Annotated in this window: 59 protein-coding genes (1 of these 59 running past the window's edge); 27 read left to right on the top strand and 32 right to left on the bottom strand. The window is 64.4% G+C overall.

All coding sequences use genetic code 11. The annotated features are described in order from the left end of the window. On the top strand, positions 1 to 67 hold the final stretch of the coding sequence (locus AC1DGI_RS15560; RefSeq protein WP_476899474.1) for an endonuclease domain-containing protein. 596 nt of this gene lie to the left of the window's left edge; 67 of the gene's 663 nt are visible here — the last part of the coding sequence; the start codon falls outside the window, past its left edge; the stop codon is at positions 65 to 67. 259 nt (positions 68 to 326) lie between these two features. Here the strand turns inward: AC1DGI_RS15560 and AC1DGI_RS15555 are convergent, their stop codons facing one another. The 8 genes from AC1DGI_RS15555 to glmS all read right to left on the bottom strand — a co-directional run bounded on the left by AC1DGI_RS15555 (position 327) and on the right by glmS (position 12,930). Then, complete coding sequence (locus AC1DGI_RS15555) at positions 327 to 1,412, bottom strand: inositol-3-phosphate synthase (protein ID WP_476899473.1); 1,086 nt, start codon at positions 1,410 to 1,412, stop codon at positions 327 to 329. 192 nt (positions 1,413 to 1,604) lie between these two features. Beyond that, positions 1,605 to 2,642, bottom strand: coding sequence for an L-glyceraldehyde 3-phosphate reductase (mgrA, locus tag AC1DGI_RS15550; RefSeq protein ID WP_476899472.1), 1,038 nt, complete (start codon positions 2,640 to 2,642; stop codon positions 1,605 to 1,607). A gap of 50 nt (positions 2,643 to 2,692) precedes the next feature. Then, the gene (treZ, locus tag AC1DGI_RS15545; protein WP_476899471.1) at positions 2,693 to 4,459 is read right to left on the bottom strand and encodes a malto-oligosyltrehalose trehalohydrolase; all 1,767 of its coding nucleotides are present in this window, start codon (positions 4,457 to 4,459) and stop codon (positions 2,693 to 2,695) included. 38 nt (positions 4,460 to 4,497) lie between these two features. After that, positions 4,498 to 6,822: a malto-oligosyltrehalose synthase gene (gene treY / locus AC1DGI_RS15540; RefSeq protein ID WP_476899470.1), complete on the bottom strand. Its 2,325-nt coding sequence runs from the start codon at positions 6,820 to 6,822 to the stop codon at positions 4,498 to 4,500. After that, positions 6,819 to 9,059, bottom strand: a complete 2,241-nt coding sequence (gene glgX, locus AC1DGI_RS15535) for a glycogen debranching protein GlgX (protein WP_441401091.1) — start codon at positions 9,057 to 9,059, stop codon at positions 6,819 to 6,821. The genes treY and glgX overlap by 4 nt, the downstream gene beginning before the upstream one ends. A 90-nt stretch (positions 9,060 to 9,149) precedes the next feature. After that, positions 9,150 to 10,679, bottom strand: a complete 1,530-nt coding sequence (locus AC1DGI_RS15530) for an NAD(P)H-hydrate epimerase (protein ID WP_476899469.1) — start codon at positions 10,677 to 10,679, stop codon at positions 9,150 to 9,152. Positions 10,680 to 10,684: 5 nt separating this feature from the next. Continuing rightward, a complete protein-coding gene (locus tag AC1DGI_RS15525; protein ID WP_441403145.1) occupies positions 10,685 to 11,032 on the bottom strand; it encodes a holo-ACP synthase in 348 nt (115 codons plus the stop codon). A 5-nt stretch (positions 11,033 to 11,037) separates the two neighbouring features. After that, positions 11,038 to 12,930, bottom strand: coding sequence for a glutamine--fructose-6-phosphate transaminase (isomerizing) (glmS, locus tag AC1DGI_RS15520; protein WP_476899468.1), 1,893 nt, complete (start codon positions 12,928 to 12,930; stop codon positions 11,038 to 11,040). 121 nt (positions 12,931 to 13,051) lie between these two features. Between glmS and coaA the strand changes: the two genes are divergently transcribed. From coaA to AC1DGI_RS15505, 3 genes are read left to right on the top strand one after another with little or no spacing between them, the layout of a single operon-like run. Continuing rightward, entirely contained in the window at positions 13,052 to 14,017 is a 966-nt protein-coding gene (gene coaA, locus AC1DGI_RS15515) for a type I pantothenate kinase (protein WP_441401827.1), read from the top strand. Positions 14,018 to 14,022: 5 nt separating this feature from the next. Further along, a complete protein-coding gene (locus AC1DGI_RS15510; protein ID WP_476899467.1) occupies positions 14,023 to 14,919 on the top strand; it encodes a M15 family metallopeptidase in 897 nt (298 codons plus the stop codon). A 12-nt stretch (positions 14,920 to 14,931) separates the two neighbouring features. Continuing rightward, the gene (locus tag AC1DGI_RS15505; RefSeq protein WP_476899466.1) at positions 14,932 to 16,272 is read left to right on the top strand and encodes a glycosyltransferase family 87 protein; all 1,341 of its coding nucleotides are present in this window, start codon (positions 14,932 to 14,934) and stop codon (positions 16,270 to 16,272) included. Positions 16,273 to 16,306: 34 nt separating this feature from the next. On the opposite strand, the gene glmM is transcribed toward AC1DGI_RS15505, so the two are convergent. Continuing rightward, on the bottom strand, positions 16,307 to 17,668 hold the full coding sequence (gene glmM, locus AC1DGI_RS15500; protein WP_476899465.1) for a phosphoglucosamine mutase: 1,362 nt from the start codon (positions 17,666 to 17,668) through the stop codon (positions 16,307 to 16,309). A gap of 159 nt (positions 17,669 to 17,827) precedes the next feature. Here glmM and AC1DGI_RS15495 point away from each other — a divergent pair, with 159 nt between their 5' ends. Beyond that, complete coding sequence (locus AC1DGI_RS15495) at positions 17,828 to 18,745, top strand: glycosyltransferase family 87 protein (protein ID WP_476899464.1); 918 nt, start codon at positions 17,828 to 17,830, stop codon at positions 18,743 to 18,745. Between the two features lie 163 nt (positions 18,746 to 18,908). Here the strand turns inward: AC1DGI_RS15495 and rpsI are convergent, their stop codons facing one another. Together rpsI and rplM are read right to left on the bottom strand one after the other, a co-directional pair. Beyond that, positions 18,909 to 19,418, bottom strand: coding sequence for a 30S ribosomal protein S9 (gene rpsI, locus AC1DGI_RS15490; protein WP_354233995.1), 510 nt, complete (start codon positions 19,416 to 19,418; stop codon positions 18,909 to 18,911). 35 nt (positions 19,419 to 19,453) lie between these two features. After that, a complete protein-coding gene (rplM, locus tag AC1DGI_RS15485) occupies positions 19,454 to 19,897 on the bottom strand; it encodes a 50S ribosomal protein L13 (RefSeq protein WP_015937805.1) in 444 nt (147 codons plus the stop codon). Between the two features lie 309 nt (positions 19,898 to 20,206). Here rplM and AC1DGI_RS15480 point away from each other — a divergent pair, with 309 nt between their 5' ends. From AC1DGI_RS15480 to AC1DGI_RS15395, 18 genes are all read left to right on the top strand, one after another. Next, positions 20,207 to 20,872 (top strand): prepilin peptidase, encoded by a 666-nt coding sequence (locus tag AC1DGI_RS15480; protein ID WP_476899463.1) that lies wholly within the window; start codon positions 20,207 to 20,209, stop codon positions 20,870 to 20,872. Positions 20,873 to 21,141: 269 nt separating this feature from the next. Beyond that, on the top strand, positions 21,142 to 21,342 hold the full coding sequence (locus AC1DGI_RS15475) for a Flp family type IVb pilin (RefSeq protein ID WP_476899462.1): 201 nt from the start codon (positions 21,142 to 21,144) through the stop codon (positions 21,340 to 21,342). Between the two features lie 383 nt (positions 21,343 to 21,725). Next, positions 21,726 to 22,106, top strand: a complete 381-nt coding sequence (locus AC1DGI_RS15470) for a TadE/TadG family type IV pilus assembly protein (protein ID WP_476899461.1) — start codon at positions 21,726 to 21,728, stop codon at positions 22,104 to 22,106. Further along, positions 22,094 to 23,185, top strand: a complete 1,092-nt coding sequence (locus AC1DGI_RS15465; protein WP_476899460.1) for a pilus assembly protein TadG-related protein — start codon at positions 22,094 to 22,096, stop codon at positions 23,183 to 23,185. Before AC1DGI_RS15470 ends, AC1DGI_RS15465 begins: the two co-directional genes overlap by 13 nt. Positions 23,186 to 23,197: 12 nt before the next feature. Further along, entirely contained in the window at positions 23,198 to 23,992 is a 795-nt protein-coding gene (gene cpaB, locus AC1DGI_RS15460; protein WP_476899459.1) for a Flp pilus assembly protein CpaB, read from the top strand. Then, entirely contained in the window at positions 23,989 to 25,185 is a 1,197-nt protein-coding gene (locus AC1DGI_RS15455; RefSeq protein ID WP_476899458.1) for a CpaE/TadZ family protein, read from the top strand. The genes cpaB (AC1DGI_RS15460) and AC1DGI_RS15455 overlap by 4 nt, the downstream gene beginning before the upstream one ends. Continuing rightward, positions 25,182 to 26,630 (top strand): CpaF family protein, encoded by a 1,449-nt coding sequence (locus AC1DGI_RS15450; RefSeq protein ID WP_476899477.1) that lies wholly within the window; start codon positions 25,182 to 25,184, stop codon positions 26,628 to 26,630. The genes AC1DGI_RS15455 and AC1DGI_RS15450 overlap by 4 nt, the downstream gene beginning before the upstream one ends. Beyond that, positions 26,627 to 27,571 carry a type II secretion system F family protein gene (locus AC1DGI_RS15445; protein ID WP_476899457.1) on the top strand — a complete coding sequence of 315 codons (945 nt, stop codon included), beginning with the start codon at positions 26,627 to 26,629 and terminating at the stop codon, positions 27,569 to 27,571. Before AC1DGI_RS15450 ends, AC1DGI_RS15445 begins: the two co-directional genes overlap by 4 nt. A 12-nt stretch (positions 27,572 to 27,583) precedes the next feature. Continuing rightward, positions 27,584 to 28,471, top strand: coding sequence for a type II secretion system F family protein (locus tag AC1DGI_RS15440; RefSeq protein WP_476899456.1), 888 nt, complete (start codon positions 27,584 to 27,586; stop codon positions 28,469 to 28,471). Between the two features lie 319 nt (positions 28,472 to 28,790). Further along, positions 28,791 to 28,994 (top strand): Flp family type IVb pilin, encoded by a 204-nt coding sequence (locus AC1DGI_RS15435; RefSeq protein ID WP_476899455.1) that lies wholly within the window; start codon positions 28,791 to 28,793, stop codon positions 28,992 to 28,994. 113 nt (positions 28,995 to 29,107) lie between these two features. Continuing rightward, positions 29,108 to 29,512, top strand: a complete 405-nt coding sequence (locus AC1DGI_RS15430) for a TadE/TadG family type IV pilus assembly protein (RefSeq protein ID WP_476899454.1) — start codon at positions 29,108 to 29,110, stop codon at positions 29,510 to 29,512. Next, positions 29,509 to 30,486 (top strand): pilus assembly protein TadG-related protein, encoded by a 978-nt coding sequence (locus AC1DGI_RS15425; protein ID WP_476899453.1) that lies wholly within the window; start codon positions 29,509 to 29,511, stop codon positions 30,484 to 30,486. The genes AC1DGI_RS15430 and AC1DGI_RS15425 overlap by 4 nt, the downstream gene beginning before the upstream one ends. Then, complete coding sequence (gene cpaB, locus AC1DGI_RS15420; RefSeq protein ID WP_476899452.1) at positions 30,483 to 31,250, top strand: Flp pilus assembly protein CpaB; 768 nt, start codon at positions 30,483 to 30,485, stop codon at positions 31,248 to 31,250. The genes AC1DGI_RS15425 and cpaB (AC1DGI_RS15420) overlap by 4 nt, the downstream gene beginning before the upstream one ends. Continuing rightward, positions 31,247 to 32,440, top strand: coding sequence for a CpaE/TadZ family protein (locus AC1DGI_RS15415; RefSeq protein WP_476899451.1), 1,194 nt, complete (start codon positions 31,247 to 31,249; stop codon positions 32,438 to 32,440). Before cpaB (AC1DGI_RS15420) ends, AC1DGI_RS15415 begins: the two co-directional genes overlap by 4 nt. Continuing rightward, entirely contained in the window at positions 32,437 to 33,930 is a 1,494-nt protein-coding gene (locus tag AC1DGI_RS15410) for a CpaF family protein (RefSeq protein ID WP_476899450.1), read from the top strand. The genes AC1DGI_RS15415 and AC1DGI_RS15410 overlap by 4 nt, the downstream gene beginning before the upstream one ends. 13 nt (positions 33,931 to 33,943) lie before the next feature. After that, complete coding sequence (locus AC1DGI_RS15405) at positions 33,944 to 34,873, top strand: type II secretion system F family protein (RefSeq protein WP_476899476.1); 930 nt, start codon at positions 33,944 to 33,946, stop codon at positions 34,871 to 34,873. 7 nt (positions 34,874 to 34,880) lie between these two features. Continuing rightward, positions 34,881 to 35,765, top strand: a complete 885-nt coding sequence (locus tag AC1DGI_RS15400) for a type II secretion system F family protein (protein WP_476899449.1) — start codon at positions 34,881 to 34,883, stop codon at positions 35,763 to 35,765. Between the two features lie 97 nt (positions 35,766 to 35,862). Next, the gene (locus tag AC1DGI_RS15395; RefSeq protein WP_476899448.1) at positions 35,863 to 36,264 is read left to right on the top strand and encodes an Hpt domain-containing protein; all 402 of its coding nucleotides are present in this window, start codon (positions 35,863 to 35,865) and stop codon (positions 36,262 to 36,264) included. On the opposite strand, the gene AC1DGI_RS15390 is transcribed toward AC1DGI_RS15395, so the two are convergent. Further along, a complete protein-coding gene (locus AC1DGI_RS15390; RefSeq protein WP_476899447.1) occupies positions 36,261 to 37,025 on the bottom strand; it encodes a response regulator transcription factor in 765 nt (254 codons plus the stop codon). The two genes, AC1DGI_RS15395 and AC1DGI_RS15390, sit on opposite strands and share 4 nt — an antisense overlap. Positions 37,026 to 37,247: 222 nt before the next feature. Between AC1DGI_RS15390 and AC1DGI_RS15385 the strand changes: the two genes are divergently transcribed. Further along, positions 37,248 to 38,930 carry a sensor histidine kinase gene (locus tag AC1DGI_RS15385; RefSeq protein WP_476899446.1) on the top strand — a complete coding sequence of 561 codons (1,683 nt, stop codon included), beginning with the start codon at positions 37,248 to 37,250 and terminating at the stop codon, positions 38,928 to 38,930. A 36-nt stretch (positions 38,931 to 38,966) separates the two neighbouring features. On the opposite strand, the gene AC1DGI_RS15380 is transcribed toward AC1DGI_RS15385, so the two are convergent. The 8 genes from AC1DGI_RS15380 to AC1DGI_RS15345 form a co-directional block, all read right to left on the bottom strand. After that, positions 38,967 to 39,857, bottom strand: coding sequence for a tRNA pseudouridine synthase A (locus AC1DGI_RS15380; RefSeq protein WP_476899445.1), 891 nt, complete (start codon positions 39,855 to 39,857; stop codon positions 38,967 to 38,969). Positions 39,858 to 39,888: 31 nt separating this feature from the next. Further along, the gene (rplQ, locus tag AC1DGI_RS15375; RefSeq protein ID WP_476899444.1) at positions 39,889 to 40,470 is read right to left on the bottom strand and encodes a 50S ribosomal protein L17; all 582 of its coding nucleotides are present in this window, start codon (positions 40,468 to 40,470) and stop codon (positions 39,889 to 39,891) included. Positions 40,471 to 40,545: 75 nt separating this feature from the next. Beyond that, positions 40,546 to 41,556, bottom strand: a complete 1,011-nt coding sequence (locus tag AC1DGI_RS15370) for a DNA-directed RNA polymerase subunit alpha (RefSeq protein WP_307034754.1) — start codon at positions 41,554 to 41,556, stop codon at positions 40,546 to 40,548. A gap of 125 nt (positions 41,557 to 41,681) precedes the next feature. Further along, complete coding sequence (gene rpsK, locus AC1DGI_RS15365; protein WP_018773682.1) at positions 41,682 to 42,083, bottom strand: 30S ribosomal protein S11; 402 nt, start codon at positions 42,081 to 42,083, stop codon at positions 41,682 to 41,684. A 51-nt stretch (positions 42,084 to 42,134) separates the two neighbouring features. After that, the gene (rpsM, locus tag AC1DGI_RS15360; protein ID WP_024366110.1) at positions 42,135 to 42,509 is read right to left on the bottom strand and encodes a 30S ribosomal protein S13; all 375 of its coding nucleotides are present in this window, start codon (positions 42,507 to 42,509) and stop codon (positions 42,135 to 42,137) included. 184 nt (positions 42,510 to 42,693) lie between these two features. Next, positions 42,694 to 42,807: a 50S ribosomal protein L36 gene (gene rpmJ / locus AC1DGI_RS15355; RefSeq protein ID WP_009358722.1), complete on the bottom strand. Its 114-nt coding sequence runs from the start codon at positions 42,805 to 42,807 to the stop codon at positions 42,694 to 42,696. Between the two features lie 69 nt (positions 42,808 to 42,876). Next, positions 42,877 to 43,098, bottom strand: a complete 222-nt coding sequence (infA, locus tag AC1DGI_RS15350) for a translation initiation factor IF-1 (protein ID WP_009358723.1) — start codon at positions 43,096 to 43,098, stop codon at positions 42,877 to 42,879. A gap of 169 nt (positions 43,099 to 43,267) precedes the next feature. Next, positions 43,268 to 44,296 (bottom strand): P1 family peptidase, encoded by a 1,029-nt coding sequence (locus AC1DGI_RS15345; RefSeq protein ID WP_476899443.1) that lies wholly within the window; start codon positions 44,294 to 44,296, stop codon positions 43,268 to 43,270. Positions 44,297 to 44,489: 193 nt separating this feature from the next. On the opposite strand from AC1DGI_RS15345, the gene AC1DGI_RS15340 reads away from it, so the two are divergent. From AC1DGI_RS15340 to AC1DGI_RS15330, 3 genes are all read left to right on the top strand, one after another. After that, complete coding sequence (locus AC1DGI_RS15340) at positions 44,490 to 45,440, top strand: carbohydrate ABC transporter permease (RefSeq protein WP_476899442.1); 951 nt, start codon at positions 44,490 to 44,492, stop codon at positions 45,438 to 45,440. Next, positions 45,437 to 46,369 carry a carbohydrate ABC transporter permease gene (locus AC1DGI_RS15335; RefSeq protein ID WP_476899441.1) on the top strand — a complete coding sequence of 311 codons (933 nt, stop codon included), beginning with the start codon at positions 45,437 to 45,439 and terminating at the stop codon, positions 46,367 to 46,369. Before AC1DGI_RS15340 ends, AC1DGI_RS15335 begins: the two co-directional genes overlap by 4 nt. 76 nt (positions 46,370 to 46,445) lie before the next feature. Then, positions 46,446 to 47,792: an ABC transporter substrate-binding protein gene (locus AC1DGI_RS15330; protein WP_476899440.1), complete on the top strand. Its 1,347-nt coding sequence runs from the start codon at positions 46,446 to 46,448 to the stop codon at positions 47,790 to 47,792. 88 nt (positions 47,793 to 47,880) lie between these two features. On the opposite strand, the gene map is transcribed toward AC1DGI_RS15330, so the two are convergent. The 12 genes from map to rplN all read right to left on the bottom strand — a co-directional run bounded on the left by map (position 47,881) and on the right by rplN (position 55,031). Then, on the bottom strand, positions 47,881 to 48,708 hold the full coding sequence (gene map / locus AC1DGI_RS15325; protein ID WP_441402772.1) for a type I methionyl aminopeptidase: 828 nt from the start codon (positions 48,706 to 48,708) through the stop codon (positions 47,881 to 47,883). Between the two features lie 108 nt (positions 48,709 to 48,816). Further along, positions 48,817 to 49,386, bottom strand: coding sequence for an adenylate kinase (locus tag AC1DGI_RS15320; RefSeq protein WP_476899475.1), 570 nt, complete (start codon positions 49,384 to 49,386; stop codon positions 48,817 to 48,819). A gap of 5 nt (positions 49,387 to 49,391) precedes the next feature. Next, a complete protein-coding gene (secY, locus tag AC1DGI_RS15315) occupies positions 49,392 to 50,702 on the bottom strand; it encodes a preprotein translocase subunit SecY (RefSeq protein WP_476899439.1) in 1,311 nt (436 codons plus the stop codon). A gap of 183 nt (positions 50,703 to 50,885) precedes the next feature. Then, the gene (gene rplO / locus AC1DGI_RS15310; RefSeq protein ID WP_011692793.1) at positions 50,886 to 51,380 is read right to left on the bottom strand and encodes a 50S ribosomal protein L15; all 495 of its coding nucleotides are present in this window, start codon (positions 51,378 to 51,380) and stop codon (positions 50,886 to 50,888) included. Continuing rightward, positions 51,381 to 51,587, bottom strand: a complete 207-nt coding sequence (gene rpmD / locus AC1DGI_RS15305) for a 50S ribosomal protein L30 (protein ID WP_267275868.1) — start codon at positions 51,585 to 51,587, stop codon at positions 51,381 to 51,383. A gap of 3 nt (positions 51,588 to 51,590) precedes the next feature. Continuing rightward, positions 51,591 to 52,271: a 30S ribosomal protein S5 gene (gene rpsE / locus AC1DGI_RS15300; protein ID WP_441402800.1), complete on the bottom strand. Its 681-nt coding sequence runs from the start codon at positions 52,269 to 52,271 to the stop codon at positions 51,591 to 51,593. A 26-nt stretch (positions 52,272 to 52,297) separates the two neighbouring features. Continuing rightward, the gene (gene rplR / locus AC1DGI_RS15295) at positions 52,298 to 52,681 is read right to left on the bottom strand and encodes a 50S ribosomal protein L18 (protein WP_018773674.1); all 384 of its coding nucleotides are present in this window, start codon (positions 52,679 to 52,681) and stop codon (positions 52,298 to 52,300) included. Positions 52,682 to 52,683: 2 nt separating this feature from the next. Then, complete coding sequence (gene rplF, locus AC1DGI_RS15290) at positions 52,684 to 53,220, bottom strand: 50S ribosomal protein L6 (protein ID WP_090575311.1); 537 nt, start codon at positions 53,218 to 53,220, stop codon at positions 52,684 to 52,686. Between the two features lie 18 nt (positions 53,221 to 53,238). Continuing rightward, complete coding sequence (rpsH, locus tag AC1DGI_RS15285; protein WP_476899438.1) at positions 53,239 to 53,637, bottom strand: 30S ribosomal protein S8; 399 nt, start codon at positions 53,635 to 53,637, stop codon at positions 53,239 to 53,241. Between the two features lie 81 nt (positions 53,638 to 53,718). Next, a complete protein-coding gene (gene rplE / locus AC1DGI_RS15280) occupies positions 53,719 to 54,300 on the bottom strand; it encodes a 50S ribosomal protein L5 (RefSeq protein WP_091563108.1) in 582 nt (193 codons plus the stop codon). Beyond that, a complete protein-coding gene (gene rplX / locus AC1DGI_RS15275) occupies positions 54,300 to 54,659 on the bottom strand; it encodes a 50S ribosomal protein L24 (protein WP_441402150.1) in 360 nt (119 codons plus the stop codon). Before rplX ends, rplE begins: the two co-directional genes overlap by 1 nt. A 3-nt stretch (positions 54,660 to 54,662) precedes the next feature. Beyond that, complete coding sequence (rplN, locus tag AC1DGI_RS15270) at positions 54,663 to 55,031, bottom strand: 50S ribosomal protein L14 (protein WP_003803789.1); 369 nt, start codon at positions 55,029 to 55,031, stop codon at positions 54,663 to 54,665. Positions 55,032 to 55,664: the final 633 nt, after the last annotated feature.

Here is a 55,664-nt window from a genome sequence, read left to right as displayed (position 1 = left end):
AAAGCGGATCCTGCGCACCGCGTACCTCAGCCCGCCGTCGGCGGCAGGCTTCTCGAGCACGGCCTGAGGGAGCGTCCGTACAGAACCCGTCAGACCTGCGGGAGGGTCGGCAAGGAAGCCGCCAGACCAGCGGGAGCGTCCAGACGGAAGCGTACGGCGATGAGGGAGGGTTCGCGGGACGCACAACGCTCCCGCACCAGAGGTGCGGGAGCGTTGTGTTGAAACTTGCCAGAAGTGCGGGCGCGTTGTGTTGAATCGTGCCAGAGCTGCGGGAGCGTCGGCAGGAACCGGTGAACCGGCGCGCGGTCCGGCGGTGGGGATGGCGCTTAGCGCTCCAGGTCGCCGCGGATGAAGGCCTCGACCTTTTCACGGGCGAGGTCGTCGTTGAACTGCTCCGGCGGGGACTTCATGAAGTAGCTTGACGCGGAGAGCAGCGGGCCGCCGATGCCGCGGTCCAGGCCGATCTTGGCTGCCCGGATGGCGTCGATGATTACGCCGGCGGAGTTGGGCGAGTCCCAGACCTCCAGCTTGTACTCCAGGGACACCGGCGCGTCGCCGAAGTTGCGGCCTTCGAGGCGGACAAACGCCCATTTGCGGTCGTCGAGCCACTGCACGTAGTCCGACGGCCCGATGTGCACATCGCGGGGCGCGATGTCGGCTTCGACGTTGGAGGTCACGGCTTGGGTCTTGGAGATCTTCTTGGACTCAAGGCGGTCGCGCTCCAACATGTTCTTGAAGTCCATGTTGCCGCCGACGTTCAGCTGGTAGGTGCGGTCCAAGGTGACGCCGCGGTCCTCGAAGAGCTTGGCCATGACGCGGTGCGTAATGGTGGCACCGATCTGGCTCTTGATGTCGTCGCCGACGATCGGCACGCCGGCCGCGGTGAACTTGTCCGCCCACGCCTTGGTTCCGGCGATGAACACGGGCAGCGCGTTAACGAAGGCCACGCCGGCGTCGATCGCGGCCTGGGCGTAGAACTCGGCGGCTTCCTGGGATCCCACGGGCAGGTAGCAGACCATCACGTCGACCTTGGCGTCCTTGAGGGCCTGTACGACGTCGACCGGTTCCTCCGGGGACTGCTCAATGGTCTCGAGGTAGTACTTGCCGAGGCCGTCGAGGGTCGGGCCGCGCTGGACGGTGACCCCGGTCGGCGGGACATCGGCGATCTTGATGGTGTTGTTTTCGCTGGCGAGAATCGCTGCGGAGAGATCCTGGCCCACCTTCTTGCCATCGACGTCGAACGCGGCAACGAACTGCACGTCGTTGACGTGGTACTTGCCGAACTCCACGTGCATCAGACCCGGGATCGTGGCCTGGGGGTCGGCATCCCGGTAGTACTGGACACCCTGGACCAGCGACGTGGCACAGTTACCCACGCCGACGATTGCAACACGAATCGGATTTGCAGACACGAAACTCCCTTTGAGAACAAACTTCAGCGCCCGGCCCGGACGCACTCTAAATGTACGACGACGGCAAACGGGCACAACGCCATGCGGCGCCCTTGCATTCTAGTCAACGGCGCCGGGACCTAAGTTGTTCCCGGCCGCGGCACCGAATCTGTTACGTTCGGCGCCGGGACGGCGGACCGCCCCGGCGCCGGCTCATTTCTGGGCCCAGAGATTGATGCCGGACTCGACGGCGAACTCGTCGATCGCCTCCAGCTCACCGGCCGTGAACTCCAGATTGTTGACCGCGGCCAGAGTGTCCTCGAGTTGCCGGACGCTGGAGGCACCGACCAGCGCGGAGGTCACGGAGCTGCCCTTGACCTGCTCGCGGAGGATCCAGGCGATGGCCATTTGCGCGAGGGTCTGGCCCCGGCCCTCGGCGATCCGGTTGAGCCCACGGACGCGGTCCAGCTTTGCGTCGTCGATCATGCCCTGGTCCAGGGACTTGTGCTGCGCGGCGCGGGAATCCTCCGGCACGCCGTCGAGGTAACGGTCGGTGAGCATGCCCTGCGCCAGCGGCGAGAAGGCGATGGACCCGGCGCCCACCTGCTCCAGCGCCTCGTAAAGGTTCGGACTTCCGTCCTCGGTCCAGCGGTTCAACATCGAATAGCTGGGCTGGTGGATCAACAACGGGGTGCCCAGGTCCTGAAGGATCCGCGCCGCCTCGATGGTCTGCTCCGGGGTGTAGGACGAAATCCCGGCGTAGAGCGCTTTGCCGGAGCGCACGGCCTGGTCCAGCGCTCCCATGGTCTCCTCCAGCGGCGTCTCCGGATCCGGACGGTGGCTGTAGAAGATGTCCACGTAGTCCAGGCCCATGCGAGCCAGCGACTGGTCCAGGCTGGCCAGCAGGTACTTGCGGGAGCCCCCGTTGCCGTAGGGCCCGGGCCACATGTCGTAGCCTGCCTTGCTGGAGATGATGAGTTCGTCGCGGTACGGGGCGAAGTCGTCCTTGAAGTGCCGGCCGAAGTTGGTCTCCGCGCTGCCGTAGGGCGGCCCGTAGTTGTTGGCGAGGTCGAAGTGGGTGACGCCCAGGTCGAAGGCGCGGCGCAGGATGGCGCGCTGCACCTCGAAGGGCTTGTCGTCGCCGAAGTTGTGCCACAGGCCCAGCGATATGGCCGGCAGCTTCAGGCCGCTGCGGCCCACGCGGCGGTAGGGCATGGCGTCATAGCGGTTTTCTGCCGCAAGGTATGTCATGGGTCTATCCTGCCTCAGTCGGGAGCATTCTTTGGTGGTCAGTTTCGCCGCTAGGGCGCGACGACGGCGGCGCTGTGGCCGGGCAGCTCGAGCCCGTCCGTACCCAGCCCGGCGTCGGCCTCCGTGGCGAGCAGCAGCGAACCGCCGCCGACGGCAACCCGCCGCGGTTCGGCGGAGAAGTTCATTGCCACCTCCACGCTGCCGCGCCGCAGCAGCAGCCAGCCCTCGTCTTCGCTGAAGTCGACGGCTGTGTCCGCAAAGCCGAGTCCGGCGAGTTCCGGCCTCTCACGGCGCAGCGCGATCAGCTGGCGGTACAGCTCCAGCAGCCGCGCGTGCTCGCCCGTTGCAGCCTCGGACCAGTCCAGCTTGGAGCGGGTGAACGTGGCCGGGTCCTGCGGGTCGGGCACGACGGCGGGATCCCAGCCCATCCGTTCGAATTCCTTGATCCGGCCCTCCGCGGTGGCCTTGCCGAGCTCGGGTTCCGGGTGCGAGGTGAAGAACTGCCAGGGCGTGGTGGCGCCGTACTCTTCGCCCATGAACAGCATCGGCGTGAAAGGGGCGGTCAGGGTCGCGACGGCGGCGAGCGCCAGCTGCCCGTAGCCGAGGGTCTGGGAGAGCCTGTCGCCGGTGGCCCGGTTGCCGATCTGGTCATGGTTCTGGTTGCAGACCACCAGGGCGGCCGGGTGGACCAGGGAGGTGTTGATGGGCCGGCCGTGGTGCCGGCCCCGGAAGCTGGAGTAGCTCCCGTCGTGGAAGAAACCCTTCTCGAGGACCTTGGCGAATGCCGCGAGTGAATCGAAGTCGGCGTAGTAGCCGGTGGTTTCCCCGCTGACGTTGACGTGGACGGCGTGGTGGAAGTCGTCACTCCACTGCCCGGCAAGGCCGTCGCCGTTCGCGTCGCGCGGGTAGAGCAGGCGCGGGTTGTTCAGGTCCGACTCGGCGATCATCGTCGCGGGTCGCCCGGTTTCGGCGGCGACAGTATCGGCCAGGGTCCCGAACTCCTCCAGCAGGTCGACGGCGCGCTCGTCCTTGAAGGCGTGCACCGCGTCGAGCCGGAGGCCGTCCACGTGATACTCCCGCAGCCACATGGCCGCGTTGTCCAGGATGTAGCCGCGGACCACGTCGGAACCGGGCCCGTCCAGGTTGACCGAGTCACCCCAGGTGTTGCCCTCGCCGGACTTGAGGTAAGGCCCGTACCGGGGCAGGTAGTTGCCGCTGGGGCCGAGGTGGTTGTAGACGACGTCCTGGATGACGCCCAACCCGGCATGGTGCGCGGCGTCAACGAAGCGCAGGTACGCGGCGGGGCCGCCGTAGCCCTCGTGCACGGTGTACCAGAGGACGCCGTCGTAGCCCCAGTTGTGGGTGCCGTTGAACCCGTTGACCGGCAGCAGTTCCACGAAGTCGACGCCGAGCTCGGCGAGGTAGCCGAGCTTTCCGATCGCCGCATCCAGCGTGCCCTCGGGCGTGAAGGTACCCAGATGCAGCTCGTAGATCACCGCCCCCCGCAGTTCGCGGCCCGCCCAGCCGCCGTCCGTCCACGCATGGCTGCCGGGGTCGAAGGTCCGTGAGAGCGCGTGCACCCCCTCGGGCTGGCGGCGCGACCGCGGGTCCGGCAGCGGCGTGGAGTCGCCGTCCAGCAGGTAGCCGTAGTCGACCTCGCCGGAGGCCGGGGCCTCCGGCGCGGCCCACCAGCCGGCGCGGCCGTCCGCAGCGGCCCGGCGCATCGGGTAACGCTGTCCGCCGGCGAGCAGGGTGACCTGCTGCGCATCCGGCGCCCAGAGGTCGAAGCGTTCGGTTCCATGTGCAGGCAGAGTCATTGCCGTTCCCCCTCTATCGGTTCGTCAGTTCGGGCGTGTCAGGCGGCCGGGATCAGGAGGGCCACCGGATAGTCGCGGAGGACCTCCGCGACCTTCGCCGTGCCGGGGCCGAAGGACCTGCCGCTGAGCTGGTCGGTCATGGCGGCGGCGAGTTCGATGGCGGTGTCCTGCCAGCCGCCGCGCTGTTCGAGGCCGCGCGGCAGCCTCGTGGCCAGGGTAATGGCGCCGGGGGCGCCGGCGCCGCGGTCAAAGGCGACCAGGTGCCCGGCCGAGGCTCCGGTCACCGGCACCGGCGTGTAGCCGGTGAACAGTTCCGGTGCGTCCCGCCGCAGGCGCAGGGCCCGGGAGGTCACCAGCAGCTTCGCGGCGTCCTCCCGGTACGACGCCGGCAACTCGCCGGCGTCGAGCGCGGCCAGGGCGGCGCGCCGGGGTCCGAAGTCGAACGGCCTGCGGTTGTCCGGGTCGGTCAGGGAGCGGTCCCAGATCTCGGTGCCCTGGTATACGTCCGGCACGCCGGGCATGGTGAGTTGCACGAGTTTGGCGGACAGCGCGTTGGCGGAGCCGTAGGGATCCAGCAGTGCCACCAGCGAGTCGAGTTCGGCGCGCACCTCGTCGTTGTCGAAGGCGGCGTCGACGGCGGCTGTCAGCGTCGCTTCGAAGTCCGCGTCCGGGTCCAGCCAGTCGGTGGAATTGCCGGCCTCGCGGGCAGCCTTCTGGGCGTAGGACTGGAGCCGCTCCCGGTCCGCGGGCCAGACCCCGGCCACGGCCTGCCAGAGCAGGTTGGCCAGCGGTCCGTCCGGCAGGGGCGCCAGTTCCTGCAGCCGCCGCAGGGACGCCGTCCATTCGGGTGCCAGCTCCGCCAGCACCGAGATCCGTGCCCGGGTGTCCTCGCTGCGCTTGGTGTCGTGGGTGCTGAGGGTGGTCATGGACAGCGGCAGGCGGGCCTGCCGGCGGGCCATCCGGGCATGGAACTCGCCGACGGGCAGCGCGAACTCGGTGGGGTCCGCGCCGACTTCAGTGAGGGTTCCCAGCCGGGTGTAGCGGAAGAACGCGGTGTCCTCGACGCCCTTGGCCATCACCATGCCGGAGGTTTGCTGGAAGCGGCGGCCCAGTTCGGCGTCGGCACCGGGGCCGGCGTGCAGCAGCAGGGGCAGCATTGCCCGCACGGCGGGAGCCAGGTCGGGGCGACGGCGGACGGCGAGATCGCAGGCCTCACGCAGCACGCCCTCCCCGTCGGGCAGGTAGCTGCGGTAGACCGGGAACGCCGCGGTAATTTCGGACAGCGCATCGACGGCGACGTCCGGGCCAAGCCCGGCACCGGCCGGGACCAGGCGGGCCAGCCGTCGCATTTCCGAATGCAGGATCCCGTCCGTGATCCGGCGCTTGGTGCCGCGGATCATCTCCTCGTAGTCCGCGGGCTTCCCGCCGCGTAGCGAGGCATCAAGCGCGTCGAGGTCGGCTTGGCCGGCGGGGTCAACGAAGACCCGGTCCACGTCCGCGAGGGCGTCGTAGCCGGTGGTCCCTTCGCACTCAAAGCCGGCCGGAAGCTCCTCCCCCGGCTCAAGGATTTTCTCGATCAGCAGGTACGCCCCGCCGGTCACTTCGCGCAGCCGCTGAAGGTAGCCTGCCGGATCCGCGAGGCCGTCCGGGTGGTCGATGCGGAGCCCGTCCGCCAAGTCCTCGCGGAACCAACGAACAACTTCTTCGTGGGCCTCGTCGAAGACTTCCGGGATCTCGACTTTGATCCCGGCGAGGGTGTTGACCGCGAAGAACCGGCGGTAGTTCAGGTCCGTGTCGGCTCGGCGCCAGCCCACCAGTTCGTAGTGCTGCCGGTCGTGGACCTCGCGCGGGTCGTCACCTGCCGTGTAAGTGCCGTCCGCCAGCGGGAACCGGTGGTCGTAGTACCGCAGCTCGCCGTCGCGGATCTCGAGGGCGTCGACGTCGGAGTCCTCGCCCAACACGGGGATCCGGATCCGGCCGCCGCCGAAGTCCCAGTCTACGTCGAACGCCTGGGCGTACCGCGACTCGCGGCCTTCCTTGAGCAGCGACCACCACCAGGGGTTCTGGGCCGGGGTGGCGACGCCGACATGGTTGGGCACGATGTCCACGAGGACGCCCATGCCGGCGGCCCGCGCGGCCCGGGACACCGCCTCGAGCCCTTCCGGGCCGCCGCGGTCCGGGTCGATCGCGGCCGGGTCGGTGACGTCGTAACCGTGGTCCGACCCCTGCTCCGCCGTCAGGATCGGCGACAGGTAGACCCAGTCGACGCCCAGGGACTTCAGGTAGGGCACGGTTGCGGCGGCATCCTGCAGGGTGAAGCCCGGCCGGATCTGCAGCCGGTAGGTCGAGGCGGGGGTCCTCATGCTTGCGTCGCCCTTGCCTCGCTCGCGTCCGCTGCCTTGGTCTGGGCCTCCACCATCTCCTCCTGGGCTTCCTCTTGCTCGGCCATGGAGGCCAGGGACGCCGCTGCGGAGTAGTCAACCTCGGCCTCGGGGCCGGAGTAGGCCCGCAGCACCACCATGGACTTGGCGTGCAGCGCCAGGGTGGCCCCGGCCTTGAGCGGTTCGTAGGCGTCGGCCTGCGCCGCGGTGTCAAAGAGCACCTCCCAGTACTGGGAATACTCGTCGGAGGGCAGGCAGAAGTCCACGGCGTCATCGTGGGCATTGAAGGCCATGATGAAGCTGTCATCGGTGATCCGACGGCCGCGGGAATTCTGCTCCTGGATGCCGTCGCCGTTGTAGAAGACGCCGATGGTCCTGCCGAAGCCGCTCCCCCAGTCCTCCGGCAGCATTTCGGTGCCGTCCGTCTTGAGCCAGACGATGTCCGGCAGCTTCTCGCCCTCACCGCGGACGACCGGCCGGCCGTCGAAGAAGCGGCTGCGGCGGAACGTCGGGTGGTCGTGGCGGATTTTATTGACGAAGGCGGTGAACTCCACGAGCGGCTGGTCCATGGCTTCCCAGTGCACCCAGCTCAGCTCGGAGTCCTGGCAGTAGGTGTTGTTGTTGCCCTGCTGCGTGCGCCCGAGCTCGTCGCCGTGGAGCAGCATTGGCACCCCCTGCGAGAGCAGCAGGGTGGCGATGAAGTTCCGCTGCTGGCGCGCACGGAGGGACAGCACGGTGTCGTTGTCCGTGTCGCCTTCTTCGCCGCAGTTCCAGGAGCGGTTGTGCGATTCGCCGTCGTTGTTGCCTTCGCCGTTGGCCTCGTTGTGCTTCTCGTTGTAGGACACCAGGTCCCGCATCGTGAACCCGTCGTGGGCGGTGACGAAGTTGATCGACGCCACGGGGCGGCGGGCCGAGCTCTCGTACAGGTCGGCCGAGCCGGTGAGCCGGGAGGCGAATTCGCCCAGCGTCGACGGTTCGCCGCGCCAGAAGTCGCGGACGGTGTCGCGGTACTTGCCGTTCCACTCCGTCCATTGCGGCGGGAAGTTGCCCACCTGGTAGCCGCCGGGGCCGACGTCCCACGGCTCGGCGATCAGCTTGACCTGGGAAACGATCGGGTCCTGCTGGATCAGTTCGAAGAAGGTGGACAGCTTGTCGACGTCGTAGAACTCACGGGCCAGCGTGGAGGCGAGGTCGAAGCGGAAGCCGTCCACGTGCATCTCGGTGACCCAGTACCGCAGGGAGTCCATCAGCAGCTGCAGCGAGTGCGGGTGCCGCACGTTGAGCGAATTGCCGGTGCCGGTGTAGTCCATGTAGTGCTTCAGGTCGCCGTCGACCAGGCGGTAGTACGCCTGGTTGTCGATGCCCTTGAAGGAAAGCGTGGGGCCGAGGTGGTTGCCTTCCGCGGTGTGGTTGTACACGACGTCGAGGATGACTTCGATGCCGGCCCGGTGCAGCTCGCGGACCATCGCCTTGAATTCCTGGACCTGGTGTCCCACGTCGCCGGAAGAGCTGTAGCTGTTCTGCGGGGCGAAGAAGCCGATGGTGTTGTAGCCCCAGTAGTTGTTGAGGCCCTTTTCCACCAGGGTGCCGTCGTTGACGAACTGGTGCACCGGCATGAGCTCGATGGCCGTGACGCCGAGCTTCTTCATGTGCTCGATGACTGCCGGGTGGGCGACGCCGGCGTAGGTGCCGCGCTGGTCTTCCGGAATATCCGGGTGCAGCTCCGTCAGGCCCTTGACGTGGGCCTCGTAGATGACCGAGTGGTGGTAGGGGATCCGCAGCTGGCGGTCGCCGTCCCACTCAAAGAACGGGTTGATGACCACGCCGTGCATCGTGTGCGGCGCCGAGTCGGCGTCGTTGCGGGAGTCGGGGTCACCGAATTCGTAGGTGAAGAGCGCCGGGTCCCAGTCGATCTGGCCCTGGACAGCCTTGGCGTACGGGTCCAGCAGCAGCTTGTTCGGGTTGAAGCGGTTGCCGCTCGCCGGATCGTACGGGCCGTGGACCCGGTAGCCGTATTTCTGGCCGGGCTGGATCTGCGGCAGGTAGCAGTGCCAGACGTAGCCGTCCACCTCGGTCAGCTCGATCCGGGTCTCGGTCAGGTCATCAGCCAGCAGGCAGAGTTCGACCCGTTCCGCCTGTTCGCTAAACAGGGCGAAATTGGTGCCGGTGCCATCAAAGGTGGCTCCCAGCGGGTAAGCCGTTCCGGGCCAGACTTCCATGTGTACTCCTCGTGCGTGGCGAACTATCTCTAGACAGACTACTTGTAAGTAAGGTTACTAATTGACTCGGCCTTGGTGCGTACGCGTTTGTTACTGCTGCGCCATGACCTCCGGCAGCGCTTCCGCAATGTCCGACGCCGTTAGCGGACCGCCGCTTGATGCCAGGATTCCGGCGCGGCCGTGCAGGCTCGCGGCCATCGCCGCGATGGCCGCCCACCGGTCCTTCCCGGCGATGCCGCGGGCGCTGAAGGAGCCGGTGTCTTCAGCGATCTGGGCCAGCAATGATCCCAGCAGCCCGGCCAGTACGTCGCCGCTGCCGGCTGTGGCCATCCAGGGGCTGGCCTCGGCCTGGCTGAAGACGGCGCCCGCTGGGGCGGCCACCAGAGTGGTGGCGCCCTTGAGCAGCACGGTCGCGCCGGTGAGCCCGGCGCCCCGCCGGGCGGCTGCCAGCGTCGCGTCCTCGACGCCGGAGCGTTCCGGGGCGTCGCCGTATCGGCCCAGGAGCGCGGCCAGCTCGCCGGCGTGCGGGGTAAGCACGGTTCGGGGCGAAAGTTTACGGGGCAGCGCGGGGAGGGCGCCGGCGTCGGCCACGGTGGGGAGCCCGGCCGCCGCGGCCTCGCGGACGCGGTCCAGTTGCTCGTGTGCGCCGTCGTCCAGCCCGGGGCCGAGCAGCCAGGCCTGGACGTGCGCGTCCGCGATGCTGGTGCCGCAGACCACCTCGGGGCAGGAGTGCCGCACCAGGTCGGCCACCTCGGGCGGCCCGACGTAGCGGACCATGCCGGCCCCGGAGGCCAGGGCGCCCCGGCAGGCGAGCACGGCGGCGCCCGGGTAGCGCGTTGATCCGGCCACGACGCCGAGCACGCCGCGGGAGTATTTGTGCGAGCGTCGGCCGGGGTGCGGCAGGAGCGCGGCCAGGTCCGCAGCCTCGAGGCGCCGCAACTCGGGACCGGCCAGCGCGTCCTCGATGCCTATCGGGATGATCCGAAGCCGGCCGCAGAAGTCCGCGCCGGGGTCGGCGAGCAGGCCGGCCTTCGCGGCGCCGAAGCTGACGGTGACGTCGGCGGCCAGCACGGGGGCGTGCGCCTCGCCGGTGTCAGCGTCGACGCCGCTGGGGATATCGCAAGCCACCACGAGCCCGCGGCGGGTGTGCAGGCGTTGGAGTTCTTCGAACAGAGTTGCCGCGGCGCCGCGCAGGCCGCCCTGGGCGCCGGTTCCCAGGACCGCGTCAATCACGACGTCGGATCGTGCGGCGTCCGCGGCCAGCTCCCCGGCGTTGTCCCCAGTCAGGGCCGTGTTCCGGCCGCCGGCGGCGCGGAAGGCCTCCAGTCCGGCCCGGTGGGCTTGCCCGGCGGTGAGAATCGCCGTCGTCCGCAGGCCACGGCGGGCCAGCAGCGCCGCCGCGTAGAGGCCGTCGCCGCCGTTGTTGCCCTTGCCGGCGAGGATGGTGACGCTGGAACCGTAGGGCCGCAATCCCCGGTGCCGCAGTTCGCGGATCACGGTATTGGCCAGGCCGTAGGCGGCGCGTTGCATGAGAACAGCGCCCATACCGGTGTCCGCATTTGCCTCGATAAGCCGCTGTTCGACTTCTCGGATGTGGGTCCCGGTATAAGCGCTGATCATGGTGCCTAGCCCTCGGCGATCACCGTGGCGGTGGCGATGCCGCCGTCGTGGCTGATCGAGAGGTGCCAGCGTTTGACGCCCTTCGATTCGGCCACGGCCAGAACCGTATCCTTGACCTGGACCGTGGGGCCGTGTTGGTCCAGACCGATCCAGCAGTCCTGCCAGTTCATGCCGGCGGGGGCGCCCAGCACCTTGGCCACCGCCTCCTTGGCGGCGAACCGCGCGGCCAGGGATCGGGTGTTCAGGTCCCGTTCGGCGGGCACGAACAATCTGTCCCGCAGCCCGGGGGTGCGCTCCAGCTGCCGGCCGAACCGCTCGATGTCTACGACGTCTACGCCGATACCAACAATCATGGCGGCTATTCTACGGTCACGCTCTTGGCCAGGTTCCGCGGCTGGTCCACGTCGTAGCCCTTCGCGCTGGCGAGGGCGAGCGCGAAGATCTGCAGCGGCACGGTGGACAGCAGGGGTGCCAGCAGCGTCGGCGTCGGCGGGATGTAGAAGACGTGCTCGGCGTAGGCCTTCACCGCTTCATCGCCCTCTTCCGCGATGACGATCGTCTTGGCGCCGCGGGCCCGCACTTCCTGGATGTTGGAGACAACCTTCGCGTGCAGCGAATCCCGGCCGCGGGGCGAGGGGACGATCACGAAGACGGGCTGGCCTTCTTCAATCAGGGCGATCGGGCCGTGCTTGAGCTCGCCGGCGGCAAACCCTTCGGCGTGGATGTAGGCGAGCTCTTTCAGCTTGAGGGCGCCTTCCATGGCGACCGGGAAGCCGACGTGGCGCCCCAGGAAGAGCACCGATTTGGCGTTCGCCATCTCGACGCCGAGGTCCTTGATCTGGTCTTCGTGGTCGAGAATCTCCTGGATCTTCGCCGGAATCTTGCCGAGGTCCGCAAGCACGTCCTTGATCTCGCCCTGGAACATGTTGCCGCGCAGCTGTGCCAGGTAGAGGCCCAGCAGGTAGGCGGCGGTGATCTGGGCCAGGAAGGCTTTCGTGGATGCCACCGCGATTTCCGGGCCGGCGTGGGTGTACAGCACGGCGTCCGACTCACGCGGAATTGTGGAGCCGTTGGTGTTGCAGATGGAGATGGTCTTCGCGCCCTGTTCCTTGGCGTAGCGGACGGCCATCAGCGTGTCCATCGTCTCGCCGGACTGGGAGATGGAAACCACCAGGGTGTTCTCATCGACGATCGGGTCCCGGTAGCGGAATTCGTGCGAGAGCTCTACCTCGGTGGCGATCCGGCACCAGCGTTCGATCGCGTATTTTGCGACCTGGCCGGCGTAGGCGGAGGTGCCGCAGGCAAGCACGATGATCTTGTCGATGTGCTTCAGCAGTTCGGGGTCGATCCGCATCTCATCGAGGGTCAGCTTGCCGTCGAGATCCGACCGGCCCAGCAGAGTCTGCGCGACCGCGTCGGGCTGATCGTGGATTTCCTTTTCCATGAAGGACGGGTAACCGCCCTTTTCCGCGGAGGCCGGATCCCAGTCGACGTGGTACTCCTTGCCCGCGGCGGGGGCGCCGAAGAAGTCCGTGATGTCCACAGAGTCGGCGGTGATGGTGACGATCTGGTCCTGGCCCAGTTCCACGGCCCGGCGGGTGTAATCGATGAAGCCGGAGACGTCGGAGCCGAGGAAGTTCTCACCGTCACCCAGGCCCACCACCAGCGGGGAGTTGCGGCGGGCGGCCACGACGACGTCGGGCTGGTCCGCGTGCACTGCCAGCAGCGTAAAGGCGCCTTCCAGGCGCTGGCAGGCAAGCTGCATCGCCTTGGTCAGTCCGCCGTTGGAATTGTCGCCGCCGAGCTGGGTCCGGTAGATGTGGCCGAGAAGGGCCGCGGCCACTTCGGTGTCCGTCTCCGAGAGGAAAGTCACTCCTTCATTGAGGAGCTCCAACTTTAGTTCGGCGAAATTTTCGATGATGCCGTTGTGGATCAGCGCCAGCTTGCCGCCATCGGACAGGTGCGGGTGCGCGTTCTGGTCCGTGGGGCCGCCGTGCGTGGCCCAGCGGGTGTGACCGATCCCGGTCATAGCCTCGGGCAGCGGGTTGGCCTCGAGCTCGCCGATCAGGTTGCTCAGTTTCCCTGACTTCTTGCGGGACTCAATGGTGCCGTCAGCCACCACCGCGATCCCGGCGGAGTCGTAGCCGCGGTACTCCAGGCGCCGCAGCCCTTCCAGGACGACGTCCAAGGCTTTGTGCTCAATATTTACCCGGCCAGCCGAGTGGCCCACATATCCAACGATTCCACACATGGGAATCAGCCTAGCGGGTTTCCCGGCCGTCCGGCGTATGATGCACCGGCCCGGCCCCGCCGTCACTGCCCTCACGGGCGTTCATTTCGCTCTCGGCCTAGTCAAGGGCAGAATCTCTAAGGTGACTGTGCAACGCAACGATGCGAATGGCGAGGGTGTCTCCCCGTTCGTGGAGCTGGACCGGCAGACCTGGTCCCGGCTCGCTGCCCAAATGGAGCAGCCCCTCAATCAAGAGGACGTCCTCCGCCTCCGCGGCCTGGGCGATCCCCTCGATATGCATGAGGTCCGGGACGTCTATCTCCCGCTGTCCCGGTTGTTGCACCTCTATGTCGAGGGTGCCAACCAGCTCCACGCGGCCACCACCACCTTTCTCGGCGAGACCACCCAGCGCACGCCGTTCGTGATCGGTGTCGCCGGTTCGGTCGCCGTGGGGAAGTCGACTATCGCCCGCGTGCTGCGTGAAATGCTGAGGCGCTGGCCGGGCACCCCAAACGTGGAGCTCATCACCACCGACGGCTTCCTGTACCCGCTCGCCGAGCTCCGGCGCCGGCAGCTCCTGGAGCGCAAGGGGTTCCCGGAGTCCTATGACCGGCGCGCCCTGCTGCGCTTCGTGAGCGAGGTCAAGAGCGGCGCGGAGGAGGTGCGTGCGCCCAAGTACTCGCATGTCACCTACGACATTGTGCCCGGAGAGGAAATCGTGGTCCGCCGGCCGGACGTGCTGATCGTCGAGGGACTCAATGTCCTGGCACCCGCCCGCCCGCGGAATGACGGCCGGCAGGGCTTGGCCCTGAGCGACTTCTTCGACTTCTCGATCTATGTGGACGCCAAGACGTCGTACATCGAGGAGTGGTATGTGGACCGCTTCCGTAAGCTGCGGACCACTGCCTTTGCGCAGCCGGAGTCCTACTTCCACCGCTACGCGACGCTGTCCGACTCCGAGGCGGAACAGACGGCCCGCGACATTTGGAAGCGCATCAACGAACCGAACCTGGAAGACAACGTCCTCCCCACCCGCGGCCGGGCCCAGCTGGTGCTGACCAAGGACGCGGACCACTCCATCCGCCGCATGCTGCTGCGCAAGGTCTAGCACAGGTGTACCACGACGTCGGCGCGAACGGCCCGTGGGTTCCCAGCCGGCGCGCGTTCGGGCGGGCCGTCGCCGCCGGGGCAAGCTTTGCCGCCCTGGCCGCCGTCGCCGCCTGCAGCCCCCAGGACACGCCGGGGCAGGCCTCCCGCACAGCCGTGCCAACTGATGCGTCGACAGCCACCGCCTCCGGCTCACCCTCGGCTACTTCCACGCAGACCGGCCAGGCGGGTACCGCCGGGAGCACCGCGCCTGGCACTACGCTGCCGGGCAACTCTCCCGCGGCCGCCGCGCCTGGACCGAAATACTCTCTGACGGATCCGGCCAGCCAGTGGGTGGTGGTGAACAAGCATCGGCCGCTCTCCCCCGCGGACTACGCTCCGGCCGACCTAACCCAGCCGGCGGTCCGGCTTGCGGCCACCGGTGAGGCGGCACTGCTGAACAGCACGACGGCGGCAGCAGCGGAGCGGATGTTCGCAGATGCGGCGGCGGCCGGCGTCGTCCTGACCCTGGCGAGCGGGTACCGCTCGTACGCTACCCAGACAGCCACCTACGACGGGTACGTGAACTCACGGGGGCGCGACGAGGCGGACACCGCTTCGGCGCGGCCGGGCTACTCGGAGCATCAGACGGGCTGGTCGTTCGACGTCGGCGACGGCGACGGCGTCTGCAGTTTCCAGCCGTGCTTCGCGGATGAGCCGGCGGCCGTATGGGCCAAGGCCAACGCCTACCGCTTCGGCTTCGTGGTCCGCTACCCCTGGATGCTGCAGACGGTCACGGGCTACTACTACGAGCCGTGGCACCTGCGCTATATCGGGATCGAGGCCGCCGGCGACATGCACAGCCGGGGCATCGCCACCCTCGAGGAATACTTCGGCCTGGAACCAGCGCCGGCCTACCTCTAGTAGGAAGTTGCGATGGCCCGTCCTGTAATGTCACTGACCATGACGTGGGCTCGACAAGCGTTCGCAATTCTTGTGCGCAGGATTGACAGTTTCATCACGCCGGACCGGCTCAGAGTATATCCGTTGATCTTTGCCTTCATGTCCGGCGTCGCGCTATTGGCGACCTCGGTCACCCGCGTCCTCCTCCCGGCCGCCCAAGGCTCTTTTCTGCCGGACTACCTCGCCCACTGGACAGGCGGAGGCCTGCTACTGGCCGGCGAGTCTGGCGCCCTTTACGACCCCCAAGTCCAGCAGCAGTTCCAAGCCGCTGCGCTCGGACCCGTGACGAGGCTGGCATGGTTCGTTTCGCCTCCGGCCGTTGCCGCGTTTTATGCGCCGTTCGCCGTCATGCCGTACAACTTGAGTGGGCTGATGTGGCTGGTGGTGAGTGCAGCGCTACTGGTTGCATGCACTCTGAGCATGAAGTCCTTCGCTCCCAAACTGATGCTGCACAAGCGCAAGGCGGTTTTTGTTGCCGTCGTCGCTTCACCGGTGGTCTTCGAGTTGCTGGGCGGCGGCCAGGACTCGGCATTCGTGCTCGCTGTTTGGCTGCTGGGCATCCGTTTCCTCAGTACGGGCCATAACTTTTGGGCGGGCGCAATCTTCGGGCTTGGTTTTGCGAAGCCGCAGCTTTTTGTCCTCGTGCCACTAGTGCTCCTGGCGACGCGAAATTTCCGGGCACTGGCGAGTTTCGCGGCAGTGTTCTTGCTTCTCGCCGGCGCCTCCGTGGGCATGGTGGGGGTGGACGGTCTCGCTCACTGGGTGTCCGCCCTTGCCAGTCCGTTGTACGCAGAGCAAGTCCAACAGGGACAGGCCTGGAAAATGATCGGTTTGCCGTCGCTGATTCAGGGACTCCTACCGCCGTCCTGGGCCGGTTGGACAGCACCGGTTTTGACGGTGGCTTCATTGCCTGTCGGCGCGGCAATATTGCTTTATCACGTCCGTAAACTCCGGAAGCGGCGGGTCGATCCTGCGTTAGTGTGGCTCACGACGCTGGCCACGACCGTTGTCTTCTCTCCCCACATCGCGACCTACGACGGAGTGTTGCTCATCCCGGTACTCGTCTACTTGCTCGACCACCGTTGCTCGCCCCTAGTCCGCGTCTCGGCTGTGACTGCCATTGCTCTCCTTTGGCTGGCCCCCGTCTTCCATCAAGTCGCCAGTCAACTGGCCATGTGGCCGCTGAACGCCATCGACGCTCCGTGGGGCGCCTTACCGCTGGCCGTTTTGTGGCGAGAATCGATACGAGCGCTCGGTACCGCCGAGAGCCCTGCAAAAACCACGCATCCGAGCCACCAACACGAACTGACATAAGGTCAACCCTTCTCTCCGGGTCAACAAGCATGCGTCAGTCGGCGACGAAGGCCAGGGCCAGTTCCGTCCGGACCACGTCTGCCAGGCCGTCGGCGACTTCCTGGGCAGTCTCGAGGTCGGCGGCCTCCACCATGACCCGCACCACCGGTTCGGTTCCGGACGGCCGGAGTAGCACGCGTCCGGTGTCGCCGAGGCGCACCTGGGCCTTGGCCACTGCTTCGGCCACCGCCTCGTCGCCGTTGACCCGGCTGCGGTCGACGTCCTTGACGTTGATCAGCACCTGCGGGAGCTTGGTCATGACCGTGGCCAGTTCCTTGAGCGGACGCCCGGTGAGTGCCACCTGGGCGGCCAGCTGGAGACCCGTGAGCACGCCGTCGCCGGTGGTGGCGTATTCGGCGAAGATCACGTGGCCGGACTGTTCGCCACCGAGGCTGAAGCCGCCTTCCCGCATGGCTTCCAGAACGTAGCGGTCGCCGACGCCGGTTTCCCGCAGCGTGATGTCGGCTTCCCGCAACGCGAGCTTCAGTCCGAGGTTGCTCATCACGGTCGCCACGAGAACGTCGTCTTTGAGCTTGCCGGCCTCCTTGAGCGCAAGTGCCAGGATCGCCATGATCTGGTCCCCGTCGACCTCGTTGCCTTCATGGTCTACGGCCAGGCAACGGTCCGCGTCGCCGTCGTGGGCAATGCCCAGGTCCGCGCCATGGGCAACCACGGCGGCTTTGAGCGGGGACAGGTGCGTGGATCCCACGCCGTCGTTAATGTTGAGTCCGTCCGGTTCGGCGCCGATGATGATCACTTCGGCGCCGGCGGTCTTGAAAACCTGGGGTGAGCAGCCGCTCGCGGCACCGTGGGCACAGTCCACCACCACTTTGATCCCCTCCAGGCGGTGCGGAAGGGTGCCCAGCAGGTGCACGATGTAGCGGTCTTCCGCGTCGGCGAAGCGCTGAATGCGCCCGACTTCGCCACCGACCGGGCGGTAGGGTTCCTTGGCCAGCTGTTCCTCGATCGCGTCCTCGACCTCGTCCGGAAGCTTCTGGCCGCCGCGAGCGAAGAACTTGATCCCGTTGTCCGGCGCCGGGTTGTGGGAGGCGGAGATCATCACGCCGAAGTCGGCGTCGAGGTCGGCCACGAGGTACGCAGCGGCGGGCGTCGGCAGGACGCCGGCGTCGTAGACGTCGATTCCGGAGCTGGAAAGTCCGGCCTCCACGGCGGCCGCGAGGAACTCACCGCTGGCGCGCGGATCGCGGGCCACGACGGCGCGCGGCCGGTTGCCGCTCATGTTGCGGTCGTGCCCCAGCACGACGGCGGCGGCCTGCGCCAGCTGCAACGCCAGCTCGGCGGTCAGCAGACCGTTAGCCAGGCCTCGGACACCATCTGTTCCAAATAATCTAGACATCGCGACCCAGTTTAGCCGATCGCGCTCTCGGCGCCCGTCCTTCCTAGTACAGAGCCGCTTTCGGCTGACGAGACGTTTGCGCGTTGACCAGACGGAGTCTCGCAGGAAATCGGCCGTTAAAAGCCCTGTCGTGCGGCGTGAGCATGGCAATATCGGGGCATGTCGAAACTTTCTGACCAAGCGGCGGACTTCGTAGGCGCAACCGTGATTTATCGAACGGATTTCGCTGAAAAGTATCCACTCGCTACACGGTTGTCGGTTGTCCTGCTCTGGCTCCTTGGATTGTTCTCCACCTTTCTATCGATCAAGGCCGCCGTCCTCAGCGACGTACTGGGGCAAGACGCCCACGCTTATTGGCTCGCCGCTCAGGGCGAGCTGGAGTATGACAAGGCGCCGGGCCAGAGAGATGCGTATCTCTATTCGCCAGCTTTCCTTGCCGTGATCCGTCCCCTCGCCATGCTTTCCTGGCCGCTGTTCCTGGTGCTCTGGGTCTGCCTGGAGGCAGCGGTCCTCCTCTGGCTTGTGAAGCCACTGAAAACCAGATGGGCAATTCCGGTTTTTCTCCTCTGCATGCCGGAGCTCCTGGTCGGCAACATCTATGTACTGCTTGCTGGCGCTGCTGTGGTCGGCATGCAGACGCCGGCCGCGTGGGCATTTCCGGTCCTGACAAAGCTCACCGCCGGAGTCGGACTTCTGTGGTTTGCAGTCCGTGGCGATTGGCGCGGACTACTGCACGGTGTCGGCGGGCTGTCCCTCGTTGTCCTTGTCTTTTACGCGGTGGATCCCACGCCGTGGCACGCGTGGGTGCAGTTTTTACTCGACCACAGGGACGGGACACCGGACAGCCAGGCCAATTTTGTCTTGCGCTGCGGCGTCGCCGTACTCCTAGTCATAGTTGGAGCACCAAAGCAGTGGCCCTGGCTAATCGCTCCCGCCATGGTCCTGGCATCGCCGGTGCTGGTTGGACTCATACCGCTAACGATGTTGGCCGCAATTCCCAGACTCAACCGTCTGACAGGGCAAAAGGTGGATCGCCGCAGTTCCCCTTTGCCCGATGAGGTGAAGGCAGCAAAGTAGCCCTGGTGGGCATTGAAATCCGTGTCGCTGCACCGGCCACGGACGGTAATCACGAAGTCGATCAATCCAGTATTGAGTAGCGGCGGCCCAAAACGCCCCGCGGTCGGTTAAACGCCGAAAGCCCGCCCCGCAAAATGCGGGACGGGCCTTCGTGCAAGCGGAATTAGCGCTTGGAGTACTGCTGAGCCTTACGTGCTTTCTTGAGGCCAGCCTTCTTGCGCTCGATGACGCGGGCGTCACGACGCAGGTAACCGGCCTTCTTCAGGGTGGCGCGGTTGTTCTCGGTGTCGATCTCGTTCAGCGAACGGGCGATGCCGAGGCGCAGGGCACCGGCCTGGCCGGAGATGCCGCCACCGTGGATGCGGGCAATGACGTCGTAGGCGCCATCAAGATCGAGGATCTTGAAGGGTTCGTTGACATCCTGCTGGTGCAGCTTGTTCGGGAAGTAGTTGTCCAGCGCGCGACCGTTGATGGTCCACTTGCCGGTGCCGGGCACGATGCGAACGCGTGCAATGGCTTCCTTGCGACGGCCAACTGCCGCGCCGGCGACCGTGAGGGCCGGGCGTTCCTTCTTGGGCGCTTCTGCTTCCGCAGGACCGCTTTCCGAGGTGTAGCTGGTCAGGTTTTCCTCGGCCACGACGGCCTCGGTGGTCAGTTCTTCGTTCTGAGCCACGATTCTCCTTGATTAAAGTTGGTTGGTGGCCAGGACTACTGGGCGACCTGGGTGATTTCGAAAGTCTTGGGCTGCTGGGCGGCGTGCGGGTGCTCGGCACCGCGGTACACCTTCAGCTTGCCCAGCTGCTGCGCAGCGAGGGAGTTCTTCGGGAGCATGCCCTTGATGGCCTTCTCCACGGCGCGGACCGGGTTGGATTCCAGCAGCTCCGCGTAGTTGACGGAGGTCAGGCCGCCCGGGTAGCCGGAGTGGCGGTATGCGCGCTTCTGCTCCAGCTTGGCGCCGGTAAGGGCAACCTTTTCAGCGTTGATGATGATGACGAAGTCGCCCATGTCCATGTGGGACGCGAAGGTGGCCTTGTGCTTGCCGCGCAGCAGGATTGCGGTCTGGCTGGCGAGACGACCAAGGACAACGTCGGTGGCGTCAATGACGTGCCACTGGCGGTTGATATCGCCGGGCTTCGGGGTGTACGTACGCACGGTGTTTGCCTCGTTCTTGTTCTGGCGTTCTTGTTTTAGGCGTCACGCAAAAGGTGCACCTACTATCTATGCGCTACCGGAACAGAGGTGAGGGCTCCATGTAACCAGTCATCCAGTGGTCTCGAATGTGCACGTTGGGTAGCTATCCTGCAACCGGATTCCCAAGCGGGCACGCATCATCGAGATAGGACACGCACAACGACTACCAAGAATAGCGGAAGCCTGGGGCGTGGGTCAAAATAGGGTGTCCGCAAGGCACGCTGCCCTGCGTGCGCAACAGTTCCGACCCGCCGCGTTCTTGGAGGCACCGTGCCCGATCCCGCCCTTGCCGGTTCCGCCTCGCCGCTGTTCATCGCGGGAATTGCCGCGGCTGGACTGTGCTTGGGCCTGCTGGGCGACGTCCTGGTCCGCCGCACGCTGCCGCAACTGGCATCCTCCCCCTCCCCTGCGCAGAGAACGACGACGGCGGTCGCCACCGTCATGTTGTGCGCGCTGCTGGCATGGCGCTTCGGGCCGGCGCCGGCCCTGCCGGCTTTCCTGCTCCTGGCGGTTGCCGGCGTGCAGCTGGTACGCATCGATGTCCTCCATCACTTGCTGCCCAACCGGCTGGTTGTGCCCCTGCTGGGGGCCGGCATGATGCTCCTCGTGGGGGCTTCCGTAGCACTGGGAGGTTGGGAAAAACTGGCCCGCGGCCTCGCCGGCGGCGTAATTCTCTTCGTTCTCTACTTCATCTTGGCTCTCATCAGCCCCAAGAGCCTCGGAATGGGCGATGTTAAGCTCGCCGCCCCGCTCGGCCTGTACTTGGGCTACTTGGGTTGGGCCCAACTCTTCTACGGCGGAGCCCTGGGATTCGTCGCCGGCGGGATCGCCTCCGCCTTCGTGGTGCTGAAAAACCGCGGAAACAAGCCGATGGAAGTCGCCTACGGGCCGTCCATGCTGGCCGCTTGCCTCGCGGTCATCCTGCTGTTTCCGTAGAGGGTGCCACAGCCTGGGCCCCGGCTTCAATAGCAAGTTGGCTTATCGAAACAGGTAATTTTGGCTACACCTCCACACCGAACTGAGTACACCGCCATTGCTGCCGAGTAGAACGACATTTTTCGTTCCAAAAAGTCGAGTATTCGATGTTATTGCCGTGCCGTTAATCGCCGTGCAAATGTGGTTCCAGCGAAGCTCCAGTGAATAAGCAATAGGGGATTCACTGGAATTCCGTTCAAATATTCGAAACTCTGGAAAAGGAAATTAAAATGACTGGTCTCATGTTCTCAATGCTCTCTTTCATCGCCGGCGTCAAGAACAAGCTCGAATCCGAAAAGGGTGCCACCGCGGTGGAGTACGGCCTGATGGTCGCCCTCATCGCCGTTGCCATCATTGTCGCCGTGACGGCCCTGGGCACCCAACTCTCCGACTTGTTCACCGGCGTCAAGGACAAGATCGTGGCTCCCTAACAGAACCAAGTCTCTTGAAGCCCAGGGGCGGGGCGGGGTAGTTCGGGCGAAGATCCGCTGCCACCGCACCCGCCCTTGGGCTTCTCTCGTCTGCTTATGCGCAGGTTTACGAGATCTCAAGGTTCAGGAGGGGTCGTGCAAGGTCTCAGATCCAAAGCAAAAATCACTGCATCGCGAGTGACTGCCGTTGGTTGTTCAGTGCCTTCGCTGCAAACGGGCAGCAATGCAGCGGAGAACACACGTCTGGTCGGCTTCATTGCCACCGCTATCGTTCTTGCCGTCGGCGCGCTCAGGCTAGAGCTAATTCCTCGGTTCCCTACCACCACGGCCGGCTTCTGATGGAATCCCGAGCAAAGCCCCGCGGCGCGAAAAGTGCCAAGGAATTGGGCGCCGTCGCCGTCGAGTTCGCCCTCATTCTTCCCATCTTCCTCGCACTAGTCCTGGGGATTGTGGAATTCGGGAGGGCCTTCAGTATCCAAGTCTCTATGGCAGAAGGTGCCCGAGAAGCCGCGAGGTACTCGGCCATCCACTACGCAGATACCGGTTACACGAACGTTGTGGCACAGCAGAAGGCAATTGACGCGGCACCAATTGCCAACCTGAAGCTCACCGACGTCACAATCAGCTCCTGCGCTCCAGGCACGGATTCAATCGTCACCATAAGCGCAAAGACCAAGTACCTCACTGGTCTCCCGACGTTGGTCCCCTTCCTTCCGGACATCATGAGCATCTCAGCTAAAGGGGTCATGCAATGCGGAGGTTAGCCAAAAAGCAACCGCAGGAATGCGGTGCCGAGGACAAGGAACGGGGTGTAATAGCGCCGCTCGCTGCCATTCTTATGGTTGCCCTGCTGGGCTTCGGAGCCCTGGCTGTAGACGTCGGTGCAATGTACTCGGAGAAAACGCAGCTGCAAAATGGCGCCGACTCAGCGGCACTCGCAGTAGCGCAGGCCTGTGCCAAGGTCGCCACTTCAGCTCCATGCGCCACGGATCAGAAGCTAAAGGCTGGACCGTACGCAAACGGCAACGCTCTTGATGGGTCCAGCAATGTTGTCTCGGCTGTCGTGAACAACGCCGCGGGCACTGCGGACGTCACGACCGAGACGCCGGCCGGCGCAGGCGGCGAACACTTCTCCCTCTATCTGGCTCGTGCCCTTGGTATCAATTCCGTAGAGATCCGGGCGTCCGCGCAAGCACAATTCGGAGGTTTCTCTGCTGCCGATGTCTTTCCATTGACGTTTTCGAAATGCGAATCCGACCCGTCCTTTTTCAAGGGCCTCCAGTTCTTTCCTGAACACGGGACGTCGTTGTCCGATGATCCGAAGTACGCATGCCCCCATCAGTCGTCGTCAGGGCACGAACTCCCTGGCGGCTTCGGTTGGTTGAAGCACCCGGGATCAGACTGCAACGTACATGTCGACATCACCGGCCCCTGGATCGAGTCCAAGCCAGGCACGAGCTTCGATGGTACTTGCACTTCAAAATTTGCCAGCTGGCAGGCGAGCCTAGCGGCCGGCAAAACGGTCGAGATTCTTATTCCGATCTTCGACACGGCCTGTCCGGATAAGGGTGGGACGGGAGTGAACCCCTGCGCAGCCTCTCCTTTTGGTAAGTCTTTTCGGATCGAAGCTTTTGCGCAGATTTCTCTTCGGGGTTGGCATTTCAACGGTGGCGGAAGTACCTATTACACGACGGAAGCCAGCGCGCTCAAAGGAAGCCTGAAGCTGAAAAATAGCGATACCGGACTGTACGGCACTTTCATAAAAAAGGTCACGCTGGCCGATGCTGCAAAAATGGGCGGCCCAATAACATACGGATCTCTTGGAGTCACGTTGTCCAAGTAGCCGCGACACACAATGAGTTTCAATCGGCATAAGGAGGAAGTCAAAGTGAAAACACGCCTGCTGGGAGGCATCGTCGCATTTGTGCTGGCAATAGTCGGCACCGTCCTACTGGTCTCATACGTATCCGCGTCCGAGGCGAGGGCCCAAAAGGACCTGCAGCCTGTGGAGGTGCTAGTCATTCAACAACAGGTTGCGAAGGGCACTGATCTCGAAAAAATTCGGAGTGCGGTGAAACTGACCTCGCTACCGGCGGCGTCGGTGCCCAACGGCGCGCTGAAGAGCCTGGAAGGCCTGAACGGGAAGGTCGCCGCGGCAGATCTGCTGCCGGGTGAAGCGCTACTGGGTGCAAGGCTGGCTGATCCTGACAGCTTGTCCGCGCCAGGCACCGTTCCGGTTCCCGCCGGGATGCAGGAGATCTCGGTTCAGCTGGAGGCCCAGCGGGTGGTCGGTGGACGCATCGCAGCCGGCGACACGGTGGGCATTGTCGTCCTCTTCGACAAGGGCGCCGTAAAGGATGCCCCTGATGTGGAGTCCGGGCAACAGATTTTTCACAAAGTCCTGGTAACGAGCGTCCAACGTTCCTTGGCGAAGACAGCTGGCACGGCTCCCGCCGGAACCACTGCTGAGCAGCAGGCCAATACGGAATTGCCCACCGGGCAGTTGCTCGTAACGTTTGCCCGCAACGACGCCGATTCAGCCAAGATCGCGTTCGGGGCCAACTTCGGAACCTTGTGGCTGACCAAAGAACCCTCGTCCGCCACCGAAGGCACCCCGGTGATTGTCAAGAAGCCGGAGCTGTACCGATGAGCAGATTCGTAGCCATCACAGCAGATTCAGATTTCGAAGCACGTGCCAGGCAGGCGGCTTCCCGCCTGCACGGAACATTTCACGGAATCGTGGCAAACTTCCTGCCGCCGGGCCCGGACGACGTCTTGCGTACCCTCTCGGGCGATCTCGTCGAAGTCATTCTGCTGGGACCTGGCCTCCCGGTAGACGATTCCATCAGGCTCGCCAGTCTCTTCGACCTCCAATATCCGGAGATCAGCGTGGTGCTGGTCACCGAGGACGAGTCGAGCATCGCCTTGCCCGCGATGCGGGCAGGAATCAGGGACCTCCTGGAGCCTGGCGCCGACGTAGACGCCATCCACATCATGCTTGAACGCGCCAGCCTCGCGGCTGCTGGACGGCGTCGAGGTCTCGGGAACAGCGTTGAACCGTTGACCGGGAGCGGACGAATCATCTCAGTCATGTCGCCCAAGGGCGGTGTGGGAAAAACGACCGTCACCACGAACCTCGCGGTCGGGCTCGCAAAAATGGCTCCGATGGGCGTTGTGGTGGTGGACCTGGACCTGCAGTTTGGCGACGTGGCGTCCGGGCTAATGCTGGAACCCGAGAAGACCATCGCCGATGCCGTAAAGGGTGCGGCCGCGGGCGACAGCCTGGTGCTCAAGTCATACCTGACCTTACACACATCGGGCATCTATGCGCTCTGTGCACCCCTCAACCCGATAGAGGCCGATCAGATAACCGGCGAACAGGTCTCCCGGTTGCTCGTCCAGCTGGCCAGCGAGTTTAAATATGTTGTAGTGGACACCGCCCCAGGACTCGGGGAACATGTTCTCGCCACGCTCGAACAGGCCACAGACGGCGTTTGGGTTTGCGGTATGGACATCCCGAGCATCAAGGGCCTTCGGACAGGATTCTCAATCCTGACCGAGCTTGCCCTGCTGCCCCCAAATCGGCATGTGGTGCTCAACTTTGGCGATCGCCGCAGCGGACTGACGCTTCAGGACGTGGAGGCGACCATTGGCTGCCCTGTGGATGTTGTACTCCCCCGGTCACACTCGGTGCCCTATTCCACGAACAAGGGCGTACCCCTGCTGCAGGAAGCATCCAAGGATGCCGTGGCGAAGGGGCTGCGTCAGCTCGTCGAGCGGTTTGATCCGAATTGGGATCAAAGGCCCCACAAGAAGCTTCACCGAAGGGCGGTAGTCCAATGACACTTGCAGATCGCTTCGAATCCGTCCGCAGCCAGGCAATCAAGCAGCAGCCAGTTTCCCCTCGGACCGAGATCCCGTGGGCAGGGACAGCTCAGAGCGTTGCGAATGAGTCCCCCTGGAATGAACCAGGCTCAAAAGATCACAGTGCGGAGGCCAACGACGCACTGACGGCGGTGAAGGACCGCGCCGGCGCGGCGCTCTATGAGCGGATGGGCAGCCGGATCTCGGACTCTTCGCTGGACGAGGGAGAGCTGCACGATTACGCCAAAGACGAACTGCGCGCCATCATCGAAGAGGACGAGATTCCACTGACCTCCGGTGAACAGCAGCGGCTCGTCCAGGAGATCCTGGATGATGTCATCGGCCTCGGCCCGTTACAGAAATTCCTTGCTGACGATGCAGTGACAGAAGTAATGGTCAACGGCCCGGATAAAATATATGTGGAACGGGGCGGCAAGCTCTTCCTTACCGGTTCCCGCTTCACGTCCGAGGAACATTTGCGCCGAATTATCGAGCGGATTGTCACCAAAGTCGGCAGGAGAATCGACGAATCGTCTCCGCTGGTGGACGCTCGCCTGTCCGACGGCTCGCGTGTCAACGCCATCATTCCGCCGTTGGCCGTCAACGGGTCATCGCTGACGATCCGAAAATTCGGTCAAGTTCCCTTGACGGTCAACGATCTCATCTCGTTTGGCACCATCTCTCCCGAAATCGCCGAGCTCCTGAATGCCTGCGTCCTCGCCAGACTCAACGTCATCGTGTCCGGAGGAACCGGGACGGGCAAGACGACATTGCTCAACGTCTTGTCGTCCTTCATTCCTGCTGACGAGCGGATTGTCACCATCGAGGACGCCGTCGAACTTCAACTGCAGCAGGAACATGTGGTCAGGCTCGAAAGCCGGCCGAGGAACATCGAAGGCAAAGGCGAAATTAGCATCCGGGACCTCGTCCGGAACTCGCTGCGCATGCGCCCGGACAGAATCATTGTCGGCGAAGTCCGCGGCGGCGAGACCCTCGACATGTTGCAGGCCATGAACACCGGCCACGACGGTTCGATCTCAACGGTGCACGCCAACACGCCCCGCGACGCCATCGCTAGGCTCGAGACCCTGGTCCTCATGGCCGGTATGGACCTGCCGCTCCGTGCCATTCGCGAGCAGATCGCCTCGGCGGTGAACCTGATTGTGCACATTTCGCGCCTCCGGGACGGAACGAGACGAGTCACCCACGTCACGGAAGTCCAAGGGATGGAAGGCGACGTCGTCACGCTTCAGGACGCCTTTACTTTTGATTACAGCGCGGGGATGGACGCGAACGGGCGGTTCCAGGGGCGGCCGATTCCCACCGGTGTCAGGCCCCGCTTCGTAGATCACTTCGCAGATCTGGGTATTGCCCTCTCCCCGGCCGTCTTCGGGACCTTGCCGATTGGCGGTGGTTACCGGTGATCGCCAGCCCGATTCTGTTGGTTCTTGGCGTCCTGCTTTGCTTCGCCTCGCTGGTGTCCCTCTTCGTAGTGACTTTTCGTGGCCGTGAATCCAACATCGATTTGTCGCGCAGGAGACCAGGTGTTGCCGAGCAACCGTCGGCCCTCACCCGGTTTGCGGCATCGGCATCGTCCTTTGTCGACCACAATGTCGGCCGGAATGCCAGCTTTGGATCCGCCAACTCGTTGGAGGAAGCAGGGCTGCGCCTGCGCCAGGCTGACTACATTCTGCTACTCGGATGTATCGCAGTCACAGCGGGTGTCGTCGGTTTTGTTTTGGCCGGGCTATTGCTGGCTCTATTGTTCGTGCTGTTGACGCCAGTCGCCGGGATGCTGTTCCTGAACATTATGGCCGGCAGGCGTCGCGCCAAGTTCGATTCGCAGCTTGGCGACACGGTGCAGATGCTCTCCGGCGGACTGCGCGCCGGTCACAGCCTGCTCCGAGCGGTGGACGCCGTCGCGAAGGAGTCCGATGCGCCGACTTCGGAGGAATTCGCGCGGCTGGTAAATGAGACCAGGCTGGGACGAGATCTGAGAGACTCCATGGCCGACTCAGCGCGACGCATGAGGAGTGAAGACTTCGACTGGACCGCCCAGGCGATCGAGATTCACCGGGAAGTCGGCGGCGACCTGGCGGAGGTGCTGGACCATGTGGGCGAAACCATCCGCGAACGGATGCAGATCAAGGGTCAGGTGAAATCCCTTAGTGCCGAGGGCAAGCTGTCAGCCTACATTCTCATCGCTTTGCCCGTCGGGATCTTTCTGTTCCTCAGTTTTTCCAACCCGGGCTACCTCGGCGTCCTTTACACAAGCGTGCTCGGCTGGATCCTGCTCGGGTTTGCCGTTGTCTTGCTGGCCCTCGGGTCCTTTTGGCTGAGCCGTGTCGTCAAGATCAAGTTTTAGGGGGAAACAAGCATGAGCGTAATGGCGTGGTTCATAGTGGCAATCATCGTTGTTCCCTCCTCGGTGATGGTCTGGGCAGTGATATCAGTCGACCGGACAGGCCTGGCTGCCGTCCGCAGCAATCTGGGAAAAGTTAAGGGAGCGTCAGCGACGGCTACCGGCGGTGCCGATGCCCCGTGGCTCGCGCAACTGGGCCAGCGTTTGGCGCCGAAGGGGTATCCGGCATGGCTGGACAAGTTGCTCGCCAAGGCCGGAAGGCCAGCAGGCCTGCCCTTGGAGCGTCTCCTGGTGATCAAGCCGGCACTTGCCTTGGTGGCGGGCCTTCTGGGGATTCTGTATGTTGCCAAGACTCCAACCGGCACAACGATTCTGCTGGCTGTGTTTGTGACGGTCCTCGCGTACTTCGTTCCAGACCTGCTCCTGCACAGTCAGGGTGCGAAGCGCCAGGAAGCAATCGAATTGGAACTACCCAGCACCCTGGACCAAATGCTGATTTCGGTAGAGGCCGGACTTGGCTTCGAATCAGCAATGGCGCGTGCGGGCCAAAACGGTAGTGGCCCGCTGGCCGCGGAGCTCCTTAGGACCCTGCAGGACATGCAAGTCGGCAGGAGTCGCCGGGAAGCATATCTCGCCATGGCCGAACGCACCGGAGCCCCTGACCTGCGGAGCTTCGTGCGGGCGGTTGTCCAGGCGGATGTGTACGGCATCGCGATAGCAAGCGTGCTGCGGACGCAGGCCAAGCAAATGAGGATCAAGCGGCGGCAGCGTGCTGAAGAGAAGGCAATGAAGCTTCCCATCAAGGTGCTTTTCCCCCTAATGCTGTGCATCCTGCCTGTACTCTTCATCGTCATCCTGGGCCCGGCCGTCATCAACATTGTTGCGGCCTTCTCGCATATGTAGGAGCAAAAACTCCGTTACAACGGCGCCCCATGGCGCCCCCATGACCGGACCCTCTCGGACCCAGAGCCGAGAGGGTCCTCCTAGGCAGGACCCTCTCGGCACCCAGAAACCGAGGGGGTCCTCCTTTGCGCCCGAAGCCCGATGACCGGGCTGTCCGCAACTCCACCGCAGAATTCACGCAGTATAACTACAGCAATCGTGCAGTTTGGGAAGCCTTGGCGCAGGATGCCGCAAAGTCGATTCTTCGGCGTGTCGGCGCTTGCTAAGTTCCTCTCAGTGCTGGTGCAGGGCCAGCCGCCAAACTCGCTCAGGAGTCCCGATGCTTTCTCTTATCGCAACCCTTCAGACCCTAGGCTTTGCCGCCAAGAACCGCCTTCGCGAAGAGAAGGGCGCAACGGCTGTGGAATACGGCATCATGGTTGCCCTCATCGCCGTAGCCATCATCGTCGCCGTTGGTCTGTTGGGTACCCAGCTGAACACGCTCTTCGAAAACGTCACCAGCAAGCTGGCCCCGAAGCCGTAGCGGCGCCATCCAGACAGGACGAATGGTGCGGTGAAGGGTCTTCCTTCACCGCACCGTTCGTCGCACCCGGACCCTAGGCAGCCAACGCCCCATCCGAAGAAAGGTCGCTACGCATGCGTGAGGGCAGAGAGCGCGGGGCTGTCGCGGTGGAGTTCGCACTCCTGGCGCCCCTCCTGATTCTGCTGCTGCTCGGCATTATGGAATTCGGCCGTGCCTACAACGCGCAGATTACGCTCTCCAATGCTGCCCGCGAGGGTGCACGCGTGATGGCGATCGGTGGCAGCCCTACTGCGGCTCTCAGCGCGGCCAAAAGCGCAGCGACCACGCTAAACCCAGGACTTCAGGACGGAAAAATAGTCTTTTCGTTTCAAACGACGCCTTCAACAACACCGGCACCCACGGCTTGCGCAGCGGAGCGCCAAGTGACTTTGACAATCACCTACAACCTCAGCACCATAACCGGAATCGCGGGGCCATTTGCCATGACGGGCATGGGGACAATGCAATGTGGCGGATGACAAAGCGAGCCGATACCGAGCGCGGCGCGATCAGCGTGGTGGTCGCACTCGTCTTGGTTTGCCTGCTGGGTTTCGCCGCCCTGGCCGTTGACGTGGGTGCACTTTACGCCGAGCGGGCCCAGGTCCAGAATGGCTCGGATGCCGTGGCCCTCATGGTGGCCCAAAAGTGCGCTAAGAGCATCAGCGACCCGGAGTGTTCCGGCACCTGGCCACGGCCCAGCGGGCTCGCCGGCAACTTGGCCAACGGCAATGCCGTGGACGGCATGACCAACGTCAAATCCATCACCCTCGACAAGACCAAGGGGACCGTCTCGGTGGCCACCGGGGCGAAGGAAACGGGTACTGCCACCAACAACATTTCCCTCTTCTTCGCCCGAGCCTTTGGCATTTCGCAGGCCGAGGTGGGAGCGGCTTCGTATGCCCAATGGGGGGCCCCGTCCAGAGGAACGGTGTTCCTCCCCCTGGTCATCGCCGAGTGCAAGTTCAATTTGAGTCCCGGCGCTTCCGTTGCCGCGGAGCAAGTCCTCGAATTCGGCAGCGGCTGCGGACGGGTTCCGGGCGGATTCGGTTGGATTCAGAGCAGTAGCACGCAATGCAGCATGACTCTCGGCGTCGGCAGTGCCAGCGATTCAGGATCATGGTTTGTCAGCGACCCCGGGGCCAGCGCGCCGTCCCGGTGCACTGCCGCCGACCTTAGCAAAATGAACAATCAAACGGTTCTTTTCCCGCTCTACGACCTGGCGACCGGAACCGGTAACAACGCGAAGTACTTTATCAAAGGCTTCGCGGCCTTTTACGTCACCGGCTACCAGTTCGCCAGTATCGGCTGGACCGCCGGCGGAACGATCGCCAACAAAACGATCCGTGGCCATTTCGTCAGGTTCGTCTCCCTGTCCGAAGCCTTCGAACTCGGCAGCGCGCCAGACTACGGTGCCGACATTGCCCATCTCACGCTTGGAGTACCCGCATCGTGAAGTCACGACTACTCGCCGGGATCGCCGCCGTGGTCCTGGCCGTCATCGGCGCCGTTCTGGTGGTGTCATACGCCCACGGCGCGGACGAGCGTGCCGTCAAGGACCTCGATCCTGTGGATGTCCTGGTGGTAGCAAAGGCGGTCCCGGCCGGCACCGCCGTGGAAAGCCTCCTGCCCTTCTTGGCCGCCCAGAAGCTGCCAGGCACCGCCGTGGCCAAGTCCGCGCTGCATAGTCTCGACGGCCAGACCGGGAAGGTCACCGCCGTCGAACTCCTGCCCGGTGAGCAACTGGTAGCTGAACGACTGACCGCACCGGAAACCGCGCAGTCGAGCGGAGCCGTGCAGGTGCCGGACGGGCTCCAGGAGATCTCTTTCCAGCTCGATCCCCAGCGCGTTGTCGGGGGACGGCTGGCGGCCGGGGACCACATCGGCATCTTCATCTCGTTGAAGAACGGCGGCATCGAGGCGAAGCCGGACAAGGAGACGACGCAACTGACACTCCATAAGGTCCTGGTGACGGCAGTGCAACGGGCTCCCGCGGCCACCCCGTCCCCCCAGCCCTCTCCCGGCGCCTCTGGCGCGCCGCCTGAGGATACGTCGCTGCCCACCGGAGCGTTGCTGCTGACGGTCGCCGTGAACGACGTGGACGCCACCAGGATCGTCTATGGCTCCGAATTCGGCACGCTTTGGCTGAGCAAGGAGCCGCTCAATGCCAAGGACAGCGGCCGCCCTGGAATCATGACGAAACCGGAGGTCTACAAGTGAGCCGCTTTGTACTGATCACACCCAACACCGACTTCGCTTCCCGCGTCCGTCAGGCTCTGGCCGGCGGCTTGCCGGGGGGTCTGCAGACGTTCGCCTTCGTCAATCCATCCGATCCCGGAGAGTTGTTCGCGAAGCTCGATCAGGAGCGTCCCGAAGTCCTGATTCTCGGACCGGAAGTGCCCGTGGAGGACGCTTTACGACTGGCCACGGTCTTCGACATTCAGCTTTCCGAGCTCAGCGTCATTCTGGTGGGAGAACCGGACCCGGATTTCTTACTGCTGGCTATGCGCGCCGGCATCCGGGATGTTCTCAGCCCAAACGCCGACGCCGCCCAGATCCGGGTCATGCTGGAACGAGCCTGCCAGTCCTTTGCCAGCAAGAACAGGTCCGCCGCCGTTCAACAGCCTGACGCCCCAAAGGGTCTGGTGATCGGCGTCTTCTCGCCCAAAGGCGGCGTCGGCAAGACCACAATTGCCACGAACATCGCCATCGGGCTGGGTCAGGTGGCCCCCATGAGCGTGGTCATCGTGGACCTGGACCTGCAATTCGGAGACGTCGCTTCAGGGTTGTACCTCCACCCGGAGCACACCGTGACCGATGCGGTCTCGTCCTCGGCGAGCCACGATTCTCTGGTACTGAAGGCCTTCCTGACCGTCCACCCCGGTAATATCTATGCTCTCTGCGCTCCAAGGAGTCCCGAAGAAGCGGACAATATCACCCCCGCGCACGTGACGCGCCTGCTCGGGCAGCTCGCGGAACAGTTCCAGTACGTCATAGTGGACACGGCCCCCGGTTTACCGGAGGTCGGGCTGGCCGCCCTCGAGCAGTGCACTGACGTCGTCTGGGTAACAACCATGGATGTCCCCAGCATCCGGGGGCTCAGGTCCGGCCTCGAGATCCTCAGACGGCTGGACCTCCTGCCCGAGACGCGTCATGTCGTCTTAAACATGGCCGACGCTGCATCCGGCCTCAGCGTCCAGGATGTGGAAGCGACCATTGGCGCGCCCGTCGACGTCAGCATTCCACGGTCCAAGGCTGTCGCTTTTTCCACCAACCGGGGCATACCTGTACTCCAAGAGGGACGCATGGACCCGGCCGTCAAAGGGCTGCGGCAGCTGGTTGAGCGGTTCGATCCGGCGTGGCGTGCCAGGGCGAAGAAGAAACTGCACCGGAGAGTGGTGGTCCAGTGAAGCTCTCTGAACGGCTCGCCGCTGCTGAAGGCGGGTCCGCGGCTGCGACCAGGCCTGCTCCGGAGCCCGTCCCAGCCGCCCAGGCCGCACCCCTCCAAATACTCAAGTCCCCGGCGGCCTTGGAGCGGCAGCGCACGGCGGTGGCAGCCCCCACTTTCGAAGAGCAAACGGACTCGCACAGGTCTGCGGGCCAGCAGCCGGTGGATGTCTTCGCGGCTCTCAAGCAGCGCGCCGCCACCGCCTTGTTCGAGCGCATGGGCGCGCGTTTCAATGATTCCGCCATCACGGAAAGCGATCTGCGCTCGTCCGCCCGTGAAGAACTCACCCGCATTATCGACGCTGAACAGGTGCCCTTGTCCGCAGAGGAACGCCTCAGGCTGGTTCGGGACGTGGCAGACGATGTGTTGGGCTACGGACCGTTGCAGCGGCTCCTCGATGATTCAGCGGTGACGGAAATTATGGTCAACGGCATGGACCAGATCTATGTCGAGCGTCATGGCAAGCTCACGCTCACCGAATCGCGATTCAGTTCCGAAGACCACTTGCGCAAGGTGATTGAGCGCATCGTATCCAAGGTGGGCCGCCGCATCGATGAGTCATCCCCGCTCGTTGATGCACGCCTCGAGGACGGCTCCCGCGTCAACGCCGTCATCCCGCCCCTGGCGGTGGGCGGATCCTCGCTGACGATCCGGAAATTCAGCAAAGTTCCGCTCACGGTCCAAAACCTCATCGAATTCGGCACCCTGACCCCCGAGATGGCCGAGCTCCTGAACGCCTGTGTGAAGGCAAAGCTCAATATCATCGTCTCTGGCGGCACGGGCACCGGCAAGACCACACTGCTGAACGTACTTTCATCGTTCCTGCCCCATGACGAGCGCATCGTGACGATCGAGGACGCCGTCGAACTCCAGATCCAGCAGCGGCACGTCGTCCGGCTGGAAAGCCGTCCGCCGAACACCGAAGGCAAAGGCGAGGTCACCATCCGCGAGCTGTTGCGGAACTCCCTGCGTATGCGTCCGGACCGGATAGTGGTCGGCGAGGTTCGTGGCGGGGAATCGCTGGACATGCTCCAGGCCATGAATACCGGCCACGACGGCTCGCTGTCCACGGTGCACTCAAACTCGCCCCGTGACGCCGTCGCCCGTCTGGAAACCCTGGTCCTGATGGCGGGAATGGACCTGCCGCTCCGAGCCATTCGCGAGCAGATCGCCTCCGCCGTCAACCTGATCATCCAGATATCCCGACTGCGCGACGGCAGCCGCCGCATCACCCACGTCACGGAGGTTCAGGGCATGGAGGGGGACATCGTCACGCTGCAGGACGCTTTCGTCTTCGACTACTCCGCCGGTGTGGACGTCCACGGCAGGTTCCTTGGCAAACCGGTCCCCACCGGGATCCGCCCCCGGTTCATCGACCGATTCGAAGATTTTGGCATCCACGTCTCACCCAGCGTGTTCGCCGCTCCCTTGACGCAAGCCGGAAGGCAGTGAGCCCACCGTGACGATGCTGCCCATTGGTGTTGGCCTGTTCTCAGTTGCCCTGCTGCTACTCGGTTTCGCGTTGCTAGCCCCGCGAGGCGCACGCGTGCCGACGGACCGGCGCCGGCCCGTCCAGAACCGGCCGGACTCGCAACTGACCCGGTTCGCCGGATCGGCCGTCCACCTGTTCGACGGATACTTCGCGCAGCGGAAAGTCAGGCTCTTCAGCAGGGATGCACTCGAGAACGCGGGGCTCCGGATGGGCCAGTCCGATTTCTTTGTGCTGGTCCTGGCCGGTGCGCTCGTCGGCGCATTGGCGGGCTTCGTCGTCGCGGGCCCTCTGCTGGCGATCCTGTTCGTCCTGCTGGTGCCGCTGGCGGGGCACCTCGTTATCGGCTTCCTCACGGGCAAACGCCGCAGCCTGTTTGACCAGCAACTTGGTGACACCCTTCAACTCCTCTCCGGCGGCCTCAGGGCAGGGCACAGCATTCTACGGGCCATCGACGCGGCAGCCACGGAATCGCAAAGTCCGACGGCGGAAGAGATGCGCCGGGTCGTCACGGAAACGAGCCTCGGGCGCGATCTCCAGTCCTCCCTCACCGACACGGCCGAGCGGATGCGGAACGATGATTTTGTCTGGATAGCCCAGGCCATCCAGATCAACCGTGAGGTGGGCGGGAACCTCGCCGAAGTCCTGGACCAGGTGGGCGAGACCATCCGCGAGCGCAGCGAAATCAAGGACCACATCAAGTCGTTGGCAGCCGAGGGAAAGTTCTCCGCCTATATCCTCATGGCGATGCCGTTCGGCATCGTAGCGATGCTCATGCTCGCCAACCCAGGCTATATGAACTCCATGTTCAGCCACCCGCTGGGTTGGATCATGATTGGAGCGTCCCTCATCATGATGACCATCGGTGGTCTGTGGATGCGCAAGATCATCGATTTGAAGTTCTGAGGTGCCCGTGGACCCTTCGGTACTGATCGCCCTGCTCCTGGTCTCCCTGCCGCTCGGGTATCTTGTCTGGGCAGCGCTCTCCGTCGATCGGAAGTCCCACCGGGCAATCCGCGAGCTACTGGCTGCAGGCACGGAGACCGCTGAGTCCGCCGAGGTTCAGCGGACCTCGCTGCTGGAACGGATCGGTTACCGTCTGACGCCGGCCGGATATGTCCGCAAACTCGATAAGCTCCTGTCCCTGGCTGGCCGCCCCACCTCCCTCCCCCTCGGACGCGTGCTGGCGGCCAAGCCCCTGCTCGGCCTGACCGGCGTCTTGCTGGGCTTCTACATCAGCGCTTCGGGTTCCACCCCCGTCATCAAGCTGGTAGGGCTCTTTGTGGTCCTGCTGGGTTACTTCATCCCGGACCTGCTGCTGTACAGCAAAGGCCAGGAGCGGCAGAAGATCATGCAGCTGGAACTCCCCAACACCTTGGACCAAATGCTCATCTCGGTGGAGGCCGGGCTCGGTTTCGAAGGAGCCATGGCCCGCGCCGGCGAGAACGGCGGCGGCCCGCTCGCGGAAGAACTGGTCCGGACGCTGCAGGACATGCAGGTGGGGCGCAGCCGGCGCGAGTCCTACCTAGCACTGGCGGAACGGACCAGCATCCCGGAACTCCGCAGCTTCGTCCAAGCCGTGGTGCAGGCCGACACGTACGGCATCGCCATCAGTCGGGTGCTCCGGATCCAGGCCAAAGTCATGCGGGTCAAGCGGCGGCAAAGGGCCGAGGAGAAGGCCATGAAGCTTCCCGTCATGATCCTTTTCCCGCTCCTGTTCTTTATCTTTCCCGTGCTTTTTATCGCCATCCTCGGCCCGGCCGTCATCAACGCCATCGACACGTTCAGCGGCCACTAGCTGCCGCGCCGGACGTCCGCCACAGAAACCCACAAGGTTTCCGCAGGAACCCCTGGGGTGCCGGGGGGCGGGTGAGAACAGGCAGTAGCGTAGTTGCATGTCCTTTCAAACAGCCCTCCCCGACACAGCTGGAAACTCGGGCGCGCAGCCGCTGGTGGACCCCTCCGCCCTCCAGAACCTGGGCGAGCAGCTGAACAGCGCCGCCGTCGCAAAAGGCTTCGCCCGCGACTACGCGCAGATGTGGGACCAGCGCTATGACTCCCTCGCAACGGCACTGCACACCCGTGACCAGGCAGCCGCGCTCGACGCGGTGCTGAGCCTCAAGACTTCCTCGTCGATGGTCGGAGGCCTGCGGCTGGCCGAACTGGCCGGAGATCTTGAAGAAATGATCCGCTCCGGCAAGCTGGCACTGGCCGCCTCCCGACTCGACGAGGTCGCGGCCCGCGGTAGCGAAACGGTGGATGAGCTGCAGTTCAGCTGCATCCTCCAGGAGCACTAGGGACGGGCCGGCGCCAGCCGGTAGCCTACGCCGCGCACCGTCTGGAGCCAGCGCGGCTGCACCGGATCTTCCCGGAGTTTCCGGCGCAGGTTGCCGATGTGTACCTCCACGGCGCGCTCGTCTGACTCGCCGATGTAGGCGTCGGCCCGGTAGTACTCGCCGCGCACCACACGCACCAGCTCGGCCTTGGATTTCACCGCTCCGGCACCCAGGAGGAGAGCGTGCAGGAGTTCGAACTCGCTGCGCGTCAAGGCGAGCGGGCCGCCGTCGACCGTTACCGAACGGGAATCCGGATACAGTGCCAGCCCGTTGTGGCGCAGGACGTTGTCGGACGCAGGAGCGACGCCGGCCGGTTGGGCGGCGGCAGGGTTCCCGGCCCGCTGAGCCTCGTGTCGCGGGCGGCGCATCATTGCCGCCACCCGGGCCCGCAACTCACGCGGCCGGAACGGCTTGGTCAGAAAGTCATCGGCTCCAGTGTGGAGGGCCGTCAACGTGTCCAGTTCGTCCGTCCGAGCGGTGAGCATGACAATGTAGGCGTCGCTGAACTGACGGATCCGCCGGAGCACCTCGTAGCCGTCAATGTCGGGCAGGCCCACGTCCAGTGTGACCACGTTGGCTTCCCGCTGCCGAACGACGTCGACCCCTTCCCGGCCCTCGGACGCCGAATGCACCTCGAAGCCCGATTGCCGCAGGACAGCCTCGACAAGGTTCCGCACATCCGCGTCGTCCTCAACAACGACGGCCACACCCATGTCAGTCATGCCACCCCTCACATCCGATGCTGTTTGTAGTCCGCCGGAGCCTTGCCGGCCTACAAACGCTGGTACAAAGTCGCGGAGCTTCCGCCCCTGTCCTGTCACAATACCCACGCCGGACACCAATTTCGGGCTTCGGCGCAGGAACACATGCAACGGTAATGGCTTTGGGTGTCAAGTTAGTGTGACAGCAATGTAAACTCCACTTGCGAGGAAGGGGCCCCTGTCTTGAGTGAAGCGCGGCTGATCCGTGGCCTGGGCGCTCCCGGCGGCTTCGGCATCCGGCATCCCCGTGCGCTGGTGCTGGCCAGCCAGCTGCCCCTCACCCTGCTATTGGCCGCCGGTGTGGCGGCCGCGCCCGCCGCCTGGGGCCTCCACCTCTCCAGCGGCTGGGGCCAGGCCGCCTTGGCCCTGCATTCCCTGATCTTCCTCGCCTCGGGCCTCGTGCCGTGGCACCGGTTCGGCCCCCTGGCGTCCCTGATCATTCCGGTTCTTGATTTGGCCGCCATCGGGCTGAGCCGGCTCGCGGCCGCAGTGGAACTGCCCGGCCTTGGTGTCCTGTCGGTACTTCCGGTGGTCTGGATTTCCGTGTCGCGGCTCTCCCCTGCCGCCGTCGTCTCGATCAGCTTCCTGGGGCCACTGCTGGCGGGCCTGCCCTGGTACTTTGCGGCCGGCGCCGAGGAACGCCCGGGGCGCATTGCCTCGATGGTGCTCCTGGCGCTGACCACCCTGGCTGTTTCCTTGGCCATCCAGTTCGTGCGCGCGCAAGTGCTCCGGCAGCAGCGCAAAGTCGAAGCCAAGGAAGCGGAACTGCAGGCGCTCCTCACGGAGAGCCGGGAGCGCGAACGGCTGCTCAACGCAATCCTGGACACCGTCGACGTCGGCATCGTCGCCATTGACGCGGACGGCCGGCGGCTGCTCACCAACAGCTGGCAGACCGCGCTGGAAGCGTCCGCGGCGCCGGCCGGGGATGCCTCGCCCGCGGATCAGGGCTCGGAAGAACGGCTGCTGCTGACCGGTCGCGACCAAGCCACGCCCCTGCCGGCGGGACGCCGCCCGCTCCGCCGGGCAATGGGCGGCGAGTCATTCGCGGACCATCTGGTCTGCTTTGGTGCGGCTCCGGGCAGCCGGGTGGTATCCACCGGGGCGAGACCCCTGAAGGGCGACGACGGGGACTTCCGCGGCGCCGTCGTCGTCTACAACGAGGTCACTGGCCTGGTCAATGCCCTCGCCGCCAAAGAAGACGTCGTCGCGACCGTCTCGCACGAGTTCCGGACTCCGTTGACGTCGATCATCGGCAATCTGGACCTGGTCCTGGCCGAGGAACTGCCGCTGCCGGTGCTGCGCCGGATCGAGGTCGCGCAGCGCAATGCGGAGCGCCTGCTGGCCCTTGTGTCGGATCTGCTGATGTCCGCCAACTCCGCGGTCCACGTCCAGCCGCGGAAAACCGACCTGGCCGGGCTGGTGGAAGCGAGCCTGGGTTCTGCACAGGCCCATGCGCAATCCTCACGGGTCTCGCTGGCGATGGACGTTACGGCGCCGTTGTGGGCGGAGGTGGACCCCTTGCGGATCGGGCAGGCCCTGGACAACCTCGTCTCCAACGCCATCAAGTACTCGCCGCACGGCGGCTCCGTGACGGTCTCGGCGCGGGCCGAGGGCGGACGGGTGCTGCTGCGGGTGGAGGACAGCGGCATCGGCATGACCGCCGCCGACGCCGGGAAGATCTTCACCCGGTTCTTCCGGAGCCCGGCCGTGCGGGACGGAGCAATCCCCGGGGCCGGGCTCGGCTTGTCCATCACCAAGGCAATCGTGGAAGGCCACGGCGGCTCCATCTCGTGCAGCACCCTCCCCGGCCGCGGCAGCACCTTCACGGTGGAGCTGCCGGCCGAGGGAGCACTGCGGGCGTTCTAAGGCCGTCCCCGCGGGACGTACTACCCTGCGGGCGCTCTATTCGCGCCGGGCGCGGGTCAGCTCGGCCCTGGCCAGCAGCCCGTTCGCGGACGGATAGGCCACTTCTTCCAGGACGAGGGGGTGCGGGGCAGCAAGCACGGAGCGCGCGTCCCGTTGCCGGGCGATCAGACGCTCGTACAGCCACCCGGGCTGTTCCAGTCCGGGCCCCACGTGGAGCGCGGCTCCAATCAGCGAGCGGACCATGTTGTGGCAGAAAGCGTCCGCCTGGACAGCCGCCACGATGACGCCGTCCGCGCCGCGGGTGAATTCGAAACGCTGTAGCTCCCGGATGGTCGTGGCGCCTTCGCGGGGTTTGCAGTACGAACGGAAGTCCTGCAGGCCCAGCAGCCGGGACGCACCCTCGTTGAGCAGCCCAGTGTCCAGCTGCTCCTTGTGCCAAAGCGTCGAGTGGCGGCCCAGCGGGTCCCAACGAGTGGGTCCGTCGGCGATTCGGTAGCTGTAGCGCCGCCAAAGGGCGGAGAAGCGGGCGTCGAAGCCCGCCGGCGCGATCAAGACGCGGTGCACCTCGACCGCTCCACTGAGCTGGCCCAGCCCTCGGCTCAAGGCGCCACGGAGCCGCCGCAGCAGCGCGACCGCGGGCTCCAGTTCGGCGCCGCGGTTCAGGCCGCGCCACTCCGTTTCGGTCAGGTCCAGATGCACCACCTGTCCGCGGGCATGCACGCCGGCGTCAGTGCGGCCGGCCACGGTGACCCGGACCTGGCGGCGGATCAACAGGGCCAAGGCCTCCTCAAGGACGCCCTGGACGGTGCGAAGCCCCGGCTGGACGGCCCAGCCACTGAAGGGACCGCCGTCGTAGGAAAGATCCAGCCGGATACGCAGAAACCCGCCGCCCCCCAAGTCGGGGGCAGCGGGTTTGAGCTCGTTCATAGACTTAAGTCTATAAGAAGGTTTTAGCGAATTACTTCGCGTCCTTCTCGGACGCTGCAGCAGCTTCCTCAGCGGCCGGAGCCTCTTCGGTCTCTGCTGCTTCGGTCTCTGCAACCTCAGCTTCGGGGGCCTCTTCGGTCTCCGCAGCTTCGGTCTCGGCAACCGGAGCGGCCTCGGCCTTCTCAGCGTCCTTCTTGTCAGCGTCACGCTGAGCGGCGGAGGTAGCCTCGGCTACCACGGCCTGCTTGGCGGAAACCGGCTCGAGAACCAGTTCGATGACAGCCATGGGGGCGTTGTCGCCCTTGCGGTTGCCGATCTTGGTGATGCGGGTGTAGCCGCCGTCGCGGTTCTCCACTGCCTGGGCAATGTCGGTGAACAACTCGTGGACGACGCCCTTGTTGGCGATCAGGCCGAGCACACGACGGCGGGAAGCCAGGTCGCCGCGCTTGGCGAAGGTCACCAGGCGCTCGGCGTAGGGCTTGAGTCGCTTGGCCTTGGTCACCGTGGTGGTGATCCGCTTGTGCTCGAACAGTGCGGCTGCCAGGTTCGCGAGCATGAGACGCTCGTGAGCCGGGCCGCCTCCGAGGCGCGGACCCTTAGTGGGGGTAGGCATAACTATTTCTCCTCATATGGAAGCCGGCGGGCTGTGCACGCTGCGGTGCGTCCAGCCTGCTGGCCAAGATCTGGTTTAGAGCTCGTCGTCGCTGAAAGCGGCGTCGTCCTCTTCGATGGCTGCGGCGCGGGCTGCAAGGTCGAATCCGGGAGGGGAGTCCTTGAGGGACAGACCCAGTTCAACGAGCTTTGCCTTGACCTCGTCGATGGACTTCGCACCGAAGTTACGGATGTCCATGAGGTCAGCCTCGGAGCGGGCAACGAGTTCACCCACGCTGTGGATGCCCTCACGCTTGAGGCAGTTGTAGGAACGGACCGTGAGGTCCAGATCCTCGATCGGCAGCGCCATGTCCGCTGCCAGGGCAGCGTCCGTCGGCGACGGGCCAATCTCGATACCTTCAGCTGCGGTGTTCAGCTCGCGGGCCAGACCGAACAGTTCCACCAGGGTGGTACCTGCCGAAGCGACCGCGTCACGCGGTGCGATGGCCTGCTTGGTCTCGACGTCGACAATCAGCTTGTCGAAGTCAGTGCGCTGCTCAACACGGGTGGCTTCCACGCGGAAAGTAACCTTCAGCACCGGCGAGTAGATCGAGTCGACCGGAATGCGGCCGATCTCGGAGTCGCCGGACTTGTTCTGAGCTGCCGAAACGTAGCCGCGGCCGCGCTCGATGGTCAGTTCGAGTTCGAACTTGCCCTTCGAGTTCAGCGTGGCGATGTGCAGATCCGGGTTGTGGAATTCGACGCCGGCCGGCGGGGCGATGTCCGCGGCGGTGACGACTCCCGGGCCCTGCTTGCGCAGGTAAGCAACAACCGGCTCATCGTGCTCGGAGGAGACCGACAGGTTCTTGATGTTCAGGATGATCTCGGTGACATCTTCCTTGACACCCGGAACCGTGGTGAACTCGTGCAGCACGCCATCGATCCGGATGCTCGTTACGGAGGCACCGGGGATGGAGGAGAGCAGGGTACGGCGGAGGGAGTTTCCGAGGGTGTAGCCGAAGCCCGGTTCCAGCGGTTCAATGATAAAACGCGAGCGGTTATCGGAGACTACCTCTTCGGAGAGGGTGGGGCGCTGTGCAATGAGCACTTAGGTTTCCTTTCGGCGAGCATCCGCTATATGACGCAACACAGGTGGTGGAAAGATCGGTCTGAGACTTAACGCCGTTGGGCTTGCCCGGGCCGGTGAGGGCCCGGGCAAGCTCCGGCTAAGACTTAGACGCGGCGGCGCTTCGGCGGGCGGCAGCCGTTGTGCGCGCTGGGGGTTACATCCTGGATGGATCCAACCTCGAGGCCAGCGGCCTGCAGTGAACGGATGGCCGTCTCGCGTCCGGAGCCCGGTCCCTTGACGAACACGTCAACCTTGCGCATGCCGTGCTCCTGTGCGCGCTTGGCGGCGGCTTCGGCAGCCATCTGGGCGGCGAACGGAGTGGACTTGCGGGAGCCCTTGAAGCCGACCTCACCGGACGAAGCCCAGGAGATGACTGCACCGTTCGGGTCCGTGATGGACACGATGGTGTTGTTAAAGGTGCTCTTGATGTGCGCCTGGCCCAGCGCGATATTCTTTTTGTCCTTCTTACGCGGCTTGCGAACCGCGCCACGAGTCTTCGGGGGCATTATTTCTCCTACAGAAAGTTATTGGGGGAAAACGTGGCTAATCCCAAGGGATTAACGAGTCTTCTTCTTGCCTGCGACGGTGCGCTTCGGACCCTTGCGGGTACGTGCGTTCGTCTTCGTACGCTGTCCGCGCACTGGCAGGCCCTTACGGTGGCGAATACCTTCGTAGCTGCCGATCTCAACCTTGCGGCGGATATCTGCTGCCACTTCGCGGCGAAGGTCACCCTCAACCTTGTAGTTGCCTTCAATGTAATCACGCAGCTGGACGAGCTCGGCGTCGGACAGGTCCTTGACCCGAACGTCCGCGCTGATGCCGGTGGCAGCCAGGGTTTCGTGTGCACGGGTCTTGCCCACGCCGTAGATGTAAGTAAGCGCAATTTCCAACCGCTTTTCGCGGGGGATGTCTACGCCAGCGAGACGAGCCATAGAGGCAGTGCTCCTTGAATAAACCGGAGGTCGTAGGCAGTACACCCGTACGGATCTGTACGGCCCCAGCCTCCGACCGGGGGTTAGCTGTCCGGACTCGTTCTAGCTCAGTGTCCCAGATCAGCTTGTGCTGCCTTTTATTTACTTGCGTGGGTTAGCAACCCAAGGTTTCCCGTGAAGGGAATTAGCCCTGGCGCTGCTTGTGGCGCGGGTTCTCGCAGATCACCATGACCCGGCCATTACGGCGGATCACTTTGCACTTTTCGCAGATCTGCTTGACGCTCGGCTTGACCTTCATGGCGTTCCTTTGCGTGTTGCAGTTGGTCAGCTGGACCGGCCCTCGGCTAGTGCCCGGACCGCCCAGTGTTTACTTGTAGCGGTAGACGATACGACCACGTGTCAGGTCGTAAGGGCTCAGCTCCACCACTACCCGGTCCTCAGGGAGAATCCTGATGTAGTGCTGGCGCATCTTTCCAGAGATGTGTGCCAGAACGATGTGCTTGTTGGTCAGCTCAACGCGAAACATCGCGTTGGGCAGCGCCTCGGTCACAACGCCCTCGATCTCAATGACCCCGTCCTTCTTGGCCATACCCTCCGCTAACTGTTGTTGCCACCGCCCCTCCGGCTTGCACCGGCGATCGCTGTGGACGTTTTTTGATTGCTTGGTCGCTACGGCAGGCCCACAAAAGGGCACAACAGGGCAGACAACCAACAGACAACACTACGGCATCACGGGCCGAATGTTAAATCCAGCTATGCTAGCGCACTCCGTCCCGGTATGCACGAAAACTCCCCGCCGGGGTCTCCACCTCTTCCGCGGCAGCGATCCCATCCAGGATCGCCAGCCGGACGACGTCGGCGGCAGCGCTCTGCAGCGTAATCAGGCTAAGCTGCCGCGCGGCTTCCGTACTCCGGTCCAAGGCCACGGCGCCCGTGGCCAGGCAAAAGACCGTATCCCCGTCCGCCAGGGTATGGCTGGGATTCAGCGCCCTCGCAAGGCCGGCGTGGGCTGCAGAGGCTGTCCGCTTGCACTCGGCCTTGTCCAGGATGGCGTTGGTGGCGACGACGACGAGGGTTGTGTTCAGGGCGGGCGGCGCATCCGAATCCCTCCGCGTGCTCGCTCGTTCCTCGCTTAGACGCACGCTTCCGGGTTCCGGATGTGCCGCCCGTTCCGGTTCCGCGCCACCCCCAGGTTCCGTCCGCCGGCTCGATGTGTTGAACGGCAGACCCAGGGCGTTTACGACGGCGAGGGCGCCAACGACCACGCCGTTCTCTAAAGTGAGGGAGGCTGTGCCAACTCCGCCTTTGAACTGTCCCCGGCCGATGAGGGCTCCGGTGCCGGCGCCGATGTTGCCGCGTTCGACGTCGTGACCGTTCTGGTGGGCGGCGGCGTCGGCGGTTGCCGTGTAGCCCATGTCCGCCGTCGGGCGCGCTGCGAAGTCGCCGCCGCGGCCGAGGTCGAAGATGGCGGCCGCGGGCACGATTGGGACTACTCCCCCGGTGACGGCGAAGCCGCGGCCGTTTTGCTCGCACCAGCGCTGGGCGCCGTGTGCGGCCGCCAGCCCGAAGGCGCTGCCGCCGGTGAGGACCACGGCGTCGACGGCGGTGGTCAGGGTGGTGGGGTCGAGAGCGTCGGTTTCGTGCGTGCCGGGACCACCGCCGCGGACGTCGACCGAGCCGACGGTACCGGGCGGCGGCAGGACCACCGTCACGCCGCTCAGCCAGCCCTCCCCGGTCCGGGAGGCGTGGCCCACGCGGATTCCGGGCACGTCTGTGATCGCTGTCATGGCTCCATTGTGCCAAACGAACACTGTGGCCTACTGCAACCAACCGGAGGGTGAACGGGCGACGAAGCCTGGCATAACAAAGCTCTGACAAGGCCTCATGCGGGGTACCGGCCCCAACCGGTGTGGTGAAGTGTTTGTTGATCCTCCACCCAACCGCCCGTCATCGACAGGCCCGGATCCGTTAGAGACCCCCATGACAAAAAAATTACTGGACAGTCCTGCGGCCACCGCCGCGGCTGTCACTCCGGACCAGCGCAGGGGACGCTGGTCCGCCCGGTCCCGCCGGGACTTCATCGTGTTCCTGGCCCTGGCCTTGCCGAACCTGGCGTTGATAGCGGTGTTTACCTATCTCCCGCTGATCAACAACATCTATTACTCGACGCTGGACTGGACGTTGGGCTCTGCCTCCGCCACAGTCGTCGGCTTCGACAACTACATCAACTTCTTTACCAGCACCGACGCCCCCAAGGTACTGGGGACCACGGCCGCCTTTACCGTCGTCACCGTTGGCGGTTCGATGGTCCTCGGGTTGCTGGTGGCCCTCGCCCTGAACTCCAAGGTCCGTGGCACCACCTTCGCCCGGTCCGCCGTCTTCGCCCCCTATGTGCTCAGCGGGGTCGGCGTCGGACTGGTGTGGCTGTTCATCTTCGACCCCGGCTACGGGGTGCTGTCCTGGCTCCTGCGCGGCATCGGCCAGCAGAGCCCGCAGTGGATCAACGACCCGCAGCTGTCCCTGGTCATGGTGATCGTCGTCTACATCTGGAAGAACCTCGGCTATTGCGCCGTCGTCTACCTCGCGGGTCTCCAGTCGCTCCCCCGGGATGTGATGGAAGCGGCCTCGCTGGACGGCGCCAGCGGTCTCCGCCGTTTCGTCAGCATGTCGGTTCCCCTGCTCTCCCCCACCACGTTCTTCCTGCTGATCACCACGATGCTCAGCTCCCTGCAGGCCTTCGACCTGATCCGGATCATGACCCCGCTCGGCAACGGCACGTCCACCCTGATCTACGAGGCCTATCTCCAGGCGTTCGGCGCCTACAACCGGGCCGGTTACTCGGCATCCGTCTCCGTGGTCCTCTTCGCGATCCTGCTCATCATCACCGTGCTGCAGCTGCGGTTCGTCGAACGGAAGGTGCACTACTCGTGAGCACGCTCTCTCCTGTTAGTCCCGATCCGACCAAAACCTCGGGGTACACCCCCGACGGCGGTCCGCAGGTCCCGGTGCAGCGCAGCCGCCCCTTCTCCCGCGCCAACCTGGTCCAGACGATCGCCGGCGGTTACATCCCGCTGATCGTGGCCAGCCTCGTGGTGGTCGTGCCGCTGCTGTGGATGTTGCTGAGCTCCTTCAAGCAACCCGGCGAGATCGTCACCACCGATCTCAAGATCCTGCCGGAAGGCCTCAACCTGGACAATTACCGCGTCGCCATGACTACCGTGCCGTTCGGCCAGTTCTTCGTGAACAGCCTGATCGTCACCACCGTGGGCTCCACGGTGAAAGTGATCCTGGCGATCCTGACGGCCTACGCCCTGGTCTTTGTGCGTTTCCCGTTCAAGAACGTCATCTTCGTCGTGATCCTGGTGGCACTCATGGTGCCGCCGCAGGTGTCGATCCTGCCGAACTACATCCTGATTGCCGGCATCGGCGGGAAGAACACCCTGTGGGGAATCATTCTTCCTGGCTTGGGCACGGCCTTCGGCACCTTCCTGCTCCGACAGCATTTCATGACGCTGCCCGGCTCCATCCTGGAGGCCGCAGAGATCGATGGCGCGGGGCACTGGCGGCGGCTCTGGCAGGTCGTCGTCCCCGTCTCCGGCCCCTCCATCGCAACGGTGGCGCTGGTGACGGTGGTTAGCGAGTGGAACGACTACATCTGGCCGCTCATCATCACCGACCGGCCGGAGACCATGACCCTGCCGGTCGGGCTGACCCTGCTGCAGAACTCGGAAGGAAACGGCGCCGGCTGGGGCATCCTGATGGCCGGCGCGATGCTCGTCATTGTTCCGATCCTCCTCGTCTTCGCCGCGCTGCAGCGCTACATCGTCGCCGGCCTCACCCAGGGCAGCGTCACCGGGTGACGCAGCCTTCCGCTCCAACACACACCCCGTACACCCCCATCATCACAACGAGTCAACACCCTTGAGAGGACCCACCATGGCACTAAATCTTGACCGCCGACACTTCCTCGGCCTGGCCGGCGCTGGCGCAGGCGCGGCCGCACTGGCAGCCTGCGGCGGCCCGTCCACCGGATCGACCACCGCCACCTCCGGCGCAGCCGACATCGACTTCAGCGGTGTGAAGCCTGCCGCCTCCATCGACTTCTGGACCAACCACCCGGGCAAGTCCCAGGACGTGGAAAAGGCGATCATCGAGAAGTTCCAGGCGAAGTTCCCGGAGATCAAGGTGAACCTGGTGACCGCGGGCGCCAACTACGAGGAAATCGCGCAGAAGTTCCAGACTTCCCAGGCCGCGAAGACGGATCTCCCGGGCCTCGTGGTGCTCTCGGACGTCTGGTGGTTCCGGTACTACACCAACGGCAACATCATCCCGCTCGACGGCCTGATCAAGCAGCTGGACATCAAGGTCGACGACTTCCAGAAGTCGCTCGTCGCGGACTACAAGTACGCGGACAAGCAGTGGGCGCTCCCCTACGGCCGCTCCACCCCGCTGTTCTTCTACAACAAGGACCACTTCAAGGCCGCGGGACTGCCGGACCGGGCGCCGAAGACGTGGCAGGAATTTGGTGACTGGGCCCCCAAGCTCAAGGCGAGTTCGGGCGCACAGTACGCCTACATGTATCCGGCCCTCGCCGGCTACGCCGGCTGGAATCTGCAGAACAACCTGTGGGGCTGGGGCGGGAGCTGGTCCAACGGCTGGGACGTCAACTGTGACTCCACGGAGCCGGTGGCCGCGCTGCAGTGGGCGCAGGATTCGATCTACAAGGACAAGTGGGCTGGCGTCTCCTCCAAGAACGCCGCAGACGACTTCTCCGCCGGCATCGCGTCAACCACGATTTCCTCAACCGGCGATCTGCTGGGCGTGCTCAAGTCCGCCAAGTTCAACGTCGGCGTCGGCTTCCTGCCGGGTGGGCCGAAGAACGAAAGCCCCGTCTGCCCCACGGGCGGCGCCGGGCTCGGCATCCCCAGCGGCGTCAGCAAGGAGGTCCAGCTCGCTGCGGCCACCTTCCTGAAGTTCATGACCGAGCCGGAGAACACCGCGGCGTTCTCCGCGGCCACGGGCTACATGCCGACCCGCACATCCGCTGACATGGGCGCTGTCCTCGCGGCGACGCCGCAGATCAAGACCGCCATGGACCAGCTCGCGGTCACCCGGGTCCAGGACAACGCCCGGGTATTCCTGCCGGGCGCTGACCAGGAGATGGCGAAGTCGGCCGCGAAGATCCTCACGCAGCAGGGCGACGTCAAAGCCACGATGACCGACCTGAAGACCACGCTGGAGGGCATCTACACCAAGGACGTGAAGCCGAAGCTGAAGAGCTAGCCTCCCCGGCGCAACTGGCTCGCAATTGTTGTCGTTTTGAGCCCTCAAAACGACAACAATTGCGAGCTACTCGGGTTTAAGGGGTGACTTAGGGGATCGGGACCGGGACGACGCCGAGCGGCGCCAGCTTCGCGGCTCCCCCGTCGGGCGCGGAGAGCACCCAGATGCCCTTCTCGTGGACGGCCACGGAGTGTTCCCACTGGCAGGAGCGCTTGCCGTCGGTCGTGATCACCGTCCAGTCGTCCTCCAGCACGGCGGTGTCGATGCTGCCGCGGACCAGCATCGGTTCGATGGCCAGGCACAGCCCGGGCCGGATCTTGGGCCCACGGTGGCTCGTGCGGTAGTTCAGCACATCAGGGGCCATGTGCATCTCCGAGCCGATGCCGTGGCCCACGTAGTCCTCCAGGATGCCCAGCGGCTTGCCCGGCACGGAGGAGACGTAGTCGTCCACGGCGTTGCCGACGTCGCCAACGAACTTGCCGGTCGCCAGCGCCGCGATCCCGTGCCACATGGCCGCCTCGGTAACGTCGGAGAGCCGCTGGTCTTCGGGGTCAGCGGTGCCCACGATCACGGTCCGGGCCGAGTCGGAGTGCCAGCCTTCCACGATGGCGCCGCCGTCGATGGAGATGATGTCCCCGTCCTGCAGGACGCGGTCCCCCGGGATTCCGTGGACCACCTCCTCGTTGACCGAGGTGCAGATAGTTGCCGGGAAGCCGTGGTAGCCAAGGAAGTTGGACTTCGCCCCGGCGTCCTGCAGCACGCCCGCGAAGACGGCGTCGAGGTCGCGGGTGGTCACCCCGGGGACCGCTGCGGCCACGGCGGCGTCGAGTGCGCGGCTGAGGACCAGCCCGGCCTCATGCATGGTCCGCATCTGGGCGTTGGTCTTGTATTCAATGCGGGTCTGGCCGAATGCCATCCTCAGCGTCCTTTCGTGGTGCCGCCCGGCCCCGCGAGGGTCGGACGGACAAATGCCTGAGGCTCCTCCCGGCGCTGCGGGAGGAGCCTCAATGGAAACGGGCCCGGCTCAGGCGGACTGCGCCGCTTTGATGGCCTGCATGACGCGGTCGGTGACCTCGTCGATGCCGCCGATGCCGTCAACCCGGGTCAGGATCCCGCGGTCGGCATACTTCGCCACCACGGCTTCCGTCTGCCCGTGGTAGAGATCCAGCCGGTGGCGGATGACGGTCTCGTTGTCATCGCTGCGGCCGGTGTCCCGGGCGCGGCCCAGCAGGCGCTTGACGAGTTCCTCATCATCGGCCGTGAGCTGCAGGACGACGTCGAGCTTCTGCTCGCCGTCGGCCAGGATCGCGTCCAGGTAGTCCACCTGGGCCGTGGTCCGCGGGTAGCCGTCGAGCAGGAAGCCCGGCTCGACGTCGGACTCGGTAAGGCGGTCGCGGACCATCTTGTTGGTCACGCTGTCCGGAACGAAGTCGCCCGCGTCCATGAACTTCTTGGCTTCGATGCCGAGCGGCGTCTCACCCTTGACGTTGGCGCGGAAGATGTCGCCGGTGGAGATCGCCACGACACCGAGGCGCTCCGAAATACGTTCCGCCTGCGTTCCCTTGCCCGAACCGGGAGGTCCGATAATCAACATTCTCGTCATCGCAAAAGCCCTTCGTAGTGACGCTGCTGTAGCTGCGCATCAATTTGCTTGACGGTCTCCAAACCGACGCCCACCATGATCAGGATCGAGGTGCCGCCGAACGGGAAGTTCTGGTTGGCGTTGATCAGGACCAAGGCAATCAGCGGGATCAGGGCCACAAGGCCCAGGTAGAACGCGCCGGGCAAAGTGATCCTGGAAAGCACATACTGCAGGTAATCTGCGGTCGGCTTGCCGGCACGGATACCCGGAATGAAGCCGCCGTACTTCTTCATGTTGTCAGAAACTTCCTCAGGGTTGAAAGTAATCGCGACATAGAAGTACGTGAAGAAGACAATCATGGCGAAGTAGAGCGCCATGTAGATGGGGTGGTCACCGCGGGTCAGGTTGTTGTTGATCCACTCAACCCACGGCGCCATGGACTCGCCTGGCTTGGGCTGGTTGAACTGCGAAATCAGGCCCGGCAGGTAGAGCATCGAGGACGCGAAAATGACGGGCACGACGCCGGCCATGTTCACCTTGATGGGGATGTAGGTGCTGGTGCCGCCCACGGTGCGGCGGCCGATCATGCGCTTGGCGTACTGCACCGGGATGCGGCGCTGGGACTGCTCGACAAAGACGACCAGCGCCACTGTGAGCAAGCCGATGACCAGCACCATGAAGAACGTGCCCGGCCCCTGCGCCTTCCAGATCGCGCCCAGCGACGTCGGGAAGCCGGCGGCAATGGACGTGAAAATGAGCAGCGACATGCCGTTGCCCACGCCCTTTTCCGTCACGAGCTCGCCCATCCACATGATCAGGCCGGTACCGGCCGTCAGGGTGATGATGATGAGGATCGTGGTGATGATGCTGGTGTCCGGGATGATCGGCAGCTGGCAGTTAGGCAGCAGCTGGCCGGAGCGCGCCAGCGACACCAGCGTCGTGGCGTTCAGCAGGCCGAGGGCGATCGTCAGGTAACGCGTGTACTGCGTCAGCTTGGACTGGCCCGAGGCGCCCTCGTCGTAGAGCTGCTGGAACCGGGGAATGACCACCCGGAGCAGCTGGACGATGATGCTGGACGTGATGTACGGCATGATCCCGAGCGCGAAAATTGAGACCTGCAGCAAGGCACCGCCGCTGAACAGGTTGACGAGCTGGTAGATCCCGCCCGTGGTCTGACCGTTCTGCAAGCATTGCTGGACATTCTGGTAGCTCACACCAGGCGAGGGGATGAACGCACCCAAGCGGAAGATTGTGATGATTGCCAGCGTGAACAACAACTTGCGTCGCAGATCAGGCGTGCGAAAGGCCCGGCCGAATGCGCTAAGCAAGCGTCCTCCTGAGGAATAAGTAAAGTCGTGTGAGACAGGTCAAATAAACCCAACAACCGAGTCTAACGGGTGGATGCGCCCGCCGAACAATCGGCGGGGCCCGGAAATGAAAAAACTCCCGACGCCGGGGCCGGAGCCCCGGAGCCGGGAGTTTCAACAACGGGCGAATGCCCCGCCGCCTCCTTAGAGGGCGGTGGTGCTTCCGCCTGCTGCGGCAATCTTTTCCGCGGCACTGGCCGAGAATGCGTGGACGGTGACGTCAACCTTGACGGTGATGTCGCCGGTGCCCAGCACCTTGACGGGCTGGTTCTTGCGAACGGCACCCTTTTCGACCAGGTTCTCCACGGTGACTGCGCCACCTTCCGGGAACAGCTCGTTGAGCTTGTCCAGGTTTACAACCTGGTACTCAACCCGGAACGGGTTCTTGAAGCCGCGCAGCTTCGGCAGGCGCATGTGCAGCGGCAGCTGGCCGCCGGCAAAGCCAGCCTTGATCTGGTAGCGGGCCTTCGTACCCTTGGTACCGCGACCGGCGGTCTTACCCTTGGAACCTTCACCACGACCAACGCGGGTCTTGGCGGTCTTGGCACCCGGGGCGGGACGCAGGTGGTGAACCTTCAGTGCGTTCTGCTTCTCAGCAGCGGCGCCCTGTGCCTTCTCGGCGGTGTTCTTCTCTGCCATTTACTTCGCCTCCTCTACCTTTACCAGGTGCGGAACCGTGTTGAGCATTCCAACGGTCACGGCATCGGCGGTCCGGACAACGGTGTGTCCGATCCGCTTCAGGCCGAGGGACCGCAGGGTGTCGCGCTGGTTCTGCTTGCCGCCAATGACGGACTTGATCTGAGTGATCTCCAACTGGGCGTCGGAGGGAATCAGGTTTTTAGCCACGACTCAGACACCTGCCTTCTGGTTCATGATCGCCTTCACCATTGCCGCCGGAGCGATCTCGTCGAGCGGGAGGCCGCGGCGTGCTGCCACTGCTGCCGGCTCTTCGAGGCGCTTCAGCGCATCAACGGTCGCGTGAACGATGTTGATGGCATTGGAGGAACCGAGCGACTTGGAGAGGATGTCGTGGATGCCCACGCACTCCAGTACTGCACGGACCGGACCGCCGGCGATAACACCGGTACCGGCGGAAGCCGGACGCAGCATGACGACGCCTGCGGCGGCTTCGCCCTGAACACGGTGCGGAATGGTGCTGCCGATGCGGGGAACGCGGAAGAAGGACTTCTTGGCCTCTTCAACGCCCTTCGCGATGGCGGCGGGAACTTCCTTGGCCTTGCCGTAGCCGACGCCGACCATACCGTTGCCGTCACCGACGACGACGAGCGCGGTGAAGCTGAAGCGACGACCACCCTTGACGACCTTGGAAACACGGTTGATGGTTACGACGCGCTCTACGAACTGGCTCTTCTCGGCTTCGCGGCCGCCGTCACGGCCACCACGGCCACCACGGTCGCCACGGCCCTGGCCGCGGTCGCCACGCTCGCCACGACGGGCGCCACCACGGGCGCCGTCGGTGGTAGCAGGCGCAGCGGTCTCAGTTGCCGGAGCAGCTACAGCTTCAGTCACCTGAATGTCCTTTTCGTTATTTTCGGTCACAGTGCGAGCCCACCTTCACGTGCGCCGTCAGCGACGGCGGCGATCCGGCCGTGGTACTTGTTACCACCGCGGTCGAAGACAACTGCCTCGATGCCGGCAGCCTTGGCACGCTCGGCGACGAGCTCGCCGACGCGCTTGGCTTTGGCGGTCTTGTCACCGTCGAATGCACGAAGGTCGGCTTCCAGAGTGGACGCGCTCGCTACGGTCAGGCCCTTGGTGTCATCGACAACCTGGACGAATACGTGGCGTGCGGAACGGTTGACGACCAGACGCGGACGTACAGCCGTACCGGAAATGCGCTTGCGGATACGAAGCTGGCGGCGGCTGCGCTGGGCAGACTTGCTCTTGTTCGTACGCTTCTTGTTAATTGCGATCGCCATGGTTACTTACCAGCCTTTCCGACCTTGCGGCGGATGACTTCGCCTGCGTAACGGATGCCCTTGCCCTTGTAGGGGTCCGGCTTCCGCAGCTTGCGAATGTTGGCAGCAACCTCGCCGACCTGCTGCTTGGAGATACCTGAAACAGAGAGCTTGGTCGGGGTCTCAACTGCAAAGGTGATGCCGTTCGGTGCCGAGACGTTGACCGGGTGGCTGTAGCCCAGAGCGAACTCCAGGTCAGAACCCTTGGCCTGGACGCGGTAACCGGTACCGACAATCTCAAGCTTCTTCTCGTAGCCTGCGGTGACACCCTGGATCATGTTGGCGATCAGGGTGCGGGTCAGGCCGTGCAGCGAACGTGAGGCGCGCTCGTCGTTCGGGCGGGCGACAGTCAGGGTGCCTTCTTCCAGGGAGACCTCGATCGGGCTCGCCACAGTGTGGCTCAGCTCGCCTTTGGAACCCTTGACGCTGACGACAGAGCCGTCAACCTTGACCTCAACGCCGGCAGGAACGGTGATGGGGAGACGTCCAATACGTGACATTATTCTCTTCCTTTCCCGTTACCAGACGTAAGCGAGGACTTCGCCGCCCACGCCCTTCTTGCCGGCCTGCTTGTCAGTCAAGAGGCCGGAAGAGGTGGACAGGATTGCAACACCCAGGCCACCGAGCACGTGCGGCAGGTTGGTGGACTTTGCGTATACGCGCAGTCCCGGCTTGGAAATACGACGAACGCCAGCGATGGAACGCTCGCGGTTCGGACCGAACTTGAGCTCGAGGGTCAGCTTCTTGCCAACCTCAGCGTCTTCTTCTTTCCAGGAGGCGATGTAACCTTCGGCCTTCAGGATGTCGGCAACGCGTGCCTTGAGCTTGCTGTACGGCATGGTCACGGATTCGTGGTATGCCGAGTTAGCGTTGCGCAGACGCGTGAGCATGTCTGCGACGGGATCTGTCATTGTCATGTGGGCTCTTGCCCTTCCTCATAACGGTTTCCGCTGCAACGGTTTTCAACAACCGGCAGCCGGACCTTTTACGTAGCTAGATTAGTCTTCGGTCTTGAACGGGAAGCCAAGCGCCTTGAGCAGCGCGCGGCCTTCGTCGTCGGTCTTGGCAGTGGTCACGACAGTGATGTCCATGCCGCGAACGCGGTCAATGGAATCCTGATCGATCTCGTGGAACATAACCTGCTCGGTCAGACCGAAGGTGTAGTTGCCGTTGCCGTCGAACTGCTTGCCGCTGAGGCCCCGGAAGTCGCGGATACGCGGCAGTGCCAGCGTGACCAGACGGTCCAGGAATTCCCACATGCGGTCGCCACGCAGAGTTGCGTGCGCACCGATCGGCATGCCTTCGCGCAGCTTGAACTGTGCGATCGACTTGCGGGCCTTGGTTACCTGCGGCTTCTGGCCGGTGATCAGGGTCAGATCGCGGACAGCGCCGTCGATCAGCTTGGAGTCCTTGGCGGCATCTCCAACACCCATGTTCACAACGACCTTCACCAGACGGGGAACCTGGTTGACGTTCTGGTACTTGAATTCCTCAGTCAGCGAGTTCTTGATGGAATCGGCGTACTTGGTCTTCAGACGAGGAACGATCTTGCTTGCCGGAGTCTCGAGAGTCTCAGTCATTAGATGTCCTTCCCTGAGCTCTTGGCCACGCGGACGCGCACGTCACGCTTCACGCCATCGCGCTCAACGGTCTCGGTGCGGAAACCGACGCGGGTGGGCTTCTTGGTGGAGGGGTCAACCAGTGCCACGTTGGAGATGTGGATTGAAGCCTCAACGACCTCAATGCCACCGGTCTTGGTGCCGCGCTGCGACTGACCGACCTTGGTGTGCTTGGTTACGCGGTTAATGCCTTCAACCAACACGCGGTTGGTATCGGGGAAGACGCGCAGAACCTTGCCCTGCTTGCCCTTGTCGCCGCCGCGCTCAGCCTTGGCGCCAGTGATGACCTGAACGAGGTCACCCTTTTTGATCTTAGCCATGGACTAGAGCACCTCCGGAGCCAGAGAAACGATCTTCATGAACTTCTTGTCGCGAAGTTCACGACCAACCGGTCCGAAGATACGGGTACCGCGGGGGTCACCGTCGTTCTTCAGGATGACGGCTGCGTTCTCGTCAAACTTGATGTAGGAACCATCCGCACGGCGGCGTTCCTTCTTGGTACGGACGATGACAGCCTTGACGACGTCGCCCTTCTTTACGTTGCCGCCCGGAATTGCGTCCTTGACGGTAGCGACGATGACGTCGCCAATGCCTGCGTAGCGACGGCCAGAGCCACCGAGAACGCGAATGGTAAGGATTTCCTTAGCACCCGTGTTGTCGGCAACCTTGAGTCGCGACTCCTGCTGAATCACTATTTACTCCTTGCGTCGCGCCGGTTCTCAGACCGAAAATCTTCCTACGGAATGAGCCTTGCGGAACGGTTGATCGGGGTGTCTCTTGACCTGCCTGGATTTTGCCAGACCAGGCCTAAACGCCCGTGCCAAAAACATTTGCTTCCCGGGCGGTTCCCGACGAGTCGGGGCGCGAGGGGGCACTATGCCGTGGCACGATTGTTTACGAGGTTGACGATGACGCGCGAACGGCGCCATACAAACTCAAAATCTTAGCATGTTTTCGCTGGATCCCCATATCACAGCAATGCGCTCCGGGCACAAGCCTGCCCGCCGACGGCACTGCGTCCGACGGCGCCACTCACGGGGCGGGCATTCGGCCCGCCCAGGCCACCGCTCTCCCCCTCCCCCCGGGACATCCAGTCAACGTCGCACCCGTCCCCCGAACGCTCCCTCACATCACGCAAGGATTCCAGCGACCCTCCCGCACATCCTGCAAGGACGCAGGGACTATCTCACTAACGGTGTATCCGGCGGTTTCCTTTAGTAGTTTTCAGCTGCCGGGAATCGGTCGCTGAAGGTGATGGCGAAGGCGTTCAAAGCGGGCTTCCAACGCACGGCCCATCGGGTCCTGCCGGCACCGGTCGGATCGAG

It is taken from the genome of Arthrobacter sp. 05N428_2, assembly GCF_056397065.1.
The sequence above is the reverse complement of the archived record's forward strand: the minus strand, read 5'-3'. Positions and strand labels throughout refer to the sequence as shown.

Bases quoted from the DNA above. Each gene is read 5' to 3' on its own strand.
- mgrA (WP_476899472.1), bottom strand. From the start codon at position 2,642: ATGACATACCTTGCGGCAGAAAACCGCTATGACGCCATGCCCTACCGC.
- treZ (WP_476899471.1), bottom strand. From the start codon at position 4,459: ATGACTCTGCCTGCACATGGAACCGAACGCTTCGACCTCTGGGCGCCG.
- treY (WP_476899470.1), bottom strand. From the start codon at position 6,822: ATGAGGACCCCCGCCTCGACCTACCGGCTGCAGATCCGGCCGGGCTTC.
- glgX (WP_441401091.1), bottom strand. From the start codon at position 9,059: ATGGAAGTCTGGCCCGGAACGGCTTACCCGCTGGGAGCCACCTTTGAT.
- AC1DGI_RS15530 (WP_476899469.1), bottom strand. From the start codon at position 10,679: ATGATCAGCGCTTATACCGGGACCCACATCCGAGAAGTCGAACAGCGG.
- AC1DGI_RS15525 (WP_441403145.1), bottom strand. From the start codon at position 11,032: ATGATTGTTGGTATCGGCGTAGACGTCGTAGACATCGAGCGGTTCGGC.
- glmS (WP_476899468.1), bottom strand. From the start codon at position 12,930: ATGTGTGGAATCGTTGGATATGTGGGCCACTCGGCTGGCCGGGTAAAT.
- AC1DGI_RS15505 (WP_476899466.1), top strand. From the start codon at position 14,932: ATGGCCCGTCCTGTAATGTCACTGACCATGACGTGGGCTCGACAAGCG.
- glmM (WP_476899465.1), bottom strand. From the start codon at position 17,668: ATGTCTAGATTATTTGGAACAGATGGTGTCCGAGGCCTGGCTAACGGT.
- AC1DGI_RS15495 (WP_476899464.1), top strand. From the start codon at position 17,828: ATGTCGAAACTTTCTGACCAAGCGGCGGACTTCGTAGGCGCAACCGTG.
- AC1DGI_RS15475 (WP_476899462.1), top strand. From the start codon at position 21,142: ATGACTGGTCTCATGTTCTCAATGCTCTCTTTCATCGCCGGCGTCAAG.
- AC1DGI_RS15465 (WP_476899460.1), top strand. From the start codon at position 22,094: ATGCGGAGGTTAGCCAAAAAGCAACCGCAGGAATGCGGTGCCGAGGAC.
- cpaB (WP_476899459.1), top strand. From the start codon at position 23,198: ATGAGTTTCAATCGGCATAAGGAGGAAGTCAAAGTGAAAACACGCCTG.
- AC1DGI_RS15455 (WP_476899458.1), top strand. From the start codon at position 23,989: ATGAGCAGATTCGTAGCCATCACAGCAGATTCAGATTTCGAAGCACGT.
- AC1DGI_RS15450 (WP_476899477.1), top strand. From the start codon at position 25,182: ATGACACTTGCAGATCGCTTCGAATCCGTCCGCAGCCAGGCAATCAAG.
- AC1DGI_RS15440 (WP_476899456.1), top strand. From the start codon at position 27,584: ATGAGCGTAATGGCGTGGTTCATAGTGGCAATCATCGTTGTTCCCTCC.
- AC1DGI_RS15435 (WP_476899455.1), top strand. From the start codon at position 28,791: ATGCTTTCTCTTATCGCAACCCTTCAGACCCTAGGCTTTGCCGCCAAG.
- AC1DGI_RS15430 (WP_476899454.1), top strand. From the start codon at position 29,108: ATGCGTGAGGGCAGAGAGCGCGGGGCTGTCGCGGTGGAGTTCGCACTC.
- AC1DGI_RS15425 (WP_476899453.1), top strand. From the start codon at position 29,509: ATGACAAAGCGAGCCGATACCGAGCGCGGCGCGATCAGCGTGGTGGTC.
- AC1DGI_RS15405 (WP_476899476.1), top strand. From the start codon at position 33,944: ATGCTGCCCATTGGTGTTGGCCTGTTCTCAGTTGCCCTGCTGCTACTC.
- AC1DGI_RS15395 (WP_476899448.1), top strand. From the start codon at position 35,863: ATGTCCTTTCAAACAGCCCTCCCCGACACAGCTGGAAACTCGGGCGCG.
- AC1DGI_RS15390 (WP_476899447.1), bottom strand. From the start codon at position 37,025: ATGACTGACATGGGTGTGGCCGTCGTTGTTGAGGACGACGCGGATGTG.
- AC1DGI_RS15380 (WP_476899445.1), bottom strand. From the start codon at position 39,857: ATGAACGAGCTCAAACCCGCTGCCCCCGACTTGGGGGGCGGCGGGTTT.
- rplQ (WP_476899444.1), bottom strand. From the start codon at position 40,470: ATGCCTACCCCCACTAAGGGTCCGCGCCTCGGAGGCGGCCCGGCTCAC.
- rpsK (WP_018773682.1), bottom strand. From the start codon at position 42,083: ATGCCCCCGAAGACTCGTGGCGCGGTTCGCAAGCCGCGTAAGAAGGAC.
- rpsM (WP_024366110.1), bottom strand. From the start codon at position 42,509: ATGGCTCGTCTCGCTGGCGTAGACATCCCCCGCGAAAAGCGGTTGGAA.
- rpmJ (WP_009358722.1), bottom strand. From the start codon at position 42,807: ATGAAGGTCAAGCCGAGCGTCAAGCAGATCTGCGAAAAGTGCAAAGTG.
- infA (WP_009358723.1), bottom strand. From the start codon at position 43,098: ATGGCCAAGAAGGACGGGGTCATTGAGATCGAGGGCGTTGTGACCGAG.
- AC1DGI_RS15345 (WP_476899443.1), bottom strand. From the start codon at position 44,296: ATGACAGCGATCACAGACGTGCCCGGAATCCGCGTGGGCCACGCCTCC.
- AC1DGI_RS15340 (WP_476899442.1), top strand. From the start codon at position 44,490: ATGACAAAAAAATTACTGGACAGTCCTGCGGCCACCGCCGCGGCTGTC.
- AC1DGI_RS15330 (WP_476899440.1), top strand. From the start codon at position 46,446: ATGGCACTAAATCTTGACCGCCGACACTTCCTCGGCCTGGCCGGCGCT.
- map (WP_441402772.1), bottom strand. From the start codon at position 48,708: ATGGCATTCGGCCAGACCCGCATTGAATACAAGACCAACGCCCAGATG.
- AC1DGI_RS15320 (WP_476899475.1), bottom strand. From the start codon at position 49,386: ATGTTGATTATCGGACCTCCCGGTTCGGGCAAGGGAACGCAGGCGGAA.
- rplO (WP_011692793.1), bottom strand. From the start codon at position 51,380: ATGGCAGAGAAGAACACCGCCGAGAAGGCACAGGGCGCCGCTGCTGAG.
- rplR (WP_018773674.1), bottom strand. From the start codon at position 52,681: ATGGCGATCGCAATTAACAAGAAGCGTACGAACAAGAGCAAGTCTGCC.
- rplF (WP_090575311.1), bottom strand. From the start codon at position 53,220: ATGTCACGTATTGGACGTCTCCCCATCACCGTTCCTGCCGGCGTTGAG.
- rpsH (WP_476899438.1), bottom strand. From the start codon at position 53,637: ATGACAATGACAGATCCCGTCGCAGACATGCTCACGCGTCTGCGCAAC.
- rplE (WP_091563108.1), bottom strand. From the start codon at position 54,300: ATGACTGAGACTCTCGAGACTCCGGCAAGCAAGATCGTTCCTCGTCTG.
- rplX (WP_441402150.1), bottom strand. From the start codon at position 54,659: ATGGCTAAGATCAAAAAGGGTGACCTCGTTCAGGTCATCACTGGCGCC.